Raw genomic sequence first — 51,250 nt, 5'->3', positions numbered from 1 at the left:
GATCAATACCAATTATCTTATGCTTAACCATGGTCTTATCCTTCTCGATTTCAGATAGTAGAAACAACACTATCTTGGCGCATTATGACGCCGTTTGGGAGAGGGAGGAGACCATCTCATCACTACAGTTAAATCTGTAAGCAGATGCATCGATCTTAAGCGAAGGATCGTAGATGTTAATTCACGCTAATATATTTATTATATTAGCGTAAGGTATGACTATTTTGATAGTGGTATGGTGAATGGGTTAAAAGGGAAAAATAAATTTTCACGCTCTGAAAGTTCATATATTTTAGCTCTATCTAACTTACGTAGTAATAAAACTGTGTCAGTCTGTAAATAGTTTTTTTTTGTGTTAATCCAATCATCAAGATAACTTGAGTCACCTGTTTCAGCAGTGTAATTTATTAAAGCCATAGTGTAGCTAACTTCTTCTTGTTTGTAACAGCGTGCCATTGCTATCTCATTAACAACCAGAAAGACAGCGCGTTGGTTTTTTTCCGGTAAATCTGTTAGCCAAGGCTCTGAAACTGATGGGGTTGGACGTTCTTTTAAGGAGTTACAAGCTGAAACTTTCTTGTTTAATACGTTGTAGTGATTCATTAGTGTTACTTTTAATTCTGAATCAGATTGCAATAGCGAGTTAGCCCATAAATTTGACGTAAATAACAAACAAACTAGCCACAATAATGGGTTTAATTTATCGTAAGGCATTATACACGCACCCCCAAAACTTACTTTCTTCACCCATTGTAGAGTTCATTGCCTGTCCTGCAATAAATTCTAATCTATTTCGCTTAATTTGTGGGACTGCACTTATGGCATCAGCATAACTTTTCCAGTCAGAGGTGCTAATTTGATAACTTGCTGACACTGTTGAAACACCTAAATATGAATTTCGATCTGCAAAAATTTGAAAAAATGGAATTGCTCTTAATATAGTATCAAGATATGAACTCATTTCTACAATATTGTTCATATCCTCTATAGCTTCTTTGGTTTTGAACGATGGTTCAAAGTGGTTTACTTGACAAAAATCACTCATTAGATCGCCTATCATTAAATGTGAGGTTAAGTAGTTTTATTTAGCCGACCATCTCAAACTAAAGCTATCAAGATAGATTGTAATTGCGATAGATAATCACTTTTTAGCGCAACTGATATGATGATGATTGATTGTTTTTAGAACGATATCTGTTGGGCAATACGGAGTTTCAAACAGATTTAACAAACGACTATGGCGTCAATAGTTAATTTAAGCTGTTTTTGCATCCCATAAAACGCCATCTCTCAGCATCGAATTTAGGATGACAACCATCTTCCTTACGCAGGCAATGATGGCCACTTTTTTTGGTTTTCCTTCAGCTAGAAGCCGTTGATAGGTCGTCTTAAAAACAGGGTTACATTACATAGCAGACATCATTGCCATGTAGAGAACGGTTCTGACCTGGGCCCGACCGCCCTGTATTTTCCTGTGTCCTTTATAGCGTCCACTTTCCCTGTTCATGGGGGCGACGCCGACGAGGGCTGCAGCTTGTTTGTTGGTGATATAGCCGAGTTCCGGAAGGTTGCTAATGATAGATGCGGAGGCAATTTTTCCGATACCGGGCATACTTTGTAGTATTTCATTTTTGGCCTGGTATTCAGGGCAACTTTCAATTAATGCGACGATTTTCTTTTCAGTTTTTCCGATTTGATTTTTGAACGCCGTCAGGATTGGTTTGATGGTCATAGCCAGGTGTTTAGGTAGTATTTGGAGGCGATTCTTTTCCATGGTTTGCATTGATAGAAGCTGATTTCTTCGGATGACCAAATCCGCCATAAGCCGCATGGATTCAGGCTTCAGCTGAGTTAATGCTGGTTTTATAGCCTCGGCATAGTGGCCGATAAGCCTTGCATCGAGTTTATCCGTTTTAGCGCGTTGACCGATGGCACCGGCAAAGCGTTTTACATGAACAGGGTTTGCAATCACATAAGGGATATTGGCGTCGGCACAGGCAATAATGAAGGGCATTTCCAGCCTGCCAGTGGCTTCAATCACGACCCGTTGTGGTGAGTATTTTTTAATGGTATTGATGGCATCTTTAATCCCTTTCTCATCGTTAGAAACGGAGAAGAAAATATCGAGTGGCCGGATGTAAATATCGAGTTGAGACTTTCCGGTATCGATGCCGATATTAATGTTTTGAATTGTTGAAGTATCCATAATAAGCTAACTCTGCATTGCGTAATGCGGGTTCGAGACCCAGTAGACTATTCGAGTGTTGTGCTTGGAGTCCTATACAGTGTTCACGTTTGTTATCGGTCTCTCATCAGAGGAGCCAAGCATCAATCGAACTACGGTATAGAAAGCTTTAGTTGCAGCTAAAGCCTGGGTCTCACTTTACCCTGAAGTTGGTTTTATTATCCATACAAAGTATCAAGGTGACGCATTACACTCGGCATTTTTGGTTTGAAATTCAGTGGATTTGGTGAGTTCATCGTGGCGCACCTTATCCTAGGCGTTACCTGCTCTTATCAAACTAGTTCATCTGTGAAGTGAGCCGAAGCATTTATTACCAGCTCGTATATGCTACATGCCTTATATTAAGCGAGGTGATTATGTCTATTAGGGAATTTTGTAGTATTGAAGGGTTAGAGATCTCTTATGGATCGGAGCTAGCACTAAAGGAAATTAACGACATTGTAGAGCGAGGCAATTTATTGGCTTCTCTTACTGCAAGTCTTGTAGTTATACAGGTCATCAATGGTACATTTAAAGGAACAGCCCAAAACATAACTAAATATGATTGGGAGCAGTTTGGTGAAGCAATGATAGGTGTTAACAAAATTACCCGTACGCGCGTAGGTAACACTGCATTTGATATGGCTTTGAAAACAACGGGTAAAGAATACAGTTTTTGGAAGTGTATATATGAATCGACTTTATAAAAGTATGACTATAATGTGCCTGTTTCTGAGTATTTCAGTGCATGCTGATACTATGTCAGATGCTTTTAACATATTAAATCAAGAGTATGAAAAGTGTGACGCCACTAAAAAAGTGATAAGTAGTGTATCAAATAATTGGTTTAATTCTTTATCAATCGAAGATAAGAAGTCAGTTTTACCAATTGTAGATTACATGGCAATGCGGCGTTGTACAAAGGATGCTGATGCTGAATATTCTCTTGTTTTAGTTGACTATGCCGCAGAAACTGGTGATTTTAAACCTCTTGAAGCTTGGGTTGGTTTGATTGGAATTAACAAGAGCATGCATGAATCTATTATGCGACTTGGTATGTCAAATCTTCTTGAACTATCAAAGAGCGAGGAGTTTCTAAAACCAATAATGTTAATGGAAACAGCTGAACAACTGGACTTATTACCGTAACATTCTCGCAGGTAACAAAACAATCAAGGTGATGCATTACACTCGGCATTTTTGGTTTGAAGTTCAATGGATTTGGTGAGTTTATCGTGGCGCACCTTATCCTAGGCGTTATAAGTTTTCAGGATAGTATTATGGAAAATGTTCTAAAAAATGGAAAATGGCTTAATGAGCCTAAGTCTTATTATGTTGGTAAAGATTCAGTAATTATTGATACAGAACCAGAAACCGATTTTTGGCAGCGCTCTTATTATGGATTTAGAAATGACAATGCCCCTGCCTTTTTATTTGAAAGTGCCGAGAATTTCACATTTACAGCTAAAGTAGATTTCGAATATAAACACTTGTTCGATCAATGTGGTCTTATTATCTATATTAATAGTGAAAATTGGTTTAAAGCTTCTATCGAGTATGATAATTCTGACTTTTCAAGGCTTGGTAGCGTTGTTACAAACAATGGATACTCTGATTGGGCTACAAATGATATCGAAACACCTAAATGTATTTGGTATAGGCTAAGTCGTCGAGGGCCTGATTTTTTGATTGAGTCTTCATTTGATGGCGTTGAATTCCGTCAGATGAGATTTTTCCATTTGCATGAACTTGGAGAAACGACCGTCGAAATGGGTAAATTGAATCCTCCATTGCCAGCAACTCAAGCGGTTAACTTTGGTCTATATGCATGTAGTCCAACCAATTCTAGCTTCAAAGCTGAGTTTTCAGACTTCAGGCTCGACGAATGTAAATGGCTGGCTCATTGCGCAGCGTAAAAAACTTATAACAAGGCAATCAAGGTGATGCCTTACACTCGGCATTTTTGGTATGGAGTTCTGTGCGCTTGGTTAGTTGCCGCTATGGAGCGCAGTGGATTAGCGATACACTGCAAGCTGTGGTTAGGTATCTTCATTATTTATTTCTGGTGCGTACTATCAAAAAAGCGTTTCAGGTTATCTGGCACCCGTTCAGTTCGATGTGCTACCTCTCGCTCTTCTTTGGCACCACCATATACTTCCATAAGAATGGCCTCTATGATTAGTCCTTTTGGTGGAACAACATACCATTGCCCCTGATATTCCCACTCGCGGCATGATACTTCTCCTTCACAATCACAGAGAGTGCCACATGATTCGCAGCGGCTTTCCCTAAAGTTCATCTGAATGTCTTGGCCATTCACCCGGATTGTGGGAGATACGACAAAACCAAGTTCTGCTGCCTGTACCTCGCTTTTGACATGAATCTTCTGGACGTTCACTTGAGTACCTGTTGCTTCAAGAATCTTACTAACTTCCGTAATCGCTTCATCCAAACTGGATTCTGTACCTTGGCACCGTGTACAGATACTTAAATCCAGATACATGAAATCTATATCTAAGTGTTCCTTCTTTACTTGCATATTATTCGGTAATGTCGATGTACCCTGAGAACCACAGCATACTGAATCATTCTCCCCTTTATTAGATCCATTAGGTGGAGCACAACAACCCGTATCGGAAGTAGACGATGACTCACTCATGTTCACTGCCTCATAGCAACAACCGTTTGTATCTTTAACTTTAGAGCTCATATCGACCTCAATAAATTAAATGATTAAGGACGCCTAACAGATAATTAGACTCCTCCAACCTTTTATTATTATAGGAGGACGGGAATCATTCACATAAAATAAAACATGGCAAAATTGTGAGCGAGTTTGAGTCGCAAAGAATACGTAACACGCTTGGGGGGGGGGGCGAAACCGAGATAGCTTCTCGCGCACGCTTTAACCGAAAGCGAGCCTGAAACGGCACTAGCTCCAAAACCACCAAGTCTTGCACAACGCTTGCTTTTGTGAGAAACCGAGCGTCATACTGATCATCATCTGTCCCAGAAGTTTCAGACACTGAATTCAGTGAGTAAAATCCTTAATGAGGTGAACCTTTGAATAATCTAGTTTGGCTTATTAAGATTACTTAAAGATTTAGTCCCGATAATTTCTCTTTGACTACTTAAAAAAATCAACCAATTTAGTTGAAAAATCTTCTTTATTCATAGATTTGAGTATCTATCCGTTCCTGAATCACAAACCACGGAAAAAGATGACATCCTGCACAAAATTTAAATTCAATAATAATTTATTTTTTACGGAATTATTCACCGACCTACCCCATATATTCAGCTTATCTATCTACAAGCAGTTCTTTACGCAGTTAATAGAATAAAAGCACTACTCACCTGATTATTCCCAAACATGACTAATTATTATCAGATTAATCTGTGATTTTTCTCTCACTTCAGTCCCAACCTTAGTATTAACATCATTGCATATTTTTACTTCAAGTCGATACGGTCCAATAAATAGACAATAAGGAATAAGCAATGAAAAGTGGATTTCTGCGTTTAAATGCTGCCGCTGCAGCTGTATTCGCAACTGTCTCTCTGGGTGGTTGTAATGATGAAACGACAACAATAACTTCACATTCCTCCCCAACACCTCCTCCAATTACTGCCCCTGAAATAAATCCTGCAATTGAGATGCGCAAGATATTTGCTGATTATCAGGCGGCAAGTAAAAATCTAGATAGTTCTCCTTTTGGCCAGATGACAGATCAGATGGCATCATCTCTTCAATCTTTGGACAGGATGTATCTCGATAAGTTGGAAGCCTTGGACAGAGATAAACTGTCTGATGAAGACAAAATCTATTTTGATACTTTCCTCTTCGATCGAAATATTACTATTCGTGGCGGAACACTACCAAACGCGAGATTTGGCAGCTTTGATATTCCAATTACGCATTTTTACAACTATGTAAAGTGGTACGCATCAGAAGCGGGTGATACCCAAACTTCGTCGCAAGCCTATCAGGACCATCTTCAAACCGTTCGGGATTACACATCCTGGGTTAATAACCTGCATTCACAGTATTTGATGGGTGAAGTAGAGCGCATTCAACTGTCCAAAGTGTTAATCGATCGCTACGTAAACAGTACTGAAGAGAGTGTTGCGAAAGACAACTATGCAATGTTGAAGTCTGGTATTAGCGACATACAAACTCATTCAGATCAATACGATGCAGCATTTATCGCAGAATATAATACAGCGGTAGACGACGCCATTGCAGCGACTTCAGATTTGGTTGCCTACCTGAAAGGAGATTACAATACAGCAGCAAGAGGAACAGGAGCACTGACTGATACCAATATTGGCTGGGGACATTTGCCAAACGGACAAGCGTGGTACCAGTGGCATTTAGATCGAAACAGTACGACAGGTAAATCGGCTACGGAACTTAGTAAATTGGGGGAGCAGTTAGTAGCCGATGCCAAAGCAGAGATGGAGCGGGTTGCTCTGGTCATTGTTGATAAGCATGGGAAGACGATCACCGAAAAATGGCGAGATAAAGATCAAAAGGTAATCGATCGTACATTCGAGCTGGTTGATGCCGATGGAAAAATCGTGCTGAATGAGTTTTTTGCCTATCTGAACAGTGAAAAATTCTTTTATGGGCGTGATGGAAGAAATATTTCCGGAACACCTTACGATGAAAGCTGCGGAAATGCATCAATTCCATCCGCATGTGAGGCTGCACTCGAAGACTACTACAAGTTCAAAAACGATGCGAACGGTGTTGTTGCACAATACTTCAAGCCAATTAAGACTGATTACAGCATCGTACCAATACCTGCAGACGGTGAACTGTATGAGGGGGTGGGATCTTATGGCGGCAATGAGTTTAATTTAAATACAAACCCAAATTACAGCCTCCAGAAATGGAATGTCTCTACCTTGTTGCTCCATGAAGCAGCCCCTGGTCACCACTTCCAGAATGCCTATTCGATTGAGTATCCACCTGCTGATAAGCCAAACTATATTAAAAATGTGTGGTATACCGCATACGCTGAAGGTTGGGCACTGTATACCGAATGGCTGGGACTGGAAATGAACATCTATGGTGAACTTGATGAGGCGGGCAAACCAACATTCAAAAATGCCACTGGTATGTGTAAGACTGATCTGGATTATAACGAATTCCAAGGCGGTATTTACACCGACATGGAAGAGTGTAATGCTCTACAGTACTTTGGCAGCCTGAACGAAGCCCAACTCCGTAACATGCGCCTTGCTGTTGACACCGGTATTCACGCGAAGGGCTGGAGTATCCAGCAAGCACGTGATTACATGAGAGCCAATTCGGCATTAGGGGATGGGGATATAGAATCTGAAAGCTTCCGCTACGCTGCATATGTTGGGCAAGCGGTCTCATATAAGTCAGGTTATCTCGTCATAAGAGAAATGCTTGAGAAAGCACAAACGGAGCTTGGCAATCAGTTTGATTGGGCTGCTTTCCATGATCAGCTATTGAAATACGGTGATCAACCAATGGAAGTCGTTCAAACCAGTATTGAAAACTGGATTGAGACACAAAAATAATCTTCCACTGAGAGCTGCTTTCGAGCAGCTCTTTTTCACATGCGATGTATGGAATTACGTTACCTCATATGGGTCGCAAACAGTGAAGCTCCCCCCCTCCCCTGCAAGACCGTTTCATTTATTCAATGCACTCGCATCATGGCCTTTTGCCCCCTCACCGCCAAAGGCTCATGGTGAGGACATATAGAGCAAGGTTTGATGAAAAAGAGATAACTCGCTGAATAATTGGAGTTATCATTATGTATGCACAGAGGAATTCAGCCGGCTCATCAGTTCAGGCTGCAATCCAGAACGGTTATAACGTGACACATAAGGTCACACAAAACGTCGTTCAAAAGATGGTGAAGGCACATTGCATTTCTCGATGCTGAAAAAAATAAACACTTTCTACCTTCGGATCCTCCGCTACACGGGAAGTCCCAAACGAAATTCAATGACAGCGTCACTACGAACAGGTCAGCGGTATCGGGCGATGGGGAATGCCGATTACTTAAAGCAGCGACTAATTGATGGAAATGGGAACTATAACGACTGCGAAGATATCCGTTTTGCTTCAAAAGCCATTGCGCAGGCAGAGCTGAAACGTGAGAAAATTGACTGGTTCAGAGCATTCAATTGAGTCAAGCTTCAAACTTAAGACTCAGTGCCATCAGTTCAACAGGCCATCCTTAACCGCTTTTATTAATCTAACTTCGATCGCATCCCAAAGCTGGTGACTCCCCTCAGAAATACGACGGCGATTCAATGAGAAAACTTTCTCTTTCGGGATATTGTGCTTTTTCCAACTATGGCCGTTATCATGAAGATTATGGAGTAAAGGTGGAACACGATCTATTGCCCTTGCATATTTTGATTCGGGAGTTTCTCCTGCTTCAAACTCATGCCATAACGATAGATATTGATCTGCTTGACCTTGAGGAAGAATAGCAAAGATCCGTCTTATCCCAGACTCTTCATTCAATTTATTCTCAACTGTTTCACTTGAATAAATGATTTTGTCATCGGCATCGATCTCACCTAAATCGTGAATCAACAGCATCTTAATCACTTGATTTATGTCCACGGGGTCATTGGCGTAATCTTTAAGAATTAGAGAAGAAAGACAAACATGCCAACTATGTTCCGCTGAATTCTCATAGCGCCGAAGGCCGACGGGGCGAGTTTTACGAATAACCGATTTTAATTTTTCAACCTCGACAATGAAGTTAAGTATTTGCGTAATTTCATTCATCGATAGACTTCCATTAGTATTTAACACATTCTTCAAGCGTAGCTGAATCCGAACCAAAACTGCGAGCATAAAGCATCATCTCGATTTTTTATTGCCTGGTACGATTTAGATTTAACTGTGAAGTAAGTTTTTCTTTCTCTTCTTCACTTTCAATAAAAGAAATTATGTTTATTGAAATATCAACGAGACGATTACAACCTATGATCAATTCTTCATCGTTAGGCGTTTCAATACCATGAAGTAAATTGTTTTTCATTCTTCTTAAATAACTCAGTTCATTAGCTTCATCGACAGTAATTAATTTTCCATCAACAAGCTGCTCAAATTTTGCGGTGGAAAATTTTTTATGATGGCAATTCTTCTCACTATTAATAACACTGACTGCTTTTTCAAGAACTAGCCATGACTTAACAAAAAACTCAAATCCAGAGACATCAATTTTACTACCTAATAATCGCTTGAAATAATTTTCTAACTTATGATCACTTTCATCGTGAGCAAAGGAATCGCTAATCATCATAGTAAACAATTGATCTGATATTGTCTCCTTCTCGCTCTGATTGACTTTACTTAGATAATCAGTGAATTTCTTCGCACTAAAATCATCCGTTCCTTTTATGTAATTAAATAATATTTTTGTATCTCCTAGTTTTAGTTTCTTAATGTAATTTTTATTTAGTGTGCTTGTTATTAAACTAGTAAGCTCATATCTGCCTGATATATCATTATTTCTTTTTGTTCTTTCTGTCATTGCTTTTTGCAATCTTTCCAGGGCTATTTCTCCAGTTAGAACCAAGCCATTTATTTCATCTAGGATCAAAAGCTCTTCTTCAGATAAGTTTCCTGAAAGAGGTTTATAAACTAGATCGTGTTCAACCTCAGACCAAGCATGCATAAGTACAGATGCAACTTGTATTTCAAAAATAGCATTTTTATATCTATCTTTGCTCTTGTCTATATCAGCTATGTTGACTCTATAATGGGAAGCCCAATAACCAGAAAATCTTTTTTCAAATTTAGGTTTATGAGATTTTTCAGGAAAAACCTTTCTCTTATTTACTTTGAACAATTCATACACGATCTCATCAACAGGCTCCCTGTCTGATGGGAAATATAAAGCAACCCTAACACCTGCGAGGTCGACAATATCATCAAAAATATCACTTACTTTTTTGTATGGTTTATTATGATTTCGTTGTTCAAGCTTTATTTTTAACCTTTCAGGCTTCTTAGCTCTATATGAAACTATTGCCTTGATACCTCTTTTCGCCAACTCCTGTTCAAGTTCATTTGAACCCAATCTCGCCAGCTCAGCATAAAAATCGTATTGCCGGTTGTACTGTCCCAAAAAATCGTCAATAACATCCATAAATATTTATAAATCCTTGTAGAGCAAGAAACAATTTTGTAATAAGGTTCGTCACGTTAAACCAACCAATAACCGATCTCGACTTTGTTCAGTTCGTGATTAATCATATTGAAACTCACATTACCAACAAGTATTCCATTAAACCATATACCACAGACCATCTATTTTCCATCGGTGTGATCGTGAAGAGATCTCCGAGTAGACAAAATATAGTCTTGGGCGATTTTTGCAGTGTGGCAGTTAGGTCTGTTAGCTTGAAAAAATCACTGCACTAAAAAAAATAACCATAAGGCTATTTTCCGGTATATGTAAACTAAGGAATCGTAGTGGTCACACCGAAGTCTGAAAGATGCAGATAATACCGCTCTGCATGGCTAATTAAGGGGGCCAATTGCCAGAGCTGGCCCCTCCGTACCTGCGGCACCGACGATGCCCAATGAGCCATGTGATCTCCCCGGTTCTTGATTGCCGTTCAATCCATCAACACTTGCTGTTGCATCGGTACCGAATCGACCACCCTGACTAAGGGATCTGTAATTTCCTTTAGGGTCAGGAGATGGAACGATATTATCGCTTCGTTGAAGAAGGATCATGTCTTCGGCTTCCAAAACTTGAATACGTCGATGAGTACCTTCTGCCATCGCATTTACCAAGCTCGCCTTTCTGTCAATAATACTGAGCTTTGCATCATCTGCTGCCATTGCAGCACCGCTTATTATGCTTAATCCAACAACAGACAAGAATCTTATTCTGTGAATATTCATTTTTTCTCTACACCTTAACCTGCAACAACAACGATCAGCACGGCGGCAACTGAGTGTCTTACCCTCATAAGAAAACTGCTTGACCTTCGTTTACCAAGCCACTGACGAGTGTCTCCCCAAAATCAGGCCACTAAATATTGATGCTCATGTGGACAATCTTCCTACACAGCCATTCTTGTAATTAAGATTTTAACTTTAACTAGGGTGGTAGTATCGTACACCTTCTTCTCGTTGTTAGTATTAAGGAACATCATGTTTAAAGGTATTCATCATGTTGCATTATTTGCTCTGATTACGAGGTATCCAAGCATTTTTTACACCGAAGTTATTGGCCTATAAGTGATCGGTGAAAATTATCGAGAAGAACGAGATTCCCATATGGTTGAAGAAAGTAGAGAGTTGAAGCACGTTGTTGATTGTCTATAGGACTAGACACAGTTCGGTGTTTCTTCAAGATTTCTCATTTCTATATTAGAGCTCAGGGCTATCTAACTTTTGTTTCTTTATGAAGCCACATTGGAACCTATGCGACTGAATATACTTCCTCTACTCTCGGGTTTTATATCAGACAGTCCCTCCCGACGAAATGAAGACGGTGATAATCCTGCGTGTCTCTTGAATGCACGCGTAAAATTTTCTGGGTCACTGTCACCCATTTTTTGCGCAATATTAATGATACTGATATCTCTATTGAGTAGCGTTATGGCATGCACTGTTTTTTGCTGCATTATAACATTCTAAAAAATGGTGCCATGATATTTAAGTATCCGTTGAATGCTCCGTTTTGAGCAGCCGAAAATAGGGGGGGGGAAGGTGTAGTCAGCAGTGACAATTCAGGCAACTATTTACCTGACTGTGGGGCATAGATAACCCATATTGATGCACCTGATGACAACATTAGATTGGCTCACGGAAACAATGGTTTTAGATGACATGAAAATGGTCCAAGCGTGGGATTTGAGAGCCACACTTGTCGAGTAGACCGTGACGAGCCGGTATCAGGAATACGGAGAAAACATGAAAAGAGTACTAATAATTATCACATTGTTGTTTCTATGTGGCTGTCTTGGTATGCCAGAGCGAGTAACTCCGGTAAATGAATTCGAAATTAATAATTACCTCGGTAAGTGGTATGAAATAGCTCGACTCGACCATTCATTTGAAAGAGGTCTGACAAACGTTACTGCTGAATACAATTTGCGAGAAGATGGCGGTGTTTCTGTTCTTAATCGAGGCTTCTCTGAATCAGATGGTGAATGGCAAGAAGCAGAAGGAAAGGCGTTTTTTGTAAAATCACCGGATGAAGGTTATTTAAAAGTATCCTTTTTTGGTCCGTTCTATGGCTCCTACGTCGTATTCGATTTGGATAAAGAGAATTATCAGTATGCTTTCGTCTCGGGTCCTGACTTGTCGTATTTATGGTTGCTATCCAGAACCCCACATGTCGCACCTGAGATCTTGGAACGATTTATTACCATATCTAAAGAATTAGGTTTCGACACAAAAGAACTGATTTTAGTCGAACAGAAATAATACCTATCCAGGTCGCCGAGTGGCTTTAAGCCTCAGCCGCCAAACACCCTACAACATCCAATAGAATAGTTATAACGTGACACATAAGGTCAACCACACGGGCCATACAGCAATATTGGGCAATTCTGCTACGATGAGAATATAAAGCATAAAAGTACAAGTAAATTAATCGTTCGATACACAGTTTGTGGCTGAGGTATTCATGGTTGAAGCTGAAAGGAAGCCGGTACCCATAGGCGTTATCACGGAGATCCACGGCCCAGTGGCAGTTATCGACTGTGATACGCTGCCGCCTCTGCATCAGGCCTTGTGTGCCAACGTCGCAAATGAAACCTACCTGTTCGAGGTCCATCAACACCTTGATAAGCGCCATATCCGCACTATCATTTTGCACCGAAACGCTTCTTTGCATCGGGGCATGGTTGTTTATGATACTGGTGCTTCACTTCATATCCCTGTTACACCTGACTGCCTCGGACGCTTACTGAATATTTTCGGTGAGCCGCTGGACGGCGGCAGCGCGCTTAAAACGACGGAATTCCGTGACGTCCATAGCAAACCCGTTCCGATCCATGAGTCTGTAGGGGTAGGCAAAGTACTAGAGACCGGCATCAAAGTCATTGATCTTCTCTGCCCCTTCATCAAAGGCGGTAAAACAGGGCTGTTTGGTGGTGCAGGCGTTGGCAAGACGGTCCTGATCATGGAGTTCATGCACTCCGTCGCCACGCTGCACAAAGGGGTATCCGTCTTTTCTGGCGTAGGCGAACGGATACGCGAAGGTCACGAGCTTTGGCATGCAATACGCGATGCCGGGGTATTGCCGCAGACTCTGATGGTGTTTGGGCAGATGGATGAGTCGCCGGGGGTCCGTTTCCGTGTCGGGCTTTCGGCGCTGACCTATGCCGAATATCTGCGTGATACCCTGAAAAAAGATGTACTGTTTGTGATGGATAACATCTTTCGCTTCGTCCAGGCTGGCAGCGAGGTCTCCAGCCTTCTTGGACGTATGCCCGCGACCGTAGGTTACCAACCCACCCTGTCGACAGATGTCGCTGAGATGCAAGACCGGATCCTTTCTACGCACAACGGAACAATCACCTCGGTACAGGCAGTTTATGTGCCAGCAGATGATATGGCTGATCCGGCAGTCAGCACCATCCTCAGCCACCTGGATAGCACCGTGATCTTGTCTCGTGCGCAAGCCAGTAAAGGCATCTATCCCGCGGTTGATGTCTTGCAGTCAAGCAATAAGCTGATGGATCGCCATACGCTCGGACCTCGCCATTACAGCATCGCTGAAGGTGTTCGCGAACACCTGGCTCGCTACCATGAGCTGGAGGACATTATCACGATGTTGGGGGTGGAAGAGCTATCCGTCGCCGATCGCAAAATCATCATACGAGCACGCAAGCTTCAACGCTACCTCACTCAGCCTTTTTGGACGACAGCCGCACACTCCGGTATCCCTGGTGTGTCGGTACCGCTTGAATCTACGCTGACTGACTGCGAGAACTTTCTGCTTGGTCATTACGATGAGATCCCCGAAGAGCGATGCTATATGCGGGGCGTTATGGAGGATTTGGTACGGTGAAGGCGTTTACGCTCAGGCTTCAGGATGCCACTCATTCCGAGGAAATCGTGGATGTCTCTTCTTTTACCGGTGAAGACGACTCCGGCAGCTTCGGAATACTGGCAGATCACGCGCGTTTCATGACGATTCTTTCGGTCGGGATAGCGAGGTACCGTATCGGCGATGGTAGCTGGAAATATCTGGCTGTACCTGGTGGGGTTATTTATTTCCACAACAATATACTCACATTATGTACTTACCGCTATCTGCTGGATGATGACTACATGCGCATAAGCCAGGCTCTGCAACAACAATTGCTGGCAGAGGAAGAAAAGTTACAGACGCTTAAAGAAAGCCTTCATCATATGGAAGAGGAGGTGTTCAAGCGGCTATGGGAAATTGGCAAGAAGGAGTCGGTTTAATACCATGCCTAAACTTAATGGTTTGAAAGAAAAAATAGAACGTCAGGCAAACCGCATGAAGAAAGCTGAGCGAGAGCAACAGACGCTTATCGGTCAGACAATCTACATCGGAACCTTGGGGCTACTACTCGTATTACCTATTGTCGGGGGAGCCTATCTCGGCCATTGGCTAGACAGCATGATGGACGGTTACTCTATTCGCTGGACAACGAGCCTGATCCTGCTCGGAGTGATGATGGGTGCAGTAAACGTCTATCTTTTTATTAAGGAATAGTGCCATGAAGAAAGATAGCTTACTGGCACCAACCGACTTCATGCTGTGTTTTTTATGATAGACAGCACCGTAGTCACAACATGGGTAATCATCGGCGTCGTATGGCTGCTCGCCTGGTTGTTGTCGCGTCGGTTATGTATCAATCCCGGACTGGTGCAGACCGCAGTTGAAGGCATCATCGTAAGTATTGAGAATGCCATTGCGGAGGTCGCGCCTCAACACGCCCGACGCCTGATGCCATTTATCGGCAGCCTTTGGGTATTCCTGGCTATCGCCAATCTCAGCGGACTCATCCCGGGCGTCCATTCCCCGACTCGTGACCTATCGGCGACTTCTGCGCTGGCAATTATCGTATTTCTGTCGACACACTGGTACGGCATCCGGCTTCAGGGCTTGAAGCGTTATCTGATCCATTACATCAAACCCAGTCCAATCCTATTGCCGTTTCACCTGATCGCGGAAATCACCCGTACAGTAGCTTTGGCGGTGAGGCTGTTTGGTAACATGATGAGCCTGGAAATGGCCGCCTTGATGTTTCTCATGGTGGCGGGATTTCTGGCACCGGTGCCAATCCTGATGCTTCACATCATCGAAGCCCTGGTACAAGCCTACATCTTCGGCATGCTCGCGCTCATCTATGTCGCGGGAGGCCTGCAATATCAACACCAGCGGCAGCAACAAGAAGGAAAATCGCATGCCTGAATTATCTACCTTTATTACGACATCCACCGCTGCAGCAATATTCGGTATCTCATTGGGTGTTATGCTGCCGGCGGTTGCTATGGGGTGGGCTGTTAGCCGGGCCATGGATGCTTTAGCGCGTCAACCCGAGGCGGAAAAAGCAATAATGCGCACGCTCTTCATCGGCTTGGCCATGATTGAGTCACTCGCGATATATGTACTCGTTATTGTGCTGATCGTATTGTTCCGTAATCCACTGCTGGAATATCTTATTCGGTAGGATCGAGCGCGCAACTACATTGGTAACGCTCAACCATGAAGGAGTGATGTTTTGGAGTTAAGCTGGTCTACCTTCCTGCTGGAAATCGTCAATTTTCTGGTTTTGGTTTGGATTCTTAAGCACTTTCTTTTTAAACCGGTTATGGCGGTGATCACCCAGCGCCGTACCGGTATTGAGGAGCAGCTCGCCGAATCCCAGCGCCTTAATGATGAGTCCACTGTCTTAAAAAAAGAATATAAAAATCGCTTGGCTGATTGGGAGCATGAGTGCCAGTTGGCACGAACCGAGTTAATGGAGGAGCTTAACGCTGAGAGGCAGTCCAAGCTAAACCTGCTGAAACAGACACTTGAACAGGAAAGAGAAAAAGCCAGAGTAGCCGAATCTCGCCAGCTTATGGAAGCCACCCGTGAGATAGAGTATCAGGCATTACAACAGAGCGCGCAGTTCGCCAGCTCTCTGCTCAGCAAGGCCTCAGGTCCAGAACTGGAGATACGCCTGCTGGATATCTTGCTGGACGATTTGTCTTCACTCTCCAGTGAGTATACCGCCTCGCTACGGCTGCAATGGGGCGAATTACCTGAAGCGATTATGATCACCAGCGTTTACCCATTGCCAGATAACAAGCGGCAAGAGCTGGAGAAAGTACTCGCAACAATCACCCAATTGTCAGTACCCGTACATTATGACCAGGAGCCTGAGCTGATCGCGGGATTGCGAGTCACTATCGGCGCCTGGAGATTGCATGCCAATGTACGAGATGACTTAAAAGGTTTTGCGGAATTTGCCTATGCCAGTAAATGAGTACGAACTCAGCAGTCCCCTTACACAGCAAGCCGCATGGCTCAAGGATTACAGAGCGGGCTTACGCATCGAGGAGCGGGGAATCGTCCTGTCCGTCGGGGATGGTATCGCAAGGATTACGGGGCTTCCCTCGGCGGCGATGGACGACATACTCACCTTGGAGGACGGTAGCCGGGCAATGGTTTTTGATCTGACCGACGATCAGGTAGGCGCCGTTTTATTACATGAGACAAAGAGCCTGACCGCCGGAACCCCGGTCCATCATGCCCGCCACCCTTTAAGCGTTCCTGTCGGTGACGGGCTACTCAGCCGGGTCATCGATCCGCTGGGCATACCGCTCGATGGAAAAGCCCTGCCGACCGTTTCGGCATGGCAACGTATAAATAGCTTTTCGCCCCCGATTACCAGCCGAGATTTTGTTCATTCGCCTTTATATACGGGTATCAAGATCATTGATACATTGATCCCCATCGGTAAGGGACAACGACAGTTGCTCATCGGTGACGAAGGTCTGGGCCGAAGTGCACTCGCACTCGATACGTTGATTAACCAACGAGACAAAAATGTACGCTGCGTCTATGTGCTCATCGGCCAAAGACGCTCTACCGTGCTCAATACCATAGACATTCTGCGCGAGTATGGTGCACTGGAGTATACAACGGTGGTTGTTGCGGAGGCGAGCAGCCTTCCCGGATTACAGCACCTCGCTCCTTTTTCCGGCTGCGCAATTGCCGAATATTGGATGCAGCAAGGGCTAGACACGCTGGTTGTGTATGACGATCTCAGCACCCACGCTAAAATATACCGCGAGCTGTCGCTGCTTTTGCGGCGACCGCCGGGACGAGAAGCCTATCCCGGCGACATTTTCTCGATACATGCCCGTCTGTTGGAGCGAACCACCTGCCTGAGTCCGGCACATGGCGGCGGTACAATGACCGCACTGCCTATTGTTGAAACCCAGCAGGGGGAAATCGCCGGCTATATACCAACCAACCTGATATCGATTACAGACGGACAGATCTATCTTGAACGTGATCTGTTCACCGGCGGCTTTCGTCCAGCAATTGATATCGCCCGATCTGTTTCTCGTATTGGCGGGCAAGCACAGCACCCTCGCATCAAGGAGGAGGCGGGGAGTATGAAGTTAAATTACCTGCAGTTCCTAGAGCTAGAGAGTTTCACCCGCTTTGGCGCTCGTCTTGAGGCCTCCATGGAAGCCGCGATTCAACGCGGCCTGACATTAAGGGAGATCCTCAAACAGGAGCAATTCTCTCCTCTCCATGAAGTTTCTCAACTGGCATGGCTCGTGGCTTTTAACGATGGTCATTTCAATAATACCGAGCGAAAAAAAATCCGTTCTCTCCTCGATATCCTCGAACACCAGGCACAAAACACCAGCCTGACTCTTGACAGCCCCCGGGACAAGTGGAGCCATGCGGTAACCGATTGGCTGTTATCCGCCACTACTGTTCAGGGAAACGCCGAGGAAAATTCCCCATGACTCGACGCCAAGACTTACAACACCATCGCCATAGCCTGCACGAGATCAGAAATATTTTAAACGCCATGAAAACGCTAGCCTATATGGAAACCCGCAAGCTCAGCACGTTTCTTGATTCTCAGCATAAGGTAGTTGAAGGCCTAACCGAAGTGGCCTCCGACTTTGTTAGTTTTTATCCTGAAGCACTCCCAGAAGAAATGAAGACAACCCCGGTATATCTCCTGATCGGTACCGAACGGGGTTTCTGTGGTGATTTCAACCAAGCCGTGATACGTCATACTGAGCAGTCTTTAAGTACGCATCCGAACATTAAGCCAACCTTGATCGTCGTCGGACGCAAGCTTTACAACCTAATGCCAGACGATATGCACGTATCTGCCCGAATAGATGGCCCCATCGTAGTGGAAGAAGTACCGGCCGTGCTGGACCATGCCGTGCAAGCTCTCGCTGACTTGCAGGCACAACACCCGATGCTAAGTTTGTATGGTGTTTACCATAGTGGCGAGGAGGGTCTTGTCACGAAAAAATTATTACCGCCTTTTGAACATAACCGGCACCAGCCTCCGTGCTTCCCATATCCGCCGCTACTGAACCTACCCCCAAAAGGGTTTCTATTCGACCTAACGGAACAGTATCTTTTTGCTGCTTTGCATGAATTACTCTATACCTCTTTGATAGAGGAAAACCACCGCCGCATGATACACCTTGAAGGCGCAGTCAAGCACCTTGACAATCTATCGGATGAACTGACCCAGCAATTTAATGTCCTCCGCAGGGAAGAGATTATCGAAGAAATTGAGGTCATTTTGCTTAATACCGGTAGTCTTGATGATGGTTGATATAAACATAAATAATCTAGCTATAGCTACAACAAAATACGCAATGATAAATCAACAATAGATTATAAAGAGTGGCCATAATATTCACCGCAAAGCTGGTAATCCATTGGGAATAAAGGGCAGATTACAAAACACTAACATTCTTGATAACCAGATATATAATTAAGACTGAAGGGCAACGTTTTTACAATATTAAGGTGTTATTCAGCCCCATCACCGTTGGTCTGAAATAAAATTCTAAGCTAACGTGTTTTTATCACGAAACAGTCTTAAATTTAAACATGAGACTAACACTTCGTTGGATAATATTATGACAAGAAATTTGATACTGGATGTCTTTGCTAAATCGCCACTGAAACCATTAGAGCAGCATATTCGACTGGTCGCTAAATGTTGTCATCAATTAAAACCATTTTTCCGTGCTTGTGTCGAGAATGAGTGGGAAAAGGCAGAAGTGATCCGCAAGCAGATATCGGAGCTGGAGAAAGACGCCGACCGGCTAAAGCGAACGATCCGGCTCGAATTACCCAACAATTTTTTTATGCCGGTACAACGTACTGATGTACTGGAACTACTGACTCAGCAGGACAAAATTGCCAACAAAGCCAAAGATATTTCAGGCCGGGTAATAGGGCGTAAGTTACAAATCCCAGATGAACTCTCAGAACAGTTTTTTGATTACTTAAGCCTCTGCATTGATGCTACCGAAAAAGCCGCAGATGTGATCAATGAACTTGATGACTTGTTAGAAACGGGCTTTAAGGGGCGTGAAGTGGATCTGGTTGAAAAAATGATCAATCAGCTCGATAAAATTGAAGATGGCACCGATTCCATGCAAATTGAGTTACGCCGTTCTTTATTGGCAATAGAAGCAGATTTAAATCCCGTTGATGTCATCTTTTTATACCAGATCATCGAATGGGTCGGTGAACTTGCCGATTTAGCTGAACGTGTTGGTGCACGTTTGGAAATTATGCTGGCTCGCTAACATAAGGTAACGGCTGAATGGACATACTTACTAGTTACGGAACCATACTGGTTTTGTTTGCCGCTGCGGTCGGCTTTTTTATGGCCTGGGGTATAGGGGCTAACGACGTTGCCAATGCAATGGGTACGTCGGTCGGCTCTAAAGCCCTGACCATTAAACAGGCCATTATTATCGCCATGATCTTTGAGTTTGCCGGCGCTTATCTCGCAGGCGGAGAAGTCACCTCTACAATTCGTAAAGGCATCATTGACGCGAATTATTTTGTTAACGCGCCCGAGCAACTGGTGTTTGGTATGATAGCCTCGCTATTAGCTGCTGGGTTGTGGTTGTTGATAGCCTCTTATCTGGGCTGGCCAGTATCAACCACCCATTCAATTGTCGGTGCTATTGTTGGATTTACCGTGGTTGCCGCCGGTACAGATGCCGTCACCTGGAGCAAAATTGGTGCGATTGTTGGCAGCTGGGTTATCACTCCACTCATTGCTGGCATTATCGCCTTTATTATTTTTAACAGCGCCCAGAAACTTATTTTCGATACCGATAAACCGCTCGATGCGGCCAAACGCTATGTACCGGTGTACATGTTCTTGGCCGGTTTTATCTTATCGTTGGTAACCATTAAGAAAGGATTAAAACACATTGGACTAAACCTCGGTGTTGCCGAAGGGTATTTATGGGCCATTGGTGTTGCGATTATTGTTGCGATTATTGGTAAATTCTTCATTACCCGCATCAGCTTTAGTGCTGATGCCGACAAAGATATGCATTATACCAACGTCGAAAAAGTTTTTGCTATTTTAATGGTGATCACTGCCTGTTGTATGGCATTTGCCCATGGTTCTAATGATGTTGCCAACGCTATCGGTCCGTTGGCTGCGGTGGTAAGCGTGGTATCCAGCGGCGGTGAAATTGCAACAAAAGCAGCACTTTCCTGGTGGATACTGCCGTTAGGCGGAGTTGGTATTGTTATCGGTCTTGCGGTATTCGGCCAGCGGGTTATGGCAACTATCGGCCAAGGTATTACTCATTTAACGCCTAGCCGCGGTTTTGCTGCCGAACTGGCAGCCGCCTGTACCGTTGTCATTGCATCAGGCACGGGTTTGCCAATATCAACGACGCAAACATTAGTGGGGGGCGTATTGGGTGTGGGAATGGCGCGTGGTATTGCCGCAATAAATATGGGGGTAGTGCGAAATATTGTGACATCCTGGATTATTACTTTGCCAGTTGGGGCAGGCTTATCGATCATCTTTTATTCGATAATCAAAAGCATCTTTGCCTGACCGGATTTTATTTAATTCATTCAGGTACTGGTATGGCAACCTTAAGGGCGTTGGAAAAGCAACCATAGAACGCACTAGCTTGTTAACCTATAACAGCAAGGTTTACTCTCTGGATTGTCGTCTATTTCCCGAACTGTACTCTTAAAATAGGTTTCTGCTTTATTAATTTTACTGTTCAAATTAAATACACCTTATGATATAAGTCTATATGATGTATACGCGTTGCGTATGCACGAAACGGCATAATGATAATGGAGTATAGGATGTCTGGCGTTTTAGGAATGATACTGGCTGGTGGCGAGGGTTCGAGATTACGCCCCTTGACTGATAAACGTACTAAACCTGCAGTCCCATTTGGCGGGAGTTACCGGCTTATCGATTTTGCATTAAATAACTTTGTTAATGCAGATCTTCTGAAGATATATGTACTGACTCAATTCAAGTCTCAGTCGTTGTATGTTCACATGAAAAAGGGTTGGAACCTGACTGGTATCACAGACCGATTTATTGACCCGATCCCGGCACAAATGCGTATGGGCAAGCGCTGGTATGATGGAACAGCTGATGCTATTTATCAGAATATTGGTTTTATTGAACTGGCTGAACCGGACCAAGTCTGTATCTTTGGTAGTGATCACATCTATAAAATGGATGTGAAACAAATGCTGGATTTCCACAAAGAAAAAGAGGCTGAACTGACAGTTTCTGCCTTGCGTATGCCTCTTAACGAAGCCAGTGCCTTTGGTGTTATTGAAGTTGATGAAAAAGGCTGCATGATTGGTTTTGAAGAAAAACCCGCTAAACCAAAATCTATTCCGGGTGATCCTGACCATGCCCTGGTTTCAATGGGTAATTATATTTTTGAAACTGACACGTTGTGCGCCGAATTAAATGAAGATGCGGCTAACGAAAATTCCAGCCATGACTTTGGTAAAGACATTATTCCAAAGCTATTTCCGCAGGGAAAAGTGTTTGTTTATGACTTCAATTCAAACATTATCCCTGGTGAGAAAAGTAATGGCTATTGGCGTGATGTAGGTACGATCGAAGCTTACTGGCAAGCGCATATGGATCTGCTTTCCGAAGATGCCCCTTTTTCATTGTACAACCGCCAATGGCAGCTCCATACTCATTACCCACCATTACCACCAGCAACTATTTTAGATAGTGAAGACTGCAAGGTAGATATAAATAACTGCATGATTTCAGCGGGTAGCTATATTCGAGGCGCTCACATTCACCAATCGGTACTAGGCTTCCGCACCAATGTTGATCACAACAGCACGATTTCTGAATCTGTCATTTTGGGCGATGTAAAAATAGGTGCAAACTGCATAATTCGTCGCGCGATTATCGATAAAGATGTACAGATTGCCCCGGGTACGGTGATTGGTGAGAATCTTGAAGAAGATAAAAAGAAATATCACGTATCTGACGACGGTATTGTCGTGATCCCGAAAGGAGCGAAAATTGGCTATTAAGAAGTTGGCGACTAAAAAGAAAACAGTGCCAACAGCGCCGCTTAAGGTTTTATTTGTTTCATCTGAAGTAGAGGGGCTGGTGAAAACCGGCGGCCTTGCCGATGTTGCTAAATCTTTGCCTGCTGCCTTAAAGCTGATGGGGCACGATGTTCGAATTGTAATGCCGTTTTATAAGACCGTTACAGGTCGTGAACAGGCGGTTTCGTTACTATCAACAGAGCTATACGTAGAACCGCAACCTGCTGCCGTTGGTTATCAGGTCATGCAATTAGCAAGTGGCGATGTGCCCGTTTATGCGCTGGATGCACCGCAATACTTTGATCGCCCTGAATTGTATGCCGAAAATAATCAGGCATATCCAGACAATGGTGAGCGTTTTGCCTTCTTGAGTGCGGCGGCGCTGGATATGTGTGAGAAAGTCGACTTTCAGCCAGACATTATTCACTGTAACGACTGGCATACCGGCCTGGTGCCTTTCCTACTGAAAACCCGTTATGCCCAGAGTGATTTTTTTGCTAATACCAAGAGCGTGATCACTGTTCATAATGCGGTATTTAAAGGTATTTTCAATTACGATCAGTACCGCCTGATCCCTGAATTGATTCAACACCGTTACATTAACGCTGAAATAGATCCCTCTCATATCAGTATGCTTAAAGCAGGTGTCGCATATGCTGATAAAGTGAATGCGGTAAGCCCTAATTATGCCTCAGAAATGCTGACTCATCTCGGCTCACACGGTATGGAGGCTGACTTCCAAAACCGAATCCGTGATTTATATGGCATTGTGAATGGCTGTGATTATGGCGACTGGAATCCGGAAACCGATCCTTATATCAAGCAAAAATTCAAAGCAAATAAAGTCAGCCTCGCTCGGGGTAAAAAAGCCTGCAAAAAAGATTTGCAGCAGCAGGTAGGTTTGCCGGTTGTTGATCTTCCGGTATACGGCATGGTGTGTCGCTTAACCGAGCAAAAAGGCATCCATTATCTGATCCCGATTTTAAAAGACTTCCTGGTCAATGAGGTTCAGGTCGTTATTGTTGGAACCGGCGATCCGGCATTGGCGTCGGCTTTGCGTCAAATTAGCGAAGCGCATGCCGATAAATTCGCCTTTGTTGAAGCATACAGCAATCCCTTGGCTCACTGCATTACAGCCGGGGCTGACTTTTTTATGATGCCTTCTGAATTTGAACCCTGCGGCCTAAATCAAATGTACAGCTTAGCGTATGGTACATTACCTGTCGTTCGCGCGGTTGGCGGATTAATTGATACCGTTATTGATTATGACGACAAACCTCACGTCGCGACCGGATTTATATTTAGCGATCCGACCCCAGAGGCTCTGTTGATTAAACTGCAACGTAGCCTTCTGCTGTACAGCCAGAAGCCACAGGAATTTAAACGCTTGCAACAAAATGCAATGGCATGCCAGTTTAGCTGGCAGGAATCGGCACAGCAGTACCTTGAGATGTATCTCGATGGTGACATGTTGCCGTCTGTTACATCGACAGAGTCTGCATCCGGCGTTTAATAACCGGTTCGAACTTCTTTAAGCCCTCATAAGAGGGCTTTTTGAGGTTCTATTGCCAGCTTTAGATGATGTATTTGCTCATCAGGAAAGAATCGATTGAACTCGACGCTTAGCAGAAGTGGGAGCTAAAGCTCTTCAATGATCAATAAGGAGTACTTCGTTGAACAGAGAAACACAGGGTGAAAAGGAATACAGCCAGCTAGAGAGAGCCGCATTTTCAGATCCATTTTCCTTTCTAGGGCCACAATACAATTCTGAAGAGATCTCACTTCGGGTATGGATGCCAGGAGCTGAAAAGGTTGAGGTGGAACTCGAATTTGGCAAGCGTTTCACTATGGAGCGCGAATCAGCCAGCGGTTTTATCCTGAAAGGAAAAACAGACCTGACCACGGCAAATTATCAGCTGCATGTTTGTTGGCCAGACGGCCAGCAATCGATTAATGACCCTTATCAGTATCATCGTATTTTGCCTTCTGACGAGGCGCTTTTCACCCCGTCACAGATGTACAATGAAATGGGTGCACAGCTAATTACACTGGAAAAAGCTGGCCAGGGGGTTTCAGGCGTTCGTTTTCTGGTTTTTGCACCAAATGCTTCTGCTGTCAGTGTCGTCGGTGAATTTAATGGCTGGGATGGCCGCCGCCATCCCTTGCAACGCATGGATCATGGCCTGTGGGGATTATTCATTCCCGGGCTTGCCGAGGGTGAGTGTTACAAGTTTGAGCTGAAAGACAGCTCAGGCAATGGCCTGCCCCATAAAGCCGATCCATGGGGTTACCATGCCGAGCAGTACCCGTCTTTCTCGTCGCTTGTTTTTGATCAGGCCAAGTACCAGTGGCAAGATCAGGCATGGCAAACCCGTGAAGAAACACCAAAGCACCAACAGCCGCTGTCTTTCTACGAACTTCATGTCGGGTCATGGCGCAGGAATGAACACGGTGAATTTTTGACTTACCGGGAGTTGGCACAAGAGCTGATCCCTTATTTAACCGATATGGGGTACACCCATATTGAACTGATGCCGGTGTCAGAGTATCCGTTTTATGGCTCTTGGGGCTATCAGCCTATAGGCCTGTTTGCCCCTACCAGTCGCTTTGGTTCGCCGGATGATTTCAAGTATTTTGTTGATGAGTGTCACCAGGCAGGTCTGGGGGTGGTACTTGACTGGGTGCCGGCACACTTTCCGTCCGATGATCACGGTTTGGCAAACTTTGACGGTACCGCATTGTTCAATGATCCGGATCCGCGCCGTGGCTGGCACCAGGACTGGAGCAGCTATATCTACGATTATAGCCGAGATCATGTACGCCGCTTCCTGGTGTCGAATGCGCTGTACTGGTTTGAGCATTTCCATATTGATGGCTTGCGGGTCGATGCCGTTGCCTCAATGCTTTACCACGATTATTCCCGCAAGCACGGCGAATGGCTCCCCAACCAGGATGGCGGTAATGAAAACTATGATGCCATCAGCCTGCTGAAGTGGATGAATGAAGAAGTTTATCGCCACTATCCCAATGCGATGACCATTGCCGAAGAGTCTACAGCTTTCCCAGGTGTTTCCAAACCAACCGCAATGGGCGGTTTAGGCTTTGGCTTTAAGTGGAATATGGGGTGGATGCATGACAGCCTGTCATACATCAAAGAAGAACCTATTCACCGCAAATACCACCACAATACCCTCACATTCCCCATGATTTACGCATTCAGTGAGAATTACGTCTTGTCGCTTTCTCATGATGAGGTGGTATACGGCAAAGGATCGATGCTCGATAAAATGCCGGGGGATGAGTGGCAGAAAACCGCTAACCTGCGTGCCTATATGGGGTATATGTACGGTCAGCCGGGGAAAAAGCTGAACTTTATGGGGACCGAAATTGCCCAGAGTGCCGAGTGGAACCACGATGGTCAGCTTGAATGGCACTGGCTGCAGTATCCTCGCCATCAAGGGATGCAATCTTTAGTCCGAGACCTAAACCGGTTGTACACCAGCGTTCCGGCACTGTATGAGCTCGACTGTTCGCCGGAAGGTTTCCAATGGCGAGTGCAAGATGATGCCGAGCAAAGCGTACTGGCCCATGAGCGTTTTGCGCTCAATGGCGACAAAGTGTTGGTGATCAGTAACTTTACGCCAGAACCGCGGAATGGTTATACCCTGGGTGTGCCGGAGAAGGGGCAATACCGCCTCGTACTCAATACGGATGCCACCAGCTATTGGGGCAGCGGTTATGCTGTAGATGAATGTATTGAAGTGGTGGAAGAGCCGAGTCATGGTCTGCCGTATTCCGTCAAGGTGACTTTACCGCCGTTATCAACCCAATTTTTGGTATTTAGCAAAAACTGAATGTCCAATAAATAAGCAAGGTAAAGCCAGTGGAGCAATCTGCTGGCTTTTCGTCCACTGAACAAATAGCGTGACCGTGAGCCATCAGGGCTCAACCCGCATACTGAATGAAAACTCGCCGTTTTTTACCTCAAGCACCACGGCACTTTTGATCGGATCGCCCGAATCACGGAACTTAATTTTCCCAGTAACACCGTCATAAACATCGAGATTGTTGAGTGCATCGCGGATCCCCTCAGGCTCTACGCCTCCATGGCGTTTCGCAGCCTCAAACAACATCCCGAAGGCATCATAAGTCAGGGCTGCCACATCGTCCGGTTCCCTGCTGAACGTCTGGCGATAACGCGCCCTGAAATTCATCGTCTCGTCATTGGAGGTATCAACTGCATAGTGCGTGCTGAAAAAAGCCCCCTCAATCGCATTACGCTGAGCTGGCGGTATTTGAGCCCAGCTATCACTGCCGAGCAATTTGGCCTGGATTCCTACCTCTCTTGCCTGACGGGCCTGACCAGGCACTTCATTGTAGTAATTGGGCAGAAACAGCACATCGGGTTCAGCGGCCTGGATCCGGCGCAACTGCTTTGAAACATCCTCTGTGTCACGGGTATAGAACTCAAAGGCGACTATCCCGCCCCCCAACGCCTTAAAGGCTGTCCTGAAAACCTCTGCCAGATTGCGGTTGTACTCACTGGAGATATCATAAAGAACGGCTGCCTTTTTATATCCCAGCTCATCGTAGGCAAAACTTGCCATCACCTGTCCCTGAAAAGTATCAACAAAAGCGACACGAAAAACCCAGTTTTTATCCCGGGTTGTTTCCGGGTTCGTCGACCAAGGACTGATCATAGGGATCCGGGCGTACTCGGCGTATCTTGCCGCAGGGATCGCGTTACGGCTGGCCTGAGGGCCAACAATGGCGCTAACGTTTTGCTGATTGATCAATCGCAGAGCAGCACTGATAGCCTGCTCGGCTTTATCCTGATTATCTTCGATCAACAGTTCCACCCGGTATCGTTGATTGTCAATGATCAGACCGCCGCTGTCGTTGACTTCCTGAACAGCCAGTTTCGCAGCTTCTACCGTGGCCAGCCCCACTTCCGGAATATGACCGCTTATCGGTGCAATCAGGCCAATCCTGAACTCTCTGCTCCTTGATTGACGATCGTCACAACCGCTCAAAAAAAGGCCGGCAAGCATCAGCAAGGTAATAATTAATTTCATATAAGTATCCTTCGTTCAAACCCTGCATAACAAAAGCAACCTAACTGATCGCCTCTTTTTTACGCCCTTTTAAAATATAGGTGTGCATTTTTCCTTTTCCTTTGATACCTATCATCCCGCGATCGGAAAAAACAAACTGATCCCGCAAGTGTCTGTGGGTCGCTTCGGTGATCTGGATCCCCCCTTTAAGTCCCTGAGACTCCATTCTAGACGCCGTATTTACTGCATCTCCCCAGATGTCATAGACGAACTTTTTCGTGCCTATCACCCCCGCCACGACAGGCCCGCTGTTGATCCCAATGCGCATGCTCAGATCGCTATCATGCCTTCGGTTGAAACACTCAATCACTTCCATCATGTCCAGTGCCATCTCAGCTATCACCTGGGCATGATCATCTCGCGGGATGGGGATCCCGGCCCCAACCATATAGGCATCCCCGATGGTCTTGATCTTTTCCAATCCCCGTTGCTCACTCAAGCGGTCAAACTCAGAGAATATTTCGTTGAGCAGCCCTACCAATTCAGCTGCTGACAGTTGAGCGGACATGGGGGTGAAGTTGACGATATCAGCGAATAAAATTGTGACCTCGGCAAAGCTGTCTGCGATAGTATCCTCGCCATGCTTGAGACGTTCTGCAATCGGTGCCGGCAGGATATTAAGCAGTAGATGTTCCGACTTTTCCTGCTCCGCGGCTAAATCGTCAAGTGTGCTTTTAAGCCGCTCGATCATAATATTAAAGTTTTTCGCCAATAATCCGGTTTCATCCTGAGTCATAACCGGCGCCGACTGATTGAGATCCCCGGCAGCGATTTTCAAGGTGGTATCCGTTACGGCCAGAATAGGCCGGGCAATCCGAACGGCAATAAGGTAAATCCCGATACTCAGCACCCCAACCGCCAACAGGCCAACACTTAGGATCATCCCGCCAAGACGGTTGGCAGGTGCCAAGGCAGTGGCAGCCTGAATTTCAGTGATCAGCGCCAGGCCCAGATTGGGAAGCCAGCGGTAACTGCCAATTACCGGTACGTTGTTATAGTTGTTATAGAGGCCCGCTCCGTTTTCTCCCTTCAGGGCCGCCTCGATACCCAAGCTGTGTACGCCCCGCGGATAGGACTCATCGCCAAAGTGTTCGGCTGAAATAAAACGGTTGTGAGCATCTATCAAATAAGCCTCGCCGCTGTCCCCCAACCCGGTTCGCCTGCTGACAATCTCGACCAGAACTGACAACCTGATATGGGCTGCCAGCACGCCAAGGAGTTCTCCGGTCGGGCTCAGAAGCGGCGTCGACACCGTCAGGGTCGGTGAGGCGGTCTCGGCTCCCGGATACACCTTCTGCAAATAGGTTCCCTGCCGCCCTTTGGTGAAATATTGATCGCTGAGCCGGTACTCCCCCTCATGAGACGGATCCGTGGAAAAGAAAACCCTGCCGCCGATGTTTGTCAGCAGTAAAATTTCCGTCAAATCAGAGGCGCTCGCTGAGCCATAGTCAAGAAACGTGGACAAAAACAAGACTTCGGCCAACTCCAAATATGCAGCCTGGTATTGAGCAGAATCAAACTCCTTCGACAATAGTGAGTCGGCAGCTTTACGCAGTTCATCAAGTCCGGCAATTTTCGTCGCAATAGCAATCTGCTCGGAAACAAACCGATTAATCTCGAACTCTTTATGATCAGCAATAACCTCAAATTGCGCGATCGCCACCTGCTTTTGAGTTTCAGCTGAAAGAAAATACGTCACTGCCGCCAGAGCAACAACAACCAGCACTGAAACCAGCAAGAAGTAGGCCGTCATCCGCGCCTTCAGGCTCTTTTGCAAAAGCCCCATTGGAATCCCCCTGAAAAACAAATAAAAAATGCTCCTCACAAAGTCAGTATAGACTTCAATACCCATTTTTTGAGCTAACCTAAATATATTGCTCCACCTGAGCTCAGGAGAGAGCTGATGAGTCAACATTTCAGGAAGTACCTCTTCCTGACACAGTTTGTCCAATTCAGCCGACGACGTTTCCTTCAAGCCGCCGGAGCGGTTGGTACGGCAGGGACTTTCGCCTTGTTGGCAGCGAGAAGACAGGAAACGATCAATCTTAGGGGCTCTTGCCATGCATGAAACATTTCTCCTGGTCCTGGGGCTCGTTGGCCTGCTTACCATTGCAAGCCTTCTGCTGCCCATCGCCAACCGTATCAACTTTCCCTATACGGTGTTACTGGCTGCCGCGGGAAGCCTTTTGGGTGGCATCGTACTGGCGATGAGTGGCATTCACTCCCCCGGAATACTGGGAGATTTTCTGGTTGCGCTCGAAGCGCTGGATATTACCTCCGAAGCTGTATTTTTTGTCTTCTTGCCTGCTCTTATCTTCGAATCGGCACTGAATATCAATGCCCGCCACCTGATGGCCGATCTCGCTCCGATACTCCTGCTTGCGGTGCTCGGGCTGCTGATCTCCACCCTGCTTGTCGGCTTATCCGTCTGGTACGTTTCCGGTATCAGCCTGGTAGCCTGCTTACTGGTTGGTGCCATCGTATCGGCCACCGATCCGGTCGCCATCGTCGCCATCTTCAAAAACCTCGGGGCCCCAAAACGGCTCACCATCCTGGTCGAAGGGGAAAGCCTGTTTAATGATGCCACCGCGATTGTGCTCTTTACGATTCTGGTGACAATACTGATCAGCGGTGCAGAAGAGAGCGTGCTGTCTGCGGCCGGCAAATTTATGACAGTTTTCTTCGGAGGCATTCTGGTCGGCCTGATCGCCTCCTGGCTCGTGGCATCTTTGATCGGCCGGCTGCGTAACCTGCCACTGGTCGAGATCACACTCACCATCTGCCTGGCCTACCTGAGCTTTCTGTTAGCGGAGCACTACCTGCATGTATCCGGCGTGATGGCTGTCGTCACTGCCGGTCTGGTGATCAATTCGTTCGGGCGTACCCAAATCTCGCCCCATACCTGGCACACACTGACCGAAACCTGGGAAGAGCTGGTGTTCTGGGCCAATTCCCTGATCTTCTTCCTGGTGGGCCTGCTGGTTCCCAAAGTATTGGTCGATTTTACCTCTGCCCAGCTACTTTCGCTGATCGCCTTAACCATCGCGGCGTTCCTGGCCCGTACCGTGGTGCTGTATCTGGTGCTGCCGTTGCTGAATAAGCTCGGACTGGGACAGCAAATCAGCATGGCCTTTCGCACTGTGATGCTGTGGGGGGGATTACGCGGTGCCGTCTCACTGGCACTGGCGCTGGTGATCCTCGAGACGCCGGGCATTGCCCCGGAAATCCAGGCTTTTGTCGCCTCTCTGGTCACCGGTTTTGTGCTGTTCACGCTTTTTGTTAACGCACCGACCATGGGAATGATGATGCGCTTTTTTGGGCTTGACCAGCTGCCCCCCGCAGAGCGACTTATTCGCAACCGGGTCATGGCACTCTCGATAAGGCATATCCGTGAGGGACTTGAGCACGCCGCACACGAGGATAAAATCAATCCGATCATCGCCACCGGTGTTGCTGACATTTACGAGCAGCGATTGAACAGGGTTGAACACTCGATGTCACGAACTGGTCAGCAACCCGATACCGTCACTCTCACTGTCGGACTGAGCACACTGACCAACCACGAGCGTCACCTCTACCTAAAACGCTTCTCTGACGGGCTGGATTCTGCCAAAATCACCCGCACCCTGCTGTTCCACGCCGATGATCTGCAAGATGGGCTGAAGATTGGCAAGGTTGGCGGTTATCAGGAAACCATCAATACCCATCTGAAATTCGGTATCCTGTTTCATACAGCCATGTTGCTGCAACGGCATCTGGGGATCACTCGTCCCCTGGCGATACAGCTTGCCAACCGCTTTGAAGTGCTTCAAGTCACCGATACCGTGATCACGGCGCTGATCAGCTTTAGCCGGAAGAAGATCCCTTCATTATTTGGCGAGAGCCTCGCCCACGAACTGGAACAGTTATTGACCGATCGCCTGAAAACCACCCAGCAGGCACTGGAAGCACTCCACCTACAATATCCGGAATACGCAGAAACGCTCCAGAAGCGCCACCTTGTCCGCGTGGCCTTACGCCTTGAGGAAGCCAGTTACCGCCGTATGCTTGATGAAGATATCATCAGTCAGGAAGTGTTTAATGAGCTGGGACGGGAGATTGACAAACGCAGCCGCATCATGGATCGCCAGCCGCGGCTGGATCTCGGGCTGGAGCCGGCCAAGCTGGTAGCCAGAGTACCGTTCTTCGCCGAACTGGGTGCGCACCGTATCAGCGAAATTGCCGCGGTGCTCACCCCGCAGCTGGTCGTGCCGGGCGAACGGATCGTCACTCTGGATGAACCAGGCAATGCGATGTACTTTATCTCCAGCGGTGCAGTCGAGGCCGCAACGAAGCACCAGAGCATACGTCTTGGCAGCGGCGATTTCTTCGGTGAACTGGCATTGCTCACCCAGGAGCCCCGCAGCGCCGATGTCACCGCTATAGCCTATTGCCAACTTCTCGTCCTGCGGGTGGAAGATTTCCAGAAAATAACGTCAGCGCATCCCTATCTGCAGGAGCGTATCACCCGGATTGCCAGCGAGCGTCTGGATCCGGAAAGCCTGGTGGCAAAGGTTCCTTTGTTTGCCGGATTGGACAGCGATCATATTGCTGATATCGCCAGTCAACTAAAACCGCTTCTCGTCGCACCGGGCGAACGAGTCGTACATAAAGGAGAGGTTGGCAATGCGATGTATTTTATTGCTGCAGGCTCAGTCGACGTAACGAACAACCATGCTCCCATTCGCCTGAGCCGAGGTGACTTCTTTGGTGAGCTGGCACTACTGACTCAGGAGCCGCGCAATGCCGACGTCACCGCAGCCAGCTACTGCGAATTGCTGGTCTTGCAGGGCAACGACTTTTCTCCGCTTCTTGAGTCTAACCCCGATCTGAAGGAGCGGATCTGTATACGTTAGGCCGTTATATAAGAAGCCTGATTGGTATTACTCCTCAAGGGTAACGGGCGTGACAAACCCCTGCGGTTTAACCGCAAGTATCGAGCAGTCGATTCGGTTAAGGATCGTTTCAGCCGTGTTACCCATCAGAAATCCGGGAATACCGGTACGAACCACAGTCCCCATGACCACAAGATCGGCCTCAATCTTCTCGGCGAAAAGCGGGATTTCCTTGCGTGGTGAGCCTTTTAGCAAATGAATTTGAGGTTTGAGATAGGCACTGGCATTACTGCCCAGATGATTAGTGAACTCTGCCACTAATTCATTCAAATTTTGCTGATGCTGCTGCTTGACCTTTTCAACATAGGCAACAACCTCATCCTCCGTCTTGTGCATAAACCCACCACGCAGCGAACTTTCACCAATAGCCTCCCATACATGAGCGATATGCAGCTCGGCGAATTCAGACAGTGCTAAGGAACCCGCCAGGTCGAGGATCTGAAGATCAAGCTGATGTTTTGTCTCCGACTCTTGGGGAAGAAAAGGACTATAGATATCCACCGCGGCCGCCACGAGAATGCGGTGATATGCTTTAGGTGATTTCGAATGGACTAACCATACCGGACACGGACATTTACGTAACAAGTGCATGTCATCACTGCCAAAAACCTGCGCCCGCAACCCATCGCTTTCGGCAGCCTTGACCACCAGATCACGCCCATTCCGGAGCACCTCCCGGATGATTTCTAAAAATGGGGTACCAATAAGCACTTTTATTTGAATGTCGAGATTTTTGCTCCACGGAGCAATCAACTCTTCTAGCCTTTTTTCATGCTCGGCAACAATGTTAGCCTGAAGGATTTCGGGAGACAGGTCATTATGAAATAACTTCAGGTTAATCGGTATTTTGTCAATGACCTCAACAACGGTAAGACACGCCTGGTTGTTGTTCGCCAGATCTGCGGCGCGTTCCAATGCAGCCTCGTTGGCGGATTCGGCTGTCGCGACCACAATAATATTTTTAAATCTCTCCATGTCACGGTCCTCCAGTTTATATTTGAGGTTATGTGAAACTGAATTCATCAAGGCACTTTTCTGTTGATATAATCTTAGTTGAGTATCATCAAGTAGTTCTGACATGTACGCCGCTTTTCGCGGTTTAACCAGTAAAGTTGTACCTTTTGATCATCAAAGATGACAACTTTATGTAAGATAGCCATCACTGACCATCACTGATAGTAAGCAGCCCTTATGAAAAAGGCCCATCAACCACTGTTTGATAACGACAACCCGCCGGGCGATATCTTTTTTGGCCATGAAGTCTTTCTGCCCAATAGCACCACCCAGAAGCACCATCATTCCTGGGGCCAGCTGCAACTGATCAATGGTGGTATTCTGGAGCTGAATGCAGAAGGCAAACGGTTTTTGTCACCATCCCAGTATGCGGTATGGGTACCAGCAGGTATTGAACATGCAAGTTATATGCGTCGCAGCATGAACTATTGTTCGATGAATATCGTCAAGCCCTTTGCCGACGGTTTACCGGATTATGCTTGCTTGTTAGAAGTGAGCCCGATCATGAATGCGATTATTAACGATTTGCGCGAACGTCGTATTACCGTGCCCGTCACCGGTGAAGATCAACGAATGGTGAGTGTACTTCTCGATCAGGTACTCTGTGCCAATGAGCACGAACAATTCCTGCCCGGCAGTGAAGACAAGTTATTAAAGCCCATTTTGACCGAACTGGAACGCAACCCAACCAATAACAAAACCCTGGCCCAGTGGGCAAAAGATATTCATACCACAGAACGTACGTTAGCCCGTCACTGTCAGGATAAGCTGGGGATGAGTTTTACCGAATGGCGCCAGCGGCGTAAATTTATCTACGCATTACACCTGTTGCGCAAGGGTTTATCCGTGAAAGAGATCGCCCTGACTCTGGGTTACCATCAGGCCTCGCCGTTCATCACGCTGTTCAAGAAACACGCACATTGTACACCTGAGCAGTATCGTAAAAGACTGGAATGAACATTCTATTGATTGAGGGTGGCAAAAAGCATGAAATTATTCACTCTAGCAATACTTTCAACCATTCCGAATAGGGCAGTCTTCGTTATTACACTAAAATGAAAAATGAAGTACATGCCTAACAAGTGTATAAAATACATGCAAAACCCATTAGAATTATTTAAGCGCAATCGTTTCGCCAGCATACTCCAGCAACACCGTAAAGCATTAAAAATGTCACAAAATGAGATGGCCAGCTGCCTGGCAAATTCCCATATCCTGTTTAAAAACGTGACGCAGTCGATGATCAGCCAATGGGAAAATGCGGCAAGTGAGCCCCCCTTCATAAGACGAGTAGGGCTGGCAGCCTTCTTCCTGCAACCCTATCAGTTTGATGACAACGAACAGAAAATACTGAATAAAACATTCCTGAATAAAACCGAGCTGGACGATAGCACGCTGGCCTACAACTACCCAGTAACCAGAATTGAGAAAACAGAGCTGCATAAATTAGCGGCCGGTGATCTCGCACTGATCACTCACGCCCACCAGAAAAAGTATCTTGAAACGCTTGAAGAGACACTCAGCTACCTCGATAGCAAGAATCCAACCGTGATTACCTTTCTGCACCGTACAACCATTATCGGCCATTATATTTTGGATATGCCGGCAGCCAACCACATAAGAGTGCTTAGCTTTCTTGCGATCAATCCAGCCTGTTTCATAAAAATGCTGGATCATTTCCAACAACTGTCGCAAGAAAAAATAATCACCTTTCCCATGCCGGATCCGACGGGAGAACAGTTTTTTTCTGATATCTATTTCAACCGGGTTGTCTCGCCATCGGCTATTCCCTTTTTCACCGGCTCTCATCAACAGCTCTATAGCAATCCTTTCTGGAAAATGATCCAACAAAAGAACAACCTGGATTTCACCCGCTTACGATTCGAGATGCTAAAAACCCCTCGACTAAGTGAGACCGTGATCAAGTAAATATTGTTAATCAACTGAAAGTATTTCATTTTCAAGCACATGAGGAATAATGAAATACCATTTGACAGCGCTGGGACTATTATCCTGCTAATACGTGATAAGCATACTTTCACAGCAGGACATAGAAAAAAGCAGACAGGATCTGTAACAAAGTCATTGGCTAGGTTTTGCTGACAGGCTCTGCTCGTGAAGTATGCTTTACCGATAGTGATTTTCTATCTGTTTTGGCTCTGGTAACAGAGCCATTTTTTCGAACGATTCAGCCCTTCAGCCTCTTTTACCGAAACGATGATCAAGGTCCTTATGCTGGTTACAGCCAATCACCCAAGCTGTATTTTCCGGTTGCAAGCCGGACACCGGATCGTATTCCCGTTATCAGACTTACAGAGCTTAGGTTTGGCCTGGCTTGGGTTTGGTGCTGCACAGCGCCAAGCAAATATCTGAGCACTCTTTATAATCATCCTCAGACTTAGTATGATTTTTGTGGATCAACATAAGGTGTGATGCTGCCATCATAGATGCAGTCTTGGCTTTTTCAAGCCATGGGATCGCTTCGTCATAGCATCCATTGTCATAATGCCAGACACCGAGTTGTGCTGCGGCTGCAATGCCATGCTCTCCACCGAGACTTGCCGATTGCTCCCAAAGTAACTTAACTTCATCCCAAGGCGTTTCCGCATTCATAAGCTTCAGGCACAAGCCTTTTCGGAACAGTGCCAGTGCACGATCATCGGGTTCCGGCTCTTGTGCCAGCCAAAGATCTAAGAATTCAATCGCCTTTGTGTAACTGACCTTGCAGAGCACTTTGTTAAATGCGCCCCGACGACCTAAAAAGACGGCATCCTGTCCCAAAATAATGCTTGGCAGGTGCCCCCGCCGAGCGGCGTCATATAGATAGGTTACTGCCTCTGAACGTGCTTCTGCTTTCGCTTCATCTTTTGACTGTCCTGCTGATGGCGTGCCGCTGTATTTGTCTGCAAAAATCAACTTCGCATACTCTAAACAGGCATCATTATCTCCGGACTCTGCCAGAAGCTTAAGCAAAGGCCCTCGTTCTTTTGCTGGTAGTGCCATTACTTCAGAATACGCCATTTCCATTTTCCCAACCTTCGATTTGACGATAATTTTATAAAACACTAGTTTACATGACTTTGTTGATCAATTCAGAATCTGAACAGATAGTCAATCAACTCATAGCTGCTTTATAATTTAAAAAAACACCAAAGTAGTAAGTGCTTATACCCAAGTAATAAATAACTTCTAGCTATTTTCTTATAGGTAAAAAAAGGCCCCTTTCACAGGGAAAGGGGCAAATCAGTTGGAACTAAAAATCCTCATGTGAAACATACCTCATACCCCCCCCCACAATTTATGATCCCACTCTCAAAATTCGGTGCAGTCTATGCTTATTACGTTCAATGGGTTATATATTGACCAGTTAACTCAGTTGAACTTTACATTACCCTCGGTATTCCCTACTATCTACCGCCTTGGAGAGATGGCTGAGTGGTTGAAAGCACCGGTCTTGAAAACCGGCATACGTTTATAGCGTATCTAGGGTTCAAATCCCTATCTCTCCGCCAAATTCGTATTTGGGCATAAGCATGAATACAACAAGATAAAGTGTGCCGACTTAGCTCAGTAGGTAGAGCAACTGACTTGTAATCAGTAGGTCACCAGTTCGACTCCGGTAGTCGGCACCATTATTTTGCGTGCATCGTATAATGGCTATTACCTCAGCCTTCCAAGCTGATGATGCGGGTTCGATTCCCGCTGCACGCTCCAAACAATCCCCTCTGATTTCTGTTGCTAGAATGCCGTATTCTCTTGCTCATCAAAACCTAATGGTCATGACTCCTTTATTGTCGGCGAAGTGTCTTCCGACATACTGGCTTTAGTTTCCAAACCTTTTTATATGCCATTCAAATAAAAAGGTTTTACATAGCAAGGCATTGAATGAAGAACGCCAAAGCCTTTCATTTTAACCTCTCCACTACTCATAATTAATTGGAGGTGGGGGCTGATGATACCTCTCGTTTCTTCTCTGTTAGCGTGCTCGAACTTGTAGAGATTCCCCGTCATTGCCACATCAGGATGTCGCTCAAATGTGAATCCAATAAATTGCTTGTAATGAATGTATGTGAAGAACTCGTCGGCTGACTCAAATTCTTTCCTTCCGGGGATTAGGCAATTTTCCACGAACTCAAAATATAAAGGCTCAGGCACTCCCTCCGCCTGCTTTGCCTGCTCGAGAGCGTCGTCCAAAGAGGCGAACAGTTTTCTTTTTAGCCTCAGAACTTTGAGGACTGTGGCCAATTTTTGCTCCGTGGTAAGGTGGCTCGTTGCTTTCAGTGTTGGTAGCTCTGAGTCTGCAGTCAACCCAGCGATACCGATATCGGCAATCTGTGAATATAAACTGTCAATGCCTTCTATATCTAGATAAAAGTATGTAAGCATGGCGGCCTCGTAGAGTTAGTTGTTCCTATACATTGTTTGGCTTCATGCGTGATAACGACGGACTGGCCCAATACGCACCTATAGCTAAAATATAGAATATAATTCAGCCTCCTCCTGGTTTCCTTCGTTCTGTTGTTAATGAAAATGGGCTTTGCTAAAACTCAATATTCCAATCTGGGCATTATTTTTTCCGGATCCAAAACGCTAAGATGATGGCTGAACCTAATAAGCAGTAATGTTTCCTATGCAATCTCGTCGCACATTAACCAAAGAGATTTGGCACGCCTTTGTTTCTCAGTCCTCTGTAGAGGCTGAACTCCCCGATATTGATCCGCACCTACAGCAAGTTTGGTCTCGCTGTCGTCGACAACAGCGTCACGATCATTGGTCGATGCCACACAGGGCTAAAGGGGTAACTTTTGCCTCAATACAAAAAAGCAAAGCACAGTTTTTAAATATTGCCGTACCGGCTATCGAAGATATTTACGAATATCTGGAAAACGACAGCTGTGCTTTTTTAGTTTGCGATGAAACCGGCTGCACCCTGTATTTCTACGCAGACAGTGTTATGCAAGAGAAACTTGGTGCACTCGGTATTCAGGAAGGCGTTTATTGGCGAGAGGGAATAATAGGTAACAACGCGATTTCAAGTGCCATGCATTTAGCTAAAGCGACCAGAACGGCTGGCTTTGAACACTTTAAACAGGCGCTACACGATTTTGCGGTATACGCCGCCCCAATATTTGATGGTACCGGTTCAGCACATGGCTGCGTCGCATTGGTGCTGCCAGCCGAAAAAGCCAGCGTCTCTGCTCTGGGCTTAATTCATTCCGCTTCACGCGATATTGCCAGTCAAATGCAAGCTGAAAGTATGCTAACAGAGTCTAATCAGCACTTATCTGAGGTACATGTCCTGCTGGAAGGGGTTGATGAAGGTGTACTGGCGTGGTACCCCAATGGAAAGATTCATTATTTGAATCAAAAAGGCTGTGAACTCCTGGGCTTAACACCCAGTGAATTGGGCCAAGAAATCAGCTCAGTTCTCACTATGCCTCAGCGTGTACGCCAGGCCATCAAGCGTGGAAAAGGGCTGGATATGGTCGAAACCGCAATAGAGAGTAAAGGTCGGCTGATTTCCTTGGTGATGTCACTAAAGATTGTGAGAAACGCTCAAAACGATACCCACTGCTATATCGCCCTACTCTATCCGCTCAAGCATATTCGCGATTTAGTGCATCAGCATGCCGGAAACCGAGCAAGATTAACGTTTGATGACATTACAGGGGTTTCGGATGCCATGCAACGCGTGATCCGCCAGGCGCGCCATGCCGCAAAAGGGCGCGGGCCTATTCTGCTCCACGGGGAGGATGGAATAGGAAAAAGCCACCTTGCCCAGGCGATCCACAACGCCAGTGAAAGACATGGCCAGCCCTTTATTGCCATTAACTGCCAGGCCATTCCCAAAGAGCTAATGGCGACCGAATTTTTAGGCTCAGCACTGGACGGTGATCAAGCCTCTGCGTCGAAATTTGAACTGGCTAACGGTGGCACCTTGTTTCTAGATCAAGTGGAGTGTCTGTCTTCCGAAGTACAAGCAGCCTTACTCCACCTCCTGAAAACAGGGCTGTTAAACCGCATGAATGGCAATATTGTCTCACTGGATGTTCGTATCGTTGCAACGTCTAATGTCGATTTGGATCAGTATGTTCTGGAAAAGCATTTTCGCAGGCAACTGCATTTAGAGTTGCAAACTTTTGATATCCAAGTACCGCCACTTCGCGAGCGCATTGAGGATGTGTCTACCTTAGTTGAACGAAAACTCACTCACTTGGAAGCCGAAAAGAAAACCCCCCTCACCATTAGCCAAGAGGCGATGTCACTTTTAATGCGGTATCGCTGGCCTGGCAACCATAGAGAGCTGCGTAATGTAATAGAGCGCGCTGCCAATTTTGCCCATGCGAATGTGATCCGGGTCAAAGATCTACCCGATTCCATTCTTTCAGCAACAGAGCGAGAAACGGTTGGAGATAAACAGTTACAGTCAAACTCTCTGGCCGATGCTGAAAAGAACACCATCATACGTTCTGCGGTGCATTGTCGAGGAAAAATCAGCACAATGTGTGACGATTTGCAGGTGGGCCGCACCACGTTATGGCGCAAGCTAAAGGGCTACGGTATTGATATGGCTGATTATAAATAACCAAAGATGAAGAGGTTTGAGTATAAAAGGGAGATGAACGGCAGTGAAAAGCCGCACTCTTGCGTGCGGCTTTGTTATGAGGTTGAAAATGGCTGCTTAAAGCATGGCCAGTACCTGTTCTAAGGTCTCGGCATTTAGGATCTCTTTCGCTTTTAACGCTGCATGCTTGCTCTGGGTGGTACGCATCGCCTGCTTAACCCCAGCGATACGGATAGGGCTCATGCTCAGTTCATCAATACCCAAGCCGATGAGAGTCGCTGTTAGTTTGGGGTCGCCGGCCATCTCACCGCAGATCCCAATGGTGATCCCGGCATCGTGAGCCGCTTGCGCCGCCATTTCAATCATCCGCAACACTGCAGGCTGAGCCGCAGATACTAAGTAGGAGACCGCATCGTTACCTCTGTCGGCTGCCATCACATACTGAGTGAGATCATTAGTTCCAATACTGAAGAAGCTTACCTCTTTGGCTAACTGCTTAGCATTGGCTACCGCCGCAGGCACTTCAATCATAATGCCGATATCTGGTATCGCGGCTGGCACGCCATCATGTTGCAGTACCTGATAGCAAGACTCGAGCAGAGATTTCGCCTGGCGCAACTCATCAGGGGTTGAAACCATTGGGAACATCACTTGCAGGTTAGGATGTTCAGCCCGGGCCCGAAGCAAGGCGTTCAGCTGCAGTTTGAATATATCCACATTTTGCAAACATAAGCGCAGGCCCCGGCACCCCAGGAACGGGTTCTCTTCAGCCCCTTGCTGCAAATAAGCTAAAGGCTTGTCGCCACCAATGTCGAGAGTCCGGATGATCACTGGCTTTTCACCGAAGACTCCGGCAATACGTGAATAAAATTCATATTGGCTCTGCTCGGACGGTGCTTTTTCGCTATCCATAAAGAGGAATTCACTGCGCACCAGCCCGACCCCTTCGGCTCCGCAGGCAAGCGCCTGCTCAGCATCTTCCACGCTGGCAAGGTTGGCAAAGACATCCACCAGCTTGCCGTCTTGTGTTTTGGCTTTTTCCATCGCCAGCGCCTGGTCTTGCTCTCTTTGGCGATGAAGCTGTTCAAGTTCTTGCTGCGCGGTTTCAAGCTGTTGCGCCATCGGTGCCAGCCAGACACCGCCGCTGCTACCGTTAATAATCGCGACGTCGCCCTCCTGGCTTCGCGACATGATGTCGTTGAGCCCAACGACGGCCGGGATCCCTAGTGCACGGGCAAGAATGGCTGAGTGTGATGTACTCCCTCCCTGCTCCAGGATAATGCCTTGGACCATATTCGGATCAAGCTGCGCGGTATCTGATGGTGAAAGATCCGTGGCAACTAAAATGACCGGCTCAGTAAGCACGATTTGAGGTTCCGTTTCACCAATGAGCAACCCCATCACCCGGCGGCCCACATCGTAAACATCGTTGGCCCGCGCCTGCATATATTCACTTGGTGAATCTTTGTATGCCTGCGCCGTCTGCTCGATAACTTGCAACCAGGCACTGTCCACGTTGACCGCATCTTTTAGCATTTGCTTGATTTGATTGCCAAGCTCTGGATCTGCCAACATTTGGCTGTGCGCAGTAAAAATTTCACTTTCTGATTTTGAGCCTGCTGTTGCGGTTTGGTTTGCCAACTCGGCCAGATCTCGCCGGGCGATATCACACGCCTGGTCAAACAGCTGCCATTCCTGCTCATAATCTAAATAGTCACGTTCACGTGCTTCGGGCATGGTGATCCGGTAGTGCCAAATTGGTGCAATGGCAATCCCCTCGGATGCGCCAATAGCACTCAAGCGTCCGTCTTCTTCGGCAACGTGGTGTACCTGATGGGAAGCTTCAACCGCTACCTCATCACTTCTCTCATCAATAGATTCGTTAAAATGGCTCTCTGCGAGTAAGGCGAAGGCCTGCAACGCCTGTTGCGCCTCTTCGCCGCTGGCAATACAGGTTAGGCTGTCACCCTGTTTTACGCCCAATAGCGCAATACTGTTGATACTCTTGGCACTGACTCGCGTGTCATGGCAGCTCAGCCAGACTTGGGCATCAAATGGACTGATGGCGCCCACAATCGCAGAGGCAGGTCTGGCGTGAATGCCGTGAGGATTTTTCACCTGCCACTCAAATTCAATTTCGTTTTCACTATCTACAGGATCGGGTTGATAATTTGCCTGTATACCACCAGGAAGCTTGGCGCTTTGGTCTAACAGCTGGTATTTTGCTAATAATGCACTGTGTGCTTCATTGATCACTTCATCCAGTGGCATGCCTGCCGCTGCTGCAACACTTGCCGACATGGTACCTTCGATTAGCGGCGCAGCACAGACGTGTACATTGGCGGCCTGCTCACTACTAATGAGCTCTAATGCCATATCCGTACTTAGAATTGCACTACCCATATCTACCAAAACCAGGACGCCTTGCGGAGAATACACCTCTTCGATTGCCATCATCACGGCAACGGCGTCGGTACCAATTGGGTTCTCAGGATCATCTACACCGGCTGCGACGGCTATTTTTACTTTTCCCTGGGTCATCTGGGCTGCCAACGCATGGACGCCTTTGGCTAAATCCGGACTGTGGGAAACAATTACAATACTGACCATAATCAAACCTTAAACTGAGGTGGCGCGATGCCACCCCGAACAACAAAGAGGATGGAGTGTACTTATAGCGCTGAAGCGTTGCGCAGTTCAGTGAAGAGTAGGTACGCGGATGTCGCACCTGGGTCTTGATGGCCGATAGAACGCTCACCTAAATAGCTTGCTCGTCCTTTTCTCGCTTGCATTGGAATGGTGTTTTTCATTGCGCTTTCAGCTTCCGCCACGGCGATACTCAAGGCATCGTAAACACTAGCATCTTGATTTTGCTTCAGGCTTTCCATAATGCCGTTCCAGGTGTCGATCATGGTTTTATCACCAACTTCCGCTTTTCCACGCTGAACAATCCCGTCCATGCCATCCTGAAGCATCTTGGTGAGCTCAGCAAGGCTTAGCTCTTCTTTAGCCATCACGCTGGCTGCATTACGAATAAAGAAAGTACCATACAGCGGGCCACTGGCCCCACCGATGCTCGAAAGCAGGGTCATTCCAGTGGTTTTTAAAATAGTACCAATATCCTTATCGGCAACACTCGGTAGTTTCTCTTTCACTTTTTGAAAGCCGCGGTTCATATTTAGACCATGATCAGCATCGCCTATTTCTCTGTCTAACTCAGTCAGAAAATCTTGTTCGTCTTTAAATACGTCGGCTGATGTTTCAAGCCACTGAACGATTTGTTGTTTCGTAATTGTCATCATGTATTCCTTATTGCTTAGCAGCCCCAGCGCATTGCCGGTGTATTAACGGGCATATCGTACAGAGATAGCATCTCATCATCGACTTTTAGCACTGTGATAGAAACGCCCTGCATATCTAATGACGTGCAATAGCTGCCAATAAGGTTGCGCTCGATTTTAATATCTTGCAGCTCCAGTAGTTCTGCAACTTTGCGATATACCATATAAAGCTCAGATTGTGGCGTTGCCCCGAGGTTGTTCACTAACACAATAACTTTATCGCCAGACTGGAGCGATTCGGTGACCCAGGATTCGTCTTGCCATTCACCGGCATCATTGTCCCAACGGCGAACGATACGTTGATATGGAGTATTATCTAAGATCTCGTTCATCATATCGCTGGTGATCGTGTCGCCATCCGTAAAGGCCCGGCGCTCAATACCCGGTTCGCCGTGGATCCCAACACCAAACTCAATTTCGCTGTCATCCAGCTCAAAACTTGGTTTACCCGCCGCCGGAACGGTACAAGCGGAAAGTGCAACACCAAACGAACGTCCGCGGTTGGCAATACGTTTAGCCAGCCCGCTGATTTTATCCAGGTTGTAGCCTTCTTCGGCCGCTGCTCCGAGAATTTTCTCAGCCAGCACGGTGGTTGCAACTCCGCGACGTCCTGCCGTATACAAGCTGTCTTTCACTGCGACATCATCATCAATCAGGGTTGCCTGTACTTTGATACCGTCACCGTGAAGAAGCTCAACCGCGGTTTCAAAGTTCAATACGTCACCGGTGTAATTTTTGACAAGAAACAGAACGCCTTCACCAGAATCGACCTTTTGACCACATTCGTACATTTGATCGGGGGTTGGAGAGGTGAACATCTCACCGGGGCATGCACCATCTAACATACCTTTACCCACAAAACCGCCGTGCATCGGCTCATGGCCGCTACCGCCACCCGAGATAAGGGCTACCTTGGTCTTTTGGTGCTCTCGTCGCACGATATACATAGGATCTAAGCTTACGTCGAGTTCAGGGTGAGCCTTGGCAATACCTTGAAGTTGCTCTTTAACTACGTTATCGACTTTATTAATCATTTTTTTCATCGTTCTATCCTTATGATTCTGCGTAGAGTCAGCTTATTTGTTGGGTGAAAACGGGTAACAGCAAATTATTCCAGAGCAGTGCGCCAAGTACTGCCCCTATTATCGGTCCAACCACAGGCACGAGAGCGTAGCCCCAGTCAGAGTTACCTTTGTTTTTAATGGGTAATAATGCGTGGGCGATACGTGGCATCAAATCGCGAGCCGGATTGACGGCGTAGCCTGTATTCCCACCCAGACACAGACCTATAGTACATACCAAAATAGCGACAGCATATGGACCAAATCCGGCACCAATTCCGTTATTCGCGGTGAAAATCGCCAAGATCCCGATCATCAATACTGCGGTACTAATAGCTTCTGAAATAATGTTCCATTTGGTGTTTCGGATAGCAGCACCGGTTGAAAATGCGGCCAGAACCAAACCGGGATCGGCTGTCTCGTCGAAGTGTTGTTTGTACGCCAGCCATAGAACTATTGCACCTAAAAATGCACCGATACACTGTGCAATTATATATACCATGGCCATTTGGGCACTTATGCCACCAATCGCCCAAAAACCTAATGTCACCGCGGGATTTAAGTGTGCGCCACTTACCCAACCGGCAGCATAAACGGCAATACCGACACCAAACCCCCAACCTAGGGAAATTACTATCCAGCCGGAATTTTCCGCCTTACTGCCCTTTAGCACGACGTTTGCCACCACACCACAACCTAGTAGCACGAGCAAAAACGTTCCAAAGAGTTCAGCAACAAAAACGTTCATCAGTTACACCTCATGTGTTTTGATTAATATGTATTTATATATTTGTCTGTAAAGTCGAAACTGATGGTATGTCAGCAAGATAAGAGGTGTTACCCAGCCCGCTTTGTTTCAAAATGGAACCACTTCGATCCGTCCAATGTTTCACAATGAAACATCAATTGGGCTCAAGCTGAATATGCTTGAGCTTAAGCATGCTTTTTGGCTTGCTCTCTGACTGGGAGAACGTGGGGAATCAAGAAAAACGGCACTAATTTCGGTGTATTTATTAGCAAATTTGAAACTTGGCTCACAAAAAATGTTGGTAATGCTTAGGTGAAAGAGGGTCTGGCGGGTTTGTTGCACTTATTGCTTGAATCCAGCATGGGCAAGATCCTACTCAGGATCTTGTGAAATGCCTCTGGCCACTGCGGGTTTTCAGTCCCGATCACATTCAACTGAAACCTGTACACGATTACCCGTGATCCTGACCGGGTATGTTTTAATATCTTCATACGCCGGCGCGCACAGCACTTGCCCGGTTTTCAGACAGAAACGGGCCCCATGCCTGGGACAGATAATTTCCTCACCGTCGATTTCTCCTCCGGCTAACGCTTCACCATCATGACTGCAGACATTTTCTACCGCATAGAAATGACCATCGGCGTTCACCAGAAGAAGCTCGGTATTCCCCAGTTCAACGGCGGTACTCTCTCCGGCAGGAAGCTCGTTCACCGCAATGGCATCCATCCACGTTGTCATTATTTTCTCTCCGCTTTGATATCAGCATGACGCGATTAGCCCCAAAATCTGATGCCGTTACAGCATTCCTAACGCTAATTTAGCCGCATCTGACATCATGTCGACGTTCCAGGGAGGATCATAAACGATTCTGACATCAACCAGATCGACACCCGGTACGCGCAGTATTTTTTCCCGGATATCTTCGACAAGAACCGGCCCCATCCCGCAGCCGAAAGCGGTCAGGGTCATGGTGATACTCACCCTCTGTCGCCCGTCGATTAGCAGGCTGCGATCAAGGGTATAAATCAAGCCAAGGTCGACAATATTGACCGGTATTTCAGGATCATAGCAAGTTTTAAGCTGGTCCGTAACCAAACTGAGATCCACCTCGGAAGAGGTGTCCGTTTCACGCTTCTGCGGGGCTGATAACACAACTTCTTTTCCTAACGCATCGGCATCTTTTTCCGCTATCCGTAACAGCCGCCCGTTTTCATTAACGGTAAAACTCCCGCCCAGCTCCTGAATGATGACCACCCGACAGTGTTCCGGCAAGGTTACCGGCATGCCTGAAGGAATGACAATGGCGTCGCAATCACGCAACACTGTGACCACTTCAAAATCTTTATGCATAGTTAGGGGACCCTAATCATTCCGTTGTGACCGCTTGCCTGTGATCCGGATCCTCAAGGCAGCCTTTCAGGGTATGCCAGGCTAAAGTGGCGCACTTGATCCGACCGGGAAATTCTCTGACACCGCCAAACACGGTTAACTTACCTAAGCGGCCTGACATATCTTCATCAAGATCCTTATCTGTCACTTGGTGATGAAAGGCGTCAAAGAGCTGCAGCGTCTGATCAAGCGTTTTACCCTTAACCTGCTCGGTCATCAGTGAAGCAGAGGCCATCGAGATCGCACACCCCTCTCCTTCAAAGCTGGCATCGACAACCCTGTCATCTTCTACCCTGAGATACAGCATCACGCGATCACCGCACACCAGGTTATAGCCTTCCTGACAATGGGTGTAGTGTTCGATTTTTTTATAGTTTCTCGGGTGCCGGCCGTGATCGAGGATCAATGCCTGATATAACTCTCGCAATATCTCATCCATAACCTGTCACCCCCACATGTCCCTGACTTTCTGTATCGCGAATACCAGGCGATCAATGTCCTGTTCATTGTTATAAAAAGCTAAAGAGGCTCTGGCGGTCGCCGGGAGATGAAAACGTTGCATCAGAGGCATGGCACAATGATGTCCGGCCCGGATGGCCACCCCTTCGACATCCAGAACCGTGCTGATATCATGGGGATGCACATCATCCAGCACAAAGGAGATAATGCTCGTCTTGTTCGGAGCGTTACCGATAATGTGCAGCCCTTTAACGGACTGCAGGGCTTGTCTGGCATAGCGCAGCAACTGCTGATCACGCCGAATAATATTAGTCAGGCCAAGAGCTAAGACATAATCGATTGCGGCCCCCATACCGATCACACCTGCAATATTGGGGGTACCCGCCTCAAACTTGTAAGGCGGTGCTTTATATTCGGTTTTTTCAAAAGTGACCTGGCTGATCATTTCACCTCCCCCTTGATAAGGAGGCATTGATTCAAGCAGTAACTGTTTGCCATACAACACCCCGGCTCCTGTCGGACCGTAGAGTTTATGTGATGAAAACGCGTAGAAATCACAATCCAGTGCCTGCACATCGACTGACAATTTTGCGGCGGCCTGAGCCCCATCAACCAAAAACGGAATATCCTTTGCGTGAGCCATTGCGATCATTTGCTGCACAGGATTGATCGTACCCAGGACGTTCGATACATGTGTCACCGCCACCAGCCGCGTACGCTGATTGAGCATCTTCTGGTAGTCATCCAGCCTGATTTCACCCGAGTCGGTGATCGGAATAACAGCTAATTTTGCACCGGTTTGCTCCGCCAGGATCTGCCAGGGAACAATATTCGAGTGATGCTCCATGGTGCTGATCAGAATTTCATCTCCCGCCTTCAGCCTCGGTCTTAAATAACTTTGGGCGACAAGATTAATCGCTTCGGTGGTGCCGCGAACAAAGATAATCTCTTCCCGGTTAGCGGCATGAATAAAATGCTGGATTTTGTCGCGGCAGGCTTCATAAGCCCGGGTAGCCTGCTCACTTAGCGCATAAATACCCCGATGAACATTGGCGTTGTCAAAACGATAATAGTGCTCAATGGCATTGATGACGGAGTTCGGCTTTTGGGTCGTTGCGGCGTTATCCAGATAAACCAGCTCCTTGCCGTAAAACGTCCGGCCTAACAGTGGAAAGTCATCACGCACGGCGTGCCAGTCAATATCGACGAGCGCACCTTGCTCTTGCCCGGATACTGAATCTTGCAATGGCTGCCTATCGTGATTTGACATAAGCGCTTCTCCTTTTCACGATGATCCCATCAGGGCATTCAATTTAGCCTGCATCCATGGCCGGAATAACTGCTGAGCCGCCGTCGTTGCAATCGTCTGTTGTATTTCATCAATAAAAGCCGTCACCAGCAGCGTTTTCGCCTGCTCCGGTGGGATCCCTCGTGAGCGTAAATAGAACAGTGCCATCGGATCCAACTGTCCGACCGCCGCACCGTGACTGCATTTCACATCGTCGGCATAAATCTGCAGCTCAGGCTTAGTATCCACTTCCGCCTCTTGCGACAGCAGCAGGTTTTTATTAACCAACTGGGCGTCAGATTGTTGCGCATCCCGATGAACGACAATATCACCATGAAAGACGGCCCGGGACTTCCCTTGTACGACACCTTTATATAACTCCTGGCTGCGACAATTCGGGGCCAGATGATCTATCCGGGTGTGATAATCCACATGCTGAACGCCATCAGAACAATAAGCCCCATTAAGACAGCACTCCGCTTGTTCATCGGTTAATCGGATCTGGATATCATTTCTTGTCAGCGCCCCGCCCAGTGTTACGTGATGAGAACAGAACTGGCTGGCGCGCTGCTGATTCACATGCAAACCATGAACATGGCTCTCGCCGGTGGCAGCGGTCTGTAATGTATAGTGCTGTAGCCGTGAACCGGGACCCAGTTCTATTTCGGTCACAGCATTAATAAAATCATGGCTGTGATTTTGATTTTGCGTATTAGCCAGGCTTTCCACATTCAGATAATGTTCAATCAGGCTGACTTCTGACTGTTGCTCCAGAACCACCAGCAAACGGGGAAAACTGATCATCGGCCGCTCGGTGCCGACAGTGATAAACAGACAATAGATCGGCGCGGACATGCGGCTGTTTTGTGGCACCTTTAAAAAGATGCCATCGTCCATGAACATGGTATTGAGCGCCGCAAAAGGATGAGCAGAACTATCCGCAATGTTACCTAAATGAGGCCGCAACACATCCGGATAGGTGTTCATCGCCTCTGACAAGCGGCACAGGATAAGGCCTTCTGGCAACGGGCCCCATTCAGACAACGCGTGCTGATATTTGCCGTTAACAAACACCAATCGGTTAACACCAGAAAGCAATGTCCGCCCGCCGGGCTGAATAGCCGAAAGTGGTGTTGTTAATTGACCGGAAAAACCCGATTGCCCCCAAAAACCATACTCCGGCTTTTCAATCTTATTTAACCGGGTATATTTCCAGTTTTCTTCCCGTGAGCCCGGTAGCCCCTGAGCGGTAAAGCTTGCAAAGGCATCATCGCGCAATTGCTTCATCCAGTGAGCTCCGTCGGTTTCCCCCGATGCTAGCCACCTCTGGTGATAGGCTTTACAAAATCGCTCCGCTGCATTCATTATCGCCTCCGGAAGAACAACTAAAACGCCCTCTGCTAGCGGCTAATTTCATCAGACAGATCAGCCTGTCACCCAATCGCCGTAGCCTTTCTCTTCCAGCATTAATGCCAGCTCCGGACCGCCGGTTCGAACCAGCTTGCCGTCCATCATGATATGAACAAAATCTGGCTGAATAAAATTCAGCAATCGTTGGTAATGGGTCACGACAATGATTGCCCGCTCTTGGTTACGAAAAGAATTCACCCCTTCGGCAACAACCTTCAGGGCATCGATATCTAACCCGGAGTCGGTTTCATCCAAAATAGCCAGCGATGGCTCTAACACCAGCAGCTGTAAAATCTCATTATGTTTCTTCTCACCGCCGGAAAATCCTTCATTCACGGCCCGGTAGATCAGGCTTTCATCCATACCCACCTGAGCGAGCTTCGCTTTGACCTGCTGTAAAAAGTCGATAGTATCGAGTTCATCAAGCTGGTGGTATTTTCGCTTGCTGTTAACCGCCGTTTTAAGAAACTGAATATTGCTCACGCCGGGGATCTCGGTCGGATACTGAAAGGCCAGGAACAGCCCTTCACACGCTCGCTCGTCTACGGCAAGCGAAAGTAAATCCTGCCCCTTAAATTGCACCTCGCCAGCCGTGACAATGTAAGATTCGTTACCCGCTAACACATTTGCCAGGGTACTTTTACCTGAACCGTTGGGTCCCATAATGGCATGCACTTCACCCGCCTTAACATCCAGGTTCAGGCCTTTGAGAATGCTGTTATCATCGACGCTGACATGCAGATTGCTAATATGTAACATGCCTTCATACCTCCTGACCGCTCGCTACCGGCAACCCGTTAGCCCCGTTTATTTACCCACACTGCATTTAACCTACTGCGCCTTCCAGGCTCACTTCCATCAGGGCCTGTGCCTCTACTGCAAATTCCATCGGCAATTTTCTGAACACGTCTTTACAAAAACCATTGATGATCATCGACACGGCGGCTTCAGAGGAAATCCCCCGCTGCATACAGTAAAAAAGTTGCTCCTCATTGATTTTTGATGTCGTCGCCTCATGCTCCACTACCGCAGACGGGTGCTTCACTTCAATATAGGGAAAGGTATGCGCGCTACAGCGATCCCCGAGCAATAACGAATCACACTGACTGTAA

Annotated in this window: 46 protein-coding genes, 3 tRNA genes and 1 pseudogene (1 of these 50 only partly in view); 26 read left to right on the top strand and 24 right to left on the bottom strand. The window is 46.7% G+C overall.

Translation table 11 applies throughout. From position 1 onward, the window contains the following. Positions 1-219: 219 nt before the first annotated feature. From C9I89_RS14250 to C9I89_RS14240, 3 genes and pseudogenes are all read right to left on the bottom strand, one after another. A complete protein-coding gene (locus C9I89_RS14250; protein ID WP_107283998.1) occupies positions 220-714 on the bottom strand; it encodes a hypothetical protein in 495 nt (164 codons plus the stop codon). Next, entirely contained in the window at positions 701-1,045 is a 345-nt protein-coding gene (locus C9I89_RS14245; protein ID WP_107283997.1) for a hypothetical protein, read from the bottom strand. Before C9I89_RS14245 ends, C9I89_RS14250 begins: the two co-directional genes overlap by 14 nt. Before the next feature lie 210 nt (positions 1,046-1,255). Continuing rightward, a pseudogene (locus C9I89_RS14240) lies at positions 1,256-2,206 on the bottom strand (IS110 family RNA-guided transposase). Between the two features lie 395 nt (positions 2,207-2,601). Between C9I89_RS14240 and C9I89_RS14235 the strand changes: the two are divergent. The 3 genes from C9I89_RS14235 (at position 2,602) to C9I89_RS14225 (ending at position 4,140) form a co-directional block, all read left to right on the top strand. Then, positions 2,602-2,931, top strand: a complete 330-nt coding sequence (locus tag C9I89_RS14235) for a hypothetical protein (protein WP_107283996.1) — start codon at positions 2,602-2,604, stop codon at positions 2,929-2,931. 52 nt (positions 2,932-2,983) lie between these two features. Beyond that, positions 2,984-3,373 carry a hypothetical protein gene (locus tag C9I89_RS14230; protein WP_146155071.1) on the top strand — a complete coding sequence of 130 codons (390 nt, stop codon included), beginning with the start codon at positions 2,984-2,986 and terminating at the stop codon, positions 3,371-3,373. A 131-nt stretch (positions 3,374-3,504) separates the two neighbouring features. Then, positions 3,505-4,140: a DUF1349 domain-containing protein gene (locus C9I89_RS14225; protein ID WP_107283994.1), complete on the top strand. Its 636-nt coding sequence runs from the start codon at positions 3,505-3,507 to the stop codon at positions 4,138-4,140. A 140-nt stretch (positions 4,141-4,280) separates the two neighbouring features. Here C9I89_RS14225 and C9I89_RS14220 read toward each other — a convergent pair whose 3' ends face one another. Further along, on the bottom strand, positions 4,281-4,883 hold the full coding sequence (locus C9I89_RS14220; protein WP_211315253.1) for a DUF2703 domain-containing protein: 603 nt from the start codon (positions 4,881-4,883) through the stop codon (positions 4,281-4,283). An 842-nt stretch (positions 4,884-5,725) separates the two neighbouring features. On the opposite strand from C9I89_RS14220, the gene C9I89_RS14215 reads away from it, so the two are divergent. Then, a complete protein-coding gene (locus C9I89_RS14215; protein WP_107283992.1) occupies positions 5,726-7,780 on the top strand; it encodes a DUF885 domain-containing protein in 2,055 nt (684 codons plus the stop codon). Positions 7,781-8,213: 433 nt separating this feature from the next. Beyond that, a complete protein-coding gene (locus C9I89_RS22345) occupies positions 8,214-8,399 on the top strand; it encodes a hypothetical protein (RefSeq protein WP_146155070.1) in 186 nt (61 codons plus the stop codon). A gap of 30 nt (positions 8,400-8,429) precedes the next feature. Here the strand turns inward: C9I89_RS22345 and C9I89_RS14210 are convergent, their stop codons facing one another. The 4 genes from C9I89_RS14210 to C9I89_RS23065 form a co-directional block, all read right to left on the bottom strand. Beyond that, on the bottom strand, positions 8,430-9,011 hold the full coding sequence (locus C9I89_RS14210; RefSeq protein WP_107283991.1) for an HD domain-containing protein: 582 nt from the start codon (positions 9,009-9,011) through the stop codon (positions 8,430-8,432). Positions 9,012-9,099: 88 nt separating this feature from the next. Next, on the bottom strand, positions 9,100-10,380 hold the full coding sequence (locus C9I89_RS14205) for a RelA/SpoT domain-containing protein (protein WP_107283990.1): 1,281 nt from the start codon (positions 10,378-10,380) through the stop codon (positions 9,100-9,102). A gap of 374 nt (positions 10,381-10,754) precedes the next feature. Beyond that, on the bottom strand, positions 10,755-11,144 hold the full coding sequence (locus C9I89_RS14200) for a hypothetical protein (protein ID WP_107283989.1): 390 nt from the start codon (positions 11,142-11,144) through the stop codon (positions 10,755-10,757). 503 nt (positions 11,145-11,647) lie between these two features. Then, positions 11,648-11,872: a helix-turn-helix domain-containing protein gene (locus tag C9I89_RS23065; protein ID WP_107283988.1), complete on the bottom strand. Its 225-nt coding sequence runs from the start codon at positions 11,870-11,872 to the stop codon at positions 11,648-11,650. A gap of 289 nt (positions 11,873-12,161) precedes the next feature. Here C9I89_RS23065 and C9I89_RS14190 point away from each other — a divergent pair, with 289 nt between their 5' ends. The 14 genes from C9I89_RS14190 to glgB all read left to right on the top strand — a co-directional run bounded on the left by C9I89_RS14190 (position 12,162) and on the right by glgB (position 26,669). Continuing rightward, complete coding sequence (locus C9I89_RS14190) at positions 12,162-12,677, top strand: lipocalin family protein (RefSeq protein ID WP_107283987.1); 516 nt, start codon at positions 12,162-12,164, stop codon at positions 12,675-12,677. A gap of 202 nt (positions 12,678-12,879) precedes the next feature. After that, on the top strand, positions 12,880-14,268 hold the full coding sequence (gene atpD / locus C9I89_RS14185) for a F0F1 ATP synthase subunit beta (RefSeq protein WP_107283986.1): 1,389 nt from the start codon (positions 12,880-12,882) through the stop codon (positions 14,266-14,268). Next, the gene (locus tag C9I89_RS14180; RefSeq protein ID WP_107283985.1) at positions 14,265-14,669 is read left to right on the top strand and encodes a F0F1 ATP synthase subunit delta/epsilon; all 405 of its coding nucleotides are present in this window, start codon (positions 14,265-14,267) and stop codon (positions 14,667-14,669) included. The genes atpD and C9I89_RS14180 overlap by 4 nt, the downstream gene beginning before the upstream one ends. A 4-nt stretch (positions 14,670-14,673) precedes the next feature. Continuing rightward, entirely contained in the window at positions 14,674-14,943 is a 270-nt protein-coding gene (locus C9I89_RS14175; protein WP_107283984.1) for an AtpZ/AtpI family protein, read from the top strand. Between the two features lie 54 nt (positions 14,944-14,997). Then, positions 14,998-15,645, top strand: a complete 648-nt coding sequence (locus tag C9I89_RS14170; protein ID WP_107283983.1) for a F0F1 ATP synthase subunit A — start codon at positions 14,998-15,000, stop codon at positions 15,643-15,645. Continuing rightward, positions 15,638-15,904 carry an ATP synthase subunit c family protein gene (locus C9I89_RS14165; protein ID WP_107283982.1) on the top strand — a complete coding sequence of 89 codons (267 nt, stop codon included), beginning with the start codon at positions 15,638-15,640 and terminating at the stop codon, positions 15,902-15,904. Before C9I89_RS14170 ends, C9I89_RS14165 begins: the two co-directional genes overlap by 8 nt. 51 nt (positions 15,905-15,955) lie before the next feature. After that, positions 15,956-16,705: a F0F1 ATP synthase subunit delta gene (locus C9I89_RS14160; RefSeq protein WP_107283981.1), complete on the top strand. Its 750-nt coding sequence runs from the start codon at positions 15,956-15,958 to the stop codon at positions 16,703-16,705. Further along, positions 16,692-18,206, top strand: coding sequence for a F0F1 ATP synthase subunit alpha (locus tag C9I89_RS14155; RefSeq protein ID WP_107283980.1), 1,515 nt, complete (start codon positions 16,692-16,694; stop codon positions 18,204-18,206). The genes C9I89_RS14160 and C9I89_RS14155 overlap by 14 nt, the downstream gene beginning before the upstream one ends. Beyond that, positions 18,203-19,045, top strand: coding sequence for a F0F1 ATP synthase subunit gamma (locus C9I89_RS14150; protein WP_107283979.1), 843 nt, complete (start codon positions 18,203-18,205; stop codon positions 19,043-19,045). The genes C9I89_RS14155 and C9I89_RS14150 overlap by 4 nt, the downstream gene beginning before the upstream one ends. Before the next feature lie 310 nt (positions 19,046-19,355). After that, on the top strand, positions 19,356-20,033 hold the full coding sequence (locus C9I89_RS14145) for a TIGR00153 family protein (protein WP_107283978.1): 678 nt from the start codon (positions 19,356-19,358) through the stop codon (positions 20,031-20,033). Positions 20,034-20,050: 17 nt separating this feature from the next. Then, positions 20,051-21,316 (top strand): inorganic phosphate transporter, encoded by a 1,266-nt coding sequence (locus C9I89_RS14140; protein WP_107283977.1) that lies wholly within the window; start codon positions 20,051-20,053, stop codon positions 21,314-21,316. Between the two features lie 263 nt (positions 21,317-21,579). After that, positions 21,580-22,797, top strand: a complete 1,218-nt coding sequence (gene glgC, locus C9I89_RS14135; protein WP_107283976.1) for a glucose-1-phosphate adenylyltransferase — start codon at positions 21,580-21,582, stop codon at positions 22,795-22,797. 25 nt (positions 22,798-22,822) lie between these two features. After that, positions 22,823-24,328 (top strand): glycogen synthase GlgA, encoded by a 1,506-nt coding sequence (gene glgA, locus C9I89_RS14130; protein WP_425440417.1) that lies wholly within the window; start codon positions 22,823-22,825, stop codon positions 24,326-24,328. 160 nt (positions 24,329-24,488) lie between these two features. Beyond that, a complete protein-coding gene (glgB, locus tag C9I89_RS14125; RefSeq protein WP_245905494.1) occupies positions 24,489-26,669 on the top strand; it encodes a 1,4-alpha-glucan branching protein GlgB in 2,181 nt (726 codons plus the stop codon). 84 nt (positions 26,670-26,753) lie between these two features. On the opposite strand, the gene C9I89_RS14120 is transcribed toward glgB, so the two are convergent. Then, complete coding sequence (locus tag C9I89_RS14120) at positions 26,754-27,890, bottom strand: ABC transporter substrate-binding protein (protein WP_107283975.1); 1,137 nt, start codon at positions 27,888-27,890, stop codon at positions 26,754-26,756. A gap of 40 nt (positions 27,891-27,930) precedes the next feature. Beyond that, entirely contained in the window at positions 27,931-29,991 is a 2,061-nt protein-coding gene (locus C9I89_RS14115) for an adenylate/guanylate cyclase domain-containing protein (protein ID WP_245905493.1), read from the bottom strand. Between C9I89_RS14115 and C9I89_RS14105 the strand changes: the two genes are divergently transcribed. Further along, positions 29,990-32,824, top strand: coding sequence for a cation:proton antiporter (locus tag C9I89_RS14105; protein WP_107283972.1), 2,835 nt, complete (start codon positions 29,990-29,992; stop codon positions 32,822-32,824). The two genes, C9I89_RS14115 and C9I89_RS14105, sit on opposite strands and share 2 nt — an antisense overlap. A gap of 27 nt (positions 32,825-32,851) precedes the next feature. Here C9I89_RS14105 and C9I89_RS14100 read toward each other — a convergent pair whose 3' ends face one another. Further along, positions 32,852-33,943, bottom strand: a complete 1,092-nt coding sequence (locus C9I89_RS14100; RefSeq protein ID WP_211315252.1) for a universal stress protein — start codon at positions 33,941-33,943, stop codon at positions 32,852-32,854. A 111-nt stretch (positions 33,944-34,054) separates the two neighbouring features. On the opposite strand from C9I89_RS14100, the gene C9I89_RS14095 reads away from it, so the two are divergent. Together C9I89_RS14095 and C9I89_RS14090 are read left to right on the top strand one after the other, a co-directional pair. After that, positions 34,055-34,834, top strand: a complete 780-nt coding sequence (locus tag C9I89_RS14095) for an AraC family transcriptional regulator (protein ID WP_107283971.1) — start codon at positions 34,055-34,057, stop codon at positions 34,832-34,834. 138 nt (positions 34,835-34,972) lie between these two features. Continuing rightward, positions 34,973-35,806 (top strand): helix-turn-helix domain-containing protein, encoded by an 834-nt coding sequence (locus C9I89_RS14090; protein WP_107283970.1) that lies wholly within the window; start codon positions 34,973-34,975, stop codon positions 35,804-35,806. A 390-nt stretch (positions 35,807-36,196) separates the two neighbouring features. On the opposite strand, the gene C9I89_RS14085 is transcribed toward C9I89_RS14090, so the two are convergent. After that, complete coding sequence (locus tag C9I89_RS14085) at positions 36,197-36,898, bottom strand: hypothetical protein (RefSeq protein ID WP_146155069.1); 702 nt, start codon at positions 36,896-36,898, stop codon at positions 36,197-36,199. Between the two features lie 400 nt (positions 36,899-37,298). On the opposite strand from C9I89_RS14085, the gene C9I89_RS14080 reads away from it, so the two are divergent. The 3 genes from C9I89_RS14080 to C9I89_RS14070 all read left to right on the top strand — a co-directional run bounded on the left by C9I89_RS14080 (position 37,299) and on the right by C9I89_RS14070 (position 37,591). Further along, positions 37,299-37,389: transfer RNA gene (locus C9I89_RS14080), tRNA-Ser, on the top strand. A gap of 44 nt (positions 37,390-37,433) precedes the next feature. Beyond that, a tRNA-Thr gene (locus tag C9I89_RS14075) sits at positions 37,434-37,509 on the top strand. A gap of 7 nt (positions 37,510-37,516) precedes the next feature. After that, a tRNA-Gly gene (locus tag C9I89_RS14070) sits at positions 37,517-37,591 on the top strand. 126 nt (positions 37,592-37,717) lie between these two features. Here C9I89_RS14070 and C9I89_RS14065 read toward each other — a convergent pair. After that, entirely contained in the window at positions 37,718-38,263 is a 546-nt protein-coding gene (locus tag C9I89_RS14065) for a hypothetical protein (RefSeq protein ID WP_107283968.1), read from the bottom strand. A 244-nt stretch (positions 38,264-38,507) separates the two neighbouring features. On the opposite strand from C9I89_RS14065, the gene dhaR reads away from it, so the two are divergent. Then, positions 38,508-40,463, top strand: a complete 1,956-nt coding sequence (dhaR, locus tag C9I89_RS14060; protein WP_107283967.1) for a dihydroxyacetone kinase operon transcriptional regulator DhaR — start codon at positions 38,508-38,510, stop codon at positions 40,461-40,463. A gap of 96 nt (positions 40,464-40,559) precedes the next feature. Here dhaR and ptsP read toward each other — a convergent pair whose 3' ends face one another. The 11 genes from ptsP to sufB all read right to left on the bottom strand — a co-directional run. Then, a complete protein-coding gene (gene ptsP, locus C9I89_RS14055) occupies positions 40,560-43,052 on the bottom strand; it encodes a phosphoenolpyruvate--protein phosphotransferase (RefSeq protein ID WP_107283966.1) in 2,493 nt (830 codons plus the stop codon). Positions 43,053-43,114: 62 nt separating this feature from the next. Then, positions 43,115-43,744: a dihydroxyacetone kinase subunit DhaL gene (dhaL, locus tag C9I89_RS14050; RefSeq protein WP_245905492.1), complete on the bottom strand. Its 630-nt coding sequence runs from the start codon at positions 43,742-43,744 to the stop codon at positions 43,115-43,117. 14 nt (positions 43,745-43,758) lie between these two features. Next, complete coding sequence (dhaK, locus tag C9I89_RS14045) at positions 43,759-44,826, bottom strand: dihydroxyacetone kinase subunit DhaK (protein ID WP_107283964.1); 1,068 nt, start codon at positions 44,824-44,826, stop codon at positions 43,759-43,761. 28 nt (positions 44,827-44,854) lie between these two features. Continuing rightward, positions 44,855-45,592, bottom strand: a complete 738-nt coding sequence (locus C9I89_RS14040; protein ID WP_107283963.1) for an MIP/aquaporin family protein — start codon at positions 45,590-45,592, stop codon at positions 44,855-44,857. A 414-nt stretch (positions 45,593-46,006) separates the two neighbouring features. Further along, positions 46,007-46,330, bottom strand: a complete 324-nt coding sequence (locus C9I89_RS14035; RefSeq protein ID WP_107283962.1) for a Rieske (2Fe-2S) protein — start codon at positions 46,328-46,330, stop codon at positions 46,007-46,009. A gap of 57 nt (positions 46,331-46,387) precedes the next feature. Continuing rightward, positions 46,388-46,942, bottom strand: coding sequence for a putative Fe-S cluster assembly protein SufT (gene sufT / locus C9I89_RS14030; protein WP_107283961.1), 555 nt, complete (start codon positions 46,940-46,942; stop codon positions 46,388-46,390). Positions 46,943-46,958: 16 nt separating this feature from the next. Further along, a complete protein-coding gene (gene sufU / locus C9I89_RS14025; RefSeq protein WP_107283960.1) occupies positions 46,959-47,420 on the bottom strand; it encodes a Fe-S cluster assembly sulfur transfer protein SufU in 462 nt (153 codons plus the stop codon). A 6-nt stretch (positions 47,421-47,426) separates the two neighbouring features. Beyond that, on the bottom strand, positions 47,427-48,710 hold the full coding sequence (locus tag C9I89_RS14020; protein WP_107283959.1) for a cysteine desulfurase: 1,284 nt from the start codon (positions 48,708-48,710) through the stop codon (positions 47,427-47,429). A gap of 15 nt (positions 48,711-48,725) precedes the next feature. Further along, the gene (gene sufD, locus C9I89_RS14015) at positions 48,726-50,093 is read right to left on the bottom strand and encodes a Fe-S cluster assembly protein SufD (RefSeq protein WP_107283958.1); all 1,368 of its coding nucleotides are present in this window, start codon (positions 50,091-50,093) and stop codon (positions 48,726-48,728) included. Between the two features lie 60 nt (positions 50,094-50,153). Further along, entirely contained in the window at positions 50,154-50,897 is a 744-nt protein-coding gene (sufC, locus tag C9I89_RS14010; RefSeq protein WP_107283957.1) for a Fe-S cluster assembly ATPase SufC, read from the bottom strand. A gap of 67 nt (positions 50,898-50,964) precedes the next feature. Beyond that, positions 50,965-51,250 carry the final stretch of a Fe-S cluster assembly protein SufB gene (gene sufB / locus C9I89_RS14005; protein WP_107283956.1) on the bottom strand. It continues 1,169 nt past the right edge of the window, so 286 of the gene's 1,455 nt are visible here — the last part of the coding sequence; its start codon lies beyond the right edge, outside the window — the gene reads right to left on this strand; it ends in the stop codon at positions 50,965-50,967.

The sequence above is a fragment of the Photobacterium lipolyticum genome, assembly GCF_003026475.1.
Lineage (GTDB): Bacteria > Pseudomonadota > Gammaproteobacteria > Enterobacterales > Vibrionaceae > Photobacterium > Photobacterium lipolyticum.
Note: the sequence above shows the minus strand (reverse complement) of the source record. Positions and strands in the feature narration are given on the sequence as shown.

Coding starts and splice junctions, on each gene's coding strand:
- C9I89_RS14250 (WP_107283998.1), bottom strand. CDS start 714: ATGCCTTACGATAAATTAAACCCATTATTGTGGCTAGTTTGTTTGTTA.
- C9I89_RS14245 (WP_107283997.1), bottom strand. CDS start 1,045: ATGAGTGATTTTTGTCAAGTAAACCACTTTGAACCATCGTTCAAAACC.
- C9I89_RS14235 (WP_107283996.1), top strand. CDS start 2,602: ATGTCTATTAGGGAATTTTGTAGTATTGAAGGGTTAGAGATCTCTTAT.
- C9I89_RS14230 (WP_146155071.1), top strand. CDS start 2,984: ATGTCAGATGCTTTTAACATATTAAATCAAGAGTATGAAAAGTGTGAC.
- C9I89_RS14225 (WP_107283994.1), top strand. CDS start 3,505: ATGGAAAATGTTCTAAAAAATGGAAAATGGCTTAATGAGCCTAAGTCT.
- C9I89_RS14220 (WP_211315253.1), bottom strand. CDS start 4,883: ATGAGTGAGTCATCGTCTACTTCCGATACGGGTTGTTGTGCTCCACCT.
- C9I89_RS14215 (WP_107283992.1), top strand. CDS start 5,726: ATGAAAAGTGGATTTCTGCGTTTAAATGCTGCCGCTGCAGCTGTATTC.
- C9I89_RS22345 (WP_146155070.1), top strand. CDS start 8,214: ATGACAGCGTCACTACGAACAGGTCAGCGGTATCGGGCGATGGGGAAT.
- C9I89_RS14210 (WP_107283991.1), bottom strand. CDS start 9,011: ATGAATGAAATTACGCAAATACTTAACTTCATTGTCGAGGTTGAAAAA.
- C9I89_RS14205 (WP_107283990.1), bottom strand. CDS start 10,380: ATGGATGTTATTGACGATTTTTTGGGACAGTACAACCGGCAATACGAT.
- C9I89_RS14200 (WP_107283989.1), bottom strand. CDS start 11,144: ATGAATATTCACAGAATAAGATTCTTGTCTGTTGTTGGATTAAGCATA.
- C9I89_RS23065 (WP_107283988.1), bottom strand. CDS start 11,872: ATGCAGCAAAAAACAGTGCATGCCATAACGCTACTCAATAGAGATATC.
- C9I89_RS14190 (WP_107283987.1), top strand. CDS start 12,162: ATGAAAAGAGTACTAATAATTATCACATTGTTGTTTCTATGTGGCTGT.
- atpD (WP_107283986.1), top strand. CDS start 12,880: ATGGTTGAAGCTGAAAGGAAGCCGGTACCCATAGGCGTTATCACGGAG.
- C9I89_RS14175 (WP_107283984.1), top strand. CDS start 14,674: ATGCCTAAACTTAATGGTTTGAAAGAAAAAATAGAACGTCAGGCAAAC.
- C9I89_RS14170 (WP_107283983.1), top strand. CDS start 14,998: ATGATAGACAGCACCGTAGTCACAACATGGGTAATCATCGGCGTCGTA.
- C9I89_RS14165 (WP_107283982.1), top strand. CDS start 15,638: ATGCCTGAATTATCTACCTTTATTACGACATCCACCGCTGCAGCAATA.
- C9I89_RS14155 (WP_107283980.1), top strand. CDS start 16,692: ATGCCAGTAAATGAGTACGAACTCAGCAGTCCCCTTACACAGCAAGCC.
- C9I89_RS14150 (WP_107283979.1), top strand. CDS start 18,203: ATGACTCGACGCCAAGACTTACAACACCATCGCCATAGCCTGCACGAG.
- C9I89_RS14145 (WP_107283978.1), top strand. CDS start 19,356: ATGACAAGAAATTTGATACTGGATGTCTTTGCTAAATCGCCACTGAAA.
- C9I89_RS14140 (WP_107283977.1), top strand. CDS start 20,051: ATGGACATACTTACTAGTTACGGAACCATACTGGTTTTGTTTGCCGCT.
- glgC (WP_107283976.1), top strand. CDS start 21,580: ATGTCTGGCGTTTTAGGAATGATACTGGCTGGTGGCGAGGGTTCGAGA.
- C9I89_RS14120 (WP_107283975.1), bottom strand. CDS start 27,890: ATGAAATTAATTATTACCTTGCTGATGCTTGCCGGCCTTTTTTTGAGC.
- C9I89_RS14105 (WP_107283972.1), top strand. CDS start 29,990: ATGCATGAAACATTTCTCCTGGTCCTGGGGCTCGTTGGCCTGCTTACC.
- C9I89_RS14115 (WP_245905493.1), bottom strand. CDS start 29,991: ATGGCAAGAGCCCCTAAGATTGATCGTTTCCTGTCTTCTCGCTGCCAA.
- C9I89_RS14100 (WP_211315252.1), bottom strand. CDS start 33,943: ATGTCAGAACTACTTGATGATACTCAACTAAGATTATATCAACAGAAA.
- C9I89_RS14095 (WP_107283971.1), top strand. CDS start 34,055: ATGAAAAAGGCCCATCAACCACTGTTTGATAACGACAACCCGCCGGGC.
- C9I89_RS14090 (WP_107283970.1), top strand. CDS start 34,973: ATGCAAAACCCATTAGAATTATTTAAGCGCAATCGTTTCGCCAGCATA.
- C9I89_RS14085 (WP_146155069.1), bottom strand. CDS start 36,898: ATGGCGTATTCTGAAGTAATGGCACTACCAGCAAAAGAACGAGGGCCT.
- C9I89_RS14065 (WP_107283968.1), bottom strand. CDS start 38,263: ATGCTTACATACTTTTATCTAGATATAGAAGGCATTGACAGTTTATAT.
- dhaR (WP_107283967.1), top strand. CDS start 38,508: ATGCAATCTCGTCGCACATTAACCAAAGAGATTTGGCACGCCTTTGTT.
- ptsP (WP_107283966.1), bottom strand. CDS start 43,052: ATGGTCAGTATTGTAATTGTTTCCCACAGTCCGGATTTAGCCAAAGGC.
- dhaL (WP_245905492.1), bottom strand. CDS start 43,744: ATGATGACAATTACGAAACAACAAATCGTTCAGTGGCTTGAAACATCA.
- dhaK (WP_107283964.1), bottom strand. CDS start 44,826: ATGAAAAAAATGATTAATAAAGTCGATAACGTAGTTAAAGAGCAACTT.
- C9I89_RS14040 (WP_107283963.1), bottom strand. CDS start 45,592: ATGAACGTTTTTGTTGCTGAACTCTTTGGAACGTTTTTGCTCGTGCTA.
- C9I89_RS14035 (WP_107283962.1), bottom strand. CDS start 46,330: ATGACAACGTGGATGGATGCCATTGCGGTGAACGAGCTTCCTGCCGGA.
- sufT (WP_107283961.1), bottom strand. CDS start 46,942: ATGCATAAAGATTTTGAAGTGGTCACAGTGTTGCGTGATTGCGACGCC.
- sufU (WP_107283960.1), bottom strand. CDS start 47,420: ATGGATGAGATATTGCGAGAGTTATATCAGGCATTGATCCTCGATCAC.
- C9I89_RS14020 (WP_107283959.1), bottom strand. CDS start 48,710: ATGTCAAATCACGATAGGCAGCCATTGCAAGATTCAGTATCCGGGCAA.
- sufD (WP_107283958.1), bottom strand. CDS start 50,093: ATGAATGCAGCGGAGCGATTTTGTAAAGCCTATCACCAGAGGTGGCTA.
- sufC (WP_107283957.1), bottom strand. CDS start 50,897: ATGTTACATATTAGCAATCTGCATGTCAGCGTCGATGATAACAGCATT.